At 58.0% G+C, this 57,671-nt stretch carries 48 protein-coding genes and 4 tRNA genes (2 of these 52 only partly in view); 22 read left to right on the top strand and 30 right to left on the bottom strand.

Annotation, left to right across the window (positions count from 1 at the left end):
• From ACVDHI_RS15915 to ACVDHI_RS15935, 5 genes are all read right to left on the bottom strand, one after another.
• A protein-coding gene (locus ACVDHI_RS15915) for a sensor histidine kinase (protein WP_010672298.1) crosses the window boundary here: on the bottom strand, positions 1-1,730 show its 5' portion. The gene continues 859 nt to the left of window position 1, outside the view; only the first 1,730 of its 2,589 coding nucleotides appear in the window; the start codon lies at positions 1,728-1,730; its stop codon lies beyond the left edge, outside the window.
• Positions 1,731-1,832: 102 nt separating this feature from the next.
• Positions 1,833-2,360, bottom strand: coding sequence for a potassium-transporting ATPase subunit C (locus ACVDHI_RS15920; protein WP_041212076.1), 528 nt, complete (start codon positions 2,358-2,360; stop codon positions 1,833-1,835).
• Between the two features lie 60 nt (positions 2,361-2,420).
• Positions 2,421-4,478, bottom strand: a complete 2,058-nt coding sequence (kdpB, locus tag ACVDHI_RS15925) for a potassium-transporting ATPase subunit KdpB (RefSeq protein ID WP_041214194.1) — start codon at positions 4,476-4,478, stop codon at positions 2,421-2,423.
• Between the two features lie 55 nt (positions 4,479-4,533).
• Positions 4,534-6,216 carry a potassium-transporting ATPase subunit KdpA gene (gene kdpA / locus ACVDHI_RS15930; RefSeq protein ID WP_279975092.1) on the bottom strand — a complete coding sequence of 561 codons (1,683 nt, stop codon included), beginning with the start codon at positions 6,214-6,216 and terminating at the stop codon, positions 4,534-4,536.
• A 738-nt stretch (positions 6,217-6,954) separates the two neighbouring features.
• The gene (locus ACVDHI_RS15935; protein WP_447212263.1) at positions 6,955-7,158 is read right to left on the bottom strand and encodes a hypothetical protein; all 204 of its coding nucleotides are present in this window, start codon (positions 7,156-7,158) and stop codon (positions 6,955-6,957) included.
• A 369-nt stretch (positions 7,159-7,527) separates the two neighbouring features.
• Between ACVDHI_RS15935 and ACVDHI_RS15940 the strand changes: the two genes are divergently transcribed.
• The 7 genes from ACVDHI_RS15940 (at position 7,528) to ACVDHI_RS15970 (ending at position 15,468) form a co-directional block, all read left to right on the top strand.
• Positions 7,528-8,076, top strand: coding sequence for a fimbrial protein (locus ACVDHI_RS15940; RefSeq protein ID WP_447212264.1), 549 nt, complete (start codon positions 7,528-7,530; stop codon positions 8,074-8,076).
• 74 nt (positions 8,077-8,150) lie between these two features.
• On the top strand, positions 8,151-10,637 hold the full coding sequence (locus ACVDHI_RS15945; RefSeq protein ID WP_447212265.1) for a fimbria/pilus outer membrane usher protein: 2,487 nt from the start codon (positions 8,151-8,153) through the stop codon (positions 10,635-10,637).
• Positions 10,638-10,668: 31 nt separating this feature from the next.
• Positions 10,669-11,409, top strand: coding sequence for a fimbria/pilus periplasmic chaperone (locus ACVDHI_RS15950; protein ID WP_447212266.1), 741 nt, complete (start codon positions 10,669-10,671; stop codon positions 11,407-11,409).
• Positions 11,410-11,436: 27 nt separating this feature from the next.
• Entirely contained in the window at positions 11,437-11,964 is a 528-nt protein-coding gene (locus ACVDHI_RS15955; protein WP_447212267.1) for a fimbrial protein, read from the top strand.
• Positions 11,965-12,039: 75 nt separating this feature from the next.
• The gene (locus tag ACVDHI_RS15960) at positions 12,040-12,975 is read left to right on the top strand and encodes a hypothetical protein (RefSeq protein WP_447212268.1); all 936 of its coding nucleotides are present in this window, start codon (positions 12,040-12,042) and stop codon (positions 12,973-12,975) included.
• Between the two features lie 230 nt (positions 12,976-13,205).
• The gene (locus tag ACVDHI_RS15965; protein ID WP_447212269.1) at positions 13,206-14,612 is read left to right on the top strand and encodes a winged helix-turn-helix domain-containing protein; all 1,407 of its coding nucleotides are present in this window, start codon (positions 13,206-13,208) and stop codon (positions 14,610-14,612) included.
• Positions 14,613-14,754: 142 nt separating this feature from the next.
• Positions 14,755-15,468: an EAL domain-containing protein gene (locus ACVDHI_RS15970; RefSeq protein WP_447212270.1), complete on the top strand. Its 714-nt coding sequence runs from the start codon at positions 14,755-14,757 to the stop codon at positions 15,466-15,468.
• Between the two features lie 250 nt (positions 15,469-15,718).
• Here the strand turns inward: ACVDHI_RS15970 and gorA are convergent, their stop codons facing one another.
• From gorA to ACVDHI_RS15995, 5 genes are all read right to left on the bottom strand, one after another.
• Complete coding sequence (gene gorA, locus ACVDHI_RS15975; protein ID WP_048209396.1) at positions 15,719-17,068, bottom strand: glutathione-disulfide reductase; 1,350 nt, start codon at positions 17,066-17,068, stop codon at positions 15,719-15,721.
• A gap of 76 nt (positions 17,069-17,144) precedes the next feature.
• On the bottom strand, positions 17,145-19,103 hold the full coding sequence (locus ACVDHI_RS15980) for an ATP-binding protein (RefSeq protein ID WP_010672308.1): 1,959 nt from the start codon (positions 19,101-19,103) through the stop codon (positions 17,145-17,147).
• A 120-nt stretch (positions 19,104-19,223) separates the two neighbouring features.
• On the bottom strand, positions 19,224-22,304 hold the full coding sequence (locus ACVDHI_RS15985; protein WP_039040660.1) for a multidrug efflux RND transporter permease subunit: 3,081 nt from the start codon (positions 22,302-22,304) through the stop codon (positions 19,224-19,226).
• Between the two features lie 15 nt (positions 22,305-22,319).
• Positions 22,320-23,426, bottom strand: a complete 1,107-nt coding sequence (locus ACVDHI_RS15990) for an efflux RND transporter periplasmic adaptor subunit (protein WP_039040661.1) — start codon at positions 23,424-23,426, stop codon at positions 22,320-22,322.
• Entirely contained in the window at positions 23,423-24,013 is a 591-nt protein-coding gene (locus tag ACVDHI_RS15995) for a TetR/AcrR family transcriptional regulator (RefSeq protein WP_042016162.1), read from the bottom strand. Before ACVDHI_RS15995 ends, ACVDHI_RS15990 begins: the two co-directional genes overlap by 4 nt.
• Positions 24,014-24,276: 263 nt before the next feature.
• Between ACVDHI_RS15995 and ACVDHI_RS16000 the strand changes: the two genes are divergently transcribed.
• From ACVDHI_RS16000 to ACVDHI_RS16020, 5 genes are all read left to right on the top strand, one after another.
• A tRNA-Arg gene (locus ACVDHI_RS16000) sits at positions 24,277-24,353 on the top strand.
• Between the two features lie 50 nt (positions 24,354-24,403).
• Positions 24,404-24,479 (top strand) — tRNA-His (locus ACVDHI_RS16005).
• Between the two features lie 20 nt (positions 24,480-24,499).
• A tRNA-Leu gene (locus ACVDHI_RS16010) sits at positions 24,500-24,585 on the top strand.
• A gap of 59 nt (positions 24,586-24,644) precedes the next feature.
• Positions 24,645-24,721, top strand: a tRNA-Pro gene (locus ACVDHI_RS16015).
• Positions 24,722-24,892: 171 nt separating this feature from the next.
• Positions 24,893-25,411, top strand: coding sequence for a ricin-type beta-trefoil lectin domain protein (locus ACVDHI_RS16020; RefSeq protein ID WP_277856461.1), 519 nt, complete (start codon positions 24,893-24,895; stop codon positions 25,409-25,411).
• A gap of 70 nt (positions 25,412-25,481) precedes the next feature.
• Here the strand turns inward: ACVDHI_RS16020 and ACVDHI_RS16025 are convergent, their stop codons facing one another.
• From ACVDHI_RS16025 to ACVDHI_RS16060, 8 genes are all read right to left on the bottom strand, one after another.
• Complete coding sequence (locus tag ACVDHI_RS16025; RefSeq protein WP_039040694.1) at positions 25,482-26,285, bottom strand: Cof-type HAD-IIB family hydrolase; 804 nt, start codon at positions 26,283-26,285, stop codon at positions 25,482-25,484.
• A 103-nt stretch (positions 26,286-26,388) separates the two neighbouring features.
• Positions 26,389-27,429 (bottom strand): alpha/beta fold hydrolase, encoded by a 1,041-nt coding sequence (locus tag ACVDHI_RS16030; protein ID WP_447212271.1) that lies wholly within the window; start codon positions 27,427-27,429, stop codon positions 26,389-26,391.
• Positions 27,426-28,091 carry a CatB-related O-acetyltransferase gene (locus tag ACVDHI_RS16035; RefSeq protein WP_039040665.1) on the bottom strand — a complete coding sequence of 222 codons (666 nt, stop codon included), beginning with the start codon at positions 28,089-28,091 and terminating at the stop codon, positions 27,426-27,428. Before ACVDHI_RS16035 ends, ACVDHI_RS16030 begins: the two co-directional genes overlap by 4 nt.
• Positions 28,091-28,822, bottom strand: coding sequence for a tRNA (guanosine(18)-2'-O)-methyltransferase TrmH (gene trmH, locus ACVDHI_RS16040; protein WP_447212272.1), 732 nt, complete (start codon positions 28,820-28,822; stop codon positions 28,091-28,093). The genes ACVDHI_RS16035 and trmH overlap by 1 nt, the downstream gene beginning before the upstream one ends.
• Before the next feature lie 107 nt (positions 28,823-28,929).
• Positions 28,930-31,047: a bifunctional GTP diphosphokinase/guanosine-3',5'-bis pyrophosphate 3'-pyrophosphohydrolase gene (spoT, locus tag ACVDHI_RS16045; protein ID WP_039040667.1), complete on the bottom strand. Its 2,118-nt coding sequence runs from the start codon at positions 31,045-31,047 to the stop codon at positions 28,930-28,932.
• 135 nt (positions 31,048-31,182) lie between these two features.
• Complete coding sequence (rpoZ, locus tag ACVDHI_RS16050; protein ID WP_005307060.1) at positions 31,183-31,458, bottom strand: DNA-directed RNA polymerase subunit omega; 276 nt, start codon at positions 31,456-31,458, stop codon at positions 31,183-31,185.
• A 79-nt stretch (positions 31,459-31,537) separates the two neighbouring features.
• A complete protein-coding gene (gmk, locus tag ACVDHI_RS16055; RefSeq protein ID WP_039040668.1) occupies positions 31,538-32,164 on the bottom strand; it encodes a guanylate kinase in 627 nt (208 codons plus the stop codon).
• A gap of 256 nt (positions 32,165-32,420) precedes the next feature.
• Complete coding sequence (locus ACVDHI_RS16060) at positions 32,421-33,521, bottom strand: glycosyltransferase family 9 protein (protein ID WP_324063048.1); 1,101 nt, start codon at positions 33,519-33,521, stop codon at positions 32,421-32,423.
• Between the two features lie 138 nt (positions 33,522-33,659).
• Here ACVDHI_RS16060 and ACVDHI_RS16065 point away from each other — a divergent pair, with 138 nt between their 5' ends.
• Together ACVDHI_RS16065 and ACVDHI_RS16070 are read left to right on the top strand one after the other, a co-directional pair.
• Positions 33,660-34,373 carry a 3-deoxy-D-manno-octulosonic acid kinase gene (locus ACVDHI_RS16065; protein WP_010672321.1) on the top strand — a complete coding sequence of 238 codons (714 nt, stop codon included), beginning with the start codon at positions 33,660-33,662 and terminating at the stop codon, positions 34,371-34,373.
• A gap of 170 nt (positions 34,374-34,543) precedes the next feature.
• Positions 34,544-35,407: a GGDEF domain-containing protein gene (locus ACVDHI_RS16070; RefSeq protein ID WP_324063046.1), complete on the top strand. Its 864-nt coding sequence runs from the start codon at positions 34,544-34,546 to the stop codon at positions 35,405-35,407.
• Positions 35,408-35,470: 63 nt separating this feature from the next.
• On the opposite strand, the gene ACVDHI_RS16075 is transcribed toward ACVDHI_RS16070, so the two are convergent.
• A complete protein-coding gene (locus ACVDHI_RS16075; protein WP_042016171.1) occupies positions 35,471-36,325 on the bottom strand; it encodes a DMT family transporter in 855 nt (284 codons plus the stop codon).
• A 42-nt stretch (positions 36,326-36,367) separates the two neighbouring features.
• Between ACVDHI_RS16075 and ACVDHI_RS16080 the strand changes: the two genes are divergently transcribed.
• On the top strand, positions 36,368-36,838 hold the full coding sequence (locus ACVDHI_RS16080; RefSeq protein WP_042882121.1) for a DUF6314 family protein: 471 nt from the start codon (positions 36,368-36,370) through the stop codon (positions 36,836-36,838).
• A 105-nt stretch (positions 36,839-36,943) separates the two neighbouring features.
• Here ACVDHI_RS16080 and ACVDHI_RS16085 read toward each other — a convergent pair whose 3' ends face one another.
• Together ACVDHI_RS16085 and ACVDHI_RS16090 are read right to left on the bottom strand one after the other, a co-directional pair.
• On the bottom strand, positions 36,944-37,105 hold the full coding sequence (locus ACVDHI_RS16085; RefSeq protein ID WP_010672325.1) for a hypothetical protein: 162 nt from the start codon (positions 37,103-37,105) through the stop codon (positions 36,944-36,946).
• Positions 37,090-37,989 (bottom strand): DMT family transporter, encoded by a 900-nt coding sequence (locus ACVDHI_RS16090; RefSeq protein ID WP_167826264.1) that lies wholly within the window; start codon positions 37,987-37,989, stop codon positions 37,090-37,092. The genes ACVDHI_RS16085 and ACVDHI_RS16090 overlap by 16 nt, the downstream gene beginning before the upstream one ends.
• Before the next feature lie 91 nt (positions 37,990-38,080).
• Between ACVDHI_RS16090 and ACVDHI_RS16095 the strand changes: the two genes are divergently transcribed.
• On the top strand, positions 38,081-39,055 hold the full coding sequence (locus tag ACVDHI_RS16095) for a LysR family transcriptional regulator (RefSeq protein WP_041212089.1): 975 nt from the start codon (positions 38,081-38,083) through the stop codon (positions 39,053-39,055).
• Here the strand turns inward: ACVDHI_RS16095 and trpS are convergent.
• Both trpS and ACVDHI_RS16105 read right to left on the bottom strand, forming a co-directional pair.
• Positions 39,034-40,047 carry a tryptophan--tRNA ligase gene (trpS, locus tag ACVDHI_RS16100; protein ID WP_104455000.1) on the bottom strand — a complete coding sequence of 338 codons (1,014 nt, stop codon included), beginning with the start codon at positions 40,045-40,047 and terminating at the stop codon, positions 39,034-39,036. The two genes, ACVDHI_RS16095 and trpS, sit on opposite strands and share 22 nt — an antisense overlap.
• 191 nt (positions 40,048-40,238) lie before the next feature.
• A complete protein-coding gene (locus tag ACVDHI_RS16105; RefSeq protein ID WP_010672329.1) occupies positions 40,239-40,673 on the bottom strand; it encodes a universal stress protein in 435 nt (144 codons plus the stop codon).
• Between the two features lie 452 nt (positions 40,674-41,125).
• On the opposite strand from ACVDHI_RS16105, the gene fabV reads away from it, so the two are divergent.
• Entirely contained in the window at positions 41,126-42,313 is a 1,188-nt protein-coding gene (gene fabV, locus ACVDHI_RS16110) for an enoyl-ACP reductase FabV (RefSeq protein WP_201985647.1), read from the top strand.
• Between the two features lie 18 nt (positions 42,314-42,331).
• Here the strand turns inward: fabV and ACVDHI_RS16115 are convergent, their stop codons facing one another.
• Positions 42,332-44,116, bottom strand: coding sequence for a GGDEF domain-containing protein (locus tag ACVDHI_RS16115; RefSeq protein ID WP_049637076.1), 1,785 nt, complete (start codon positions 44,114-44,116; stop codon positions 42,332-42,334).
• Positions 44,117-44,325: 209 nt separating this feature from the next.
• Here ACVDHI_RS16115 and ftnA point away from each other — a divergent pair, with 209 nt between their 5' ends.
• Both ftnA and ACVDHI_RS16125 read left to right on the top strand, forming a co-directional pair.
• Complete coding sequence (gene ftnA / locus ACVDHI_RS16120; protein WP_010672333.1) at positions 44,326-44,850, top strand: non-heme ferritin; 525 nt, start codon at positions 44,326-44,328, stop codon at positions 44,848-44,850.
• Between the two features lie 162 nt (positions 44,851-45,012).
• Entirely contained in the window at positions 45,013-46,197 is a 1,185-nt protein-coding gene (locus ACVDHI_RS16125) for an NAD(P)/FAD-dependent oxidoreductase (protein ID WP_447212273.1), read from the top strand.
• A 213-nt stretch (positions 46,198-46,410) separates the two neighbouring features.
• Here the strand turns inward: ACVDHI_RS16125 and ACVDHI_RS16130 are convergent, their stop codons facing one another.
• Positions 46,411-47,631, bottom strand: coding sequence for an MFS transporter (locus ACVDHI_RS16130; protein WP_041214206.1), 1,221 nt, complete (start codon positions 47,629-47,631; stop codon positions 46,411-46,413).
• Positions 47,632-47,842: 211 nt separating this feature from the next.
• Here ACVDHI_RS16130 and leuE point away from each other — a divergent pair, with 211 nt between their 5' ends.
• Positions 47,843-48,481, top strand: a complete 639-nt coding sequence (gene leuE, locus ACVDHI_RS16135) for a leucine efflux protein LeuE (protein WP_010672336.1) — start codon at positions 47,843-47,845, stop codon at positions 48,479-48,481.
• A 34-nt stretch (positions 48,482-48,515) separates the two neighbouring features.
• On the opposite strand, the gene ACVDHI_RS16140 is transcribed toward leuE, so the two are convergent.
• The 5 genes from ACVDHI_RS16140 to ecpA all read right to left on the bottom strand — a co-directional run bounded on the left by ACVDHI_RS16140 (position 48,516) and on the right by ecpA (position 54,648).
• Positions 48,516-49,190 (bottom strand): fimbria/pilus periplasmic chaperone, encoded by a 675-nt coding sequence (locus ACVDHI_RS16140; protein ID WP_447212274.1) that lies wholly within the window; start codon positions 49,188-49,190, stop codon positions 48,516-48,518.
• A gap of 14 nt (positions 49,191-49,204) precedes the next feature.
• On the bottom strand, positions 49,205-50,827 hold the full coding sequence (locus tag ACVDHI_RS16145; protein WP_447212275.1) for a hypothetical protein: 1,623 nt from the start codon (positions 50,825-50,827) through the stop codon (positions 49,205-49,207).
• A 2-nt stretch (positions 50,828-50,829) separates the two neighbouring features.
• Positions 50,830-53,277 (bottom strand): fimbrial biogenesis outer membrane usher protein, encoded by a 2,448-nt coding sequence (locus ACVDHI_RS16150; RefSeq protein ID WP_029313396.1) that lies wholly within the window; start codon positions 53,275-53,277, stop codon positions 50,830-50,832.
• Positions 53,278-53,355: 78 nt separating this feature from the next.
• The gene (locus ACVDHI_RS16155; RefSeq protein ID WP_010672340.1) at positions 53,356-54,015 is read right to left on the bottom strand and encodes an EcpB family pilus assembly chaperone; all 660 of its coding nucleotides are present in this window, start codon (positions 54,013-54,015) and stop codon (positions 53,356-53,358) included.
• 60 nt (positions 54,016-54,075) lie between these two features.
• On the bottom strand, positions 54,076-54,648 hold the full coding sequence (ecpA, locus tag ACVDHI_RS16160) for a common pilus major fimbrillin subunit EcpA (RefSeq protein WP_010672341.1): 573 nt from the start codon (positions 54,646-54,648) through the stop codon (positions 54,076-54,078).
• 586 nt (positions 54,649-55,234) lie between these two features.
• Between ecpA and ACVDHI_RS16165 the strand changes: the two genes are divergently transcribed.
• Together ACVDHI_RS16165 and ACVDHI_RS16170 are read left to right on the top strand one after the other, a co-directional pair.
• Entirely contained in the window at positions 55,235-55,858 is a 624-nt protein-coding gene (locus ACVDHI_RS16165; protein WP_029313398.1) for a response regulator transcription factor, read from the top strand.
• Positions 55,855-57,671, top strand: partial view of an ATP-binding protein gene (locus ACVDHI_RS16170; RefSeq protein ID WP_447212276.1) — the 5' portion only. It continues 1,783 nt past the right edge of the window; only the first 1,817 of its 3,600 coding nucleotides appear in the window; the start codon lies at positions 55,855-55,857; the stop codon falls past the right edge of the window. The genes ACVDHI_RS16165 and ACVDHI_RS16170 overlap by 4 nt, the downstream gene beginning before the upstream one ends.

Raw genomic sequence — 57,671 nt, forward strand, 5'->3', positions numbered from 1 at the left:
TGATACTGGGCCTCGGCGGCGTTGAGGGTGGCGGTATGGGCACCGGCGCTCTGCTTCTGGGCCAGGCACCAGTCAATGGCGGCCTTGTCGGTCTGGCCCGGCCCGGTCTGGGTGTCACCGGCCCGGTACTGGTAATCCCCATCGAGCGCGAACACGGGCTGCCCAAGGGCGAGGGCGATGGCCTGGGTTCCCTGTCTCAGCACGTCCACCGGGCTGCTGGCGGTGGCCAGTCCCTGGCTCAGGGAGAGCAGGGCGTTGCCCAGTTGCTGGGTCTCGCGCAGGCTGACCAGTTGCTGACGCTGGCGGGAGGCGAGGCGCCCGGCCGCGATGCCGACGATGAGCAGCACGAACAGGGTGAGCAGGTCGCTGTGGCTGGCCACGCTCAGGGAGAAGTAGGGGAAGGTGAACAGCAGATTGTGGCCGACGAATCCCAGCACGGCGGCCAGGATGGCGGGGACCAGGCTGGTGGTGAGCGCGGTGGCCAGCACCCCCAGCACGAACAGCATGGGCAGGGAGGCGGGGGGCAGCCAGTGGGAGAGGGCCCAGACCGCGGCCGAGGTCCCCCCCATGATGGCCACCGCCAGCAGGCTCTGGCGAAGCTCACCCGGGCCTGCCGTTGGCAGGGTCAGACCGGGCTTGCGCTTCTCGGTATCCACCAGCGTGATCTCGAATCCCTGCGCTTGTTTGAGCAGATGCTGTACTAGGGATCGACGCCAGGGCGGGTTGCGGGATTTGCCGAGCAGCAATTGGGAGACCTGCTGCTGTTCGGCGGTCTCCAGCAGGGCATCGGCCACGGCCGGGCTGGAGAGGGTCAGCACCCTGGCCCCCAGCTGGGAGGCGAGGGCCAGCGCCTGCTCCAGCTCAGGGGAGCGCTGCCCCCTGCTGTCGATGTGCACCACCAGCCAGGGCAGTTGCCTGCGCTGGGCGAAGCGGTGGCCGTAACGCACCAGGGCGGCGCCGTGCTCATCCCCGATGCAGACCATCAGCTTGCCCCGCAGCGGCAGTGTGGTCTTGCCAGCCGCCTGCCACTGCAACTGCAGGTCTCCCTCCACGTGGCTGGCGGCGGTCTGCATCGCCAGCTCCCGCAGGGCGGTCAGGTTGTTCAGAGAGAAAAAGGACTGCAGGGCGGCCTTGGCCTGGTGGGGCACATAGACCTTGCCCTCCTTGAGGCGGCCGAGCAGCTCCTTGGGGGGGAGGTCGATCAGCACCAGGCTGTCGGCCTCCAGCAGCACCTGATCCGGCAGGGTCTCCTTGACCCTGACCCCGGTCAGCTGCCACACCAGATCGTTGAGGCTCTCCAGGTGCTGCACGTTGAGGGTGGTGTAGACGTCGATGCCGGCGCCCAGCAACTCCTCCACATCCTGCCAGCGCTTCTCGTGGCGGCTGCCGGGGGCGTTGCTGTGGGCCAGCTCGTCCACCACGGCGATGGCGGGCTTGCGCGCCAGCAGGCCGTCCAGATCCATCTCCTCCAGCCGCTGCTGGCGGTGCAGGTGCAGTGTGCGCGGCAGGATGGCGAGCTTGTCGAGCAGGGCCAGGGTCTCCTGGCGGCCGTGGGTCTCCACCACCCCGATCAGGATGTCGACTCCCTCCCTGGCCTGCTCCCGCACCGCCTGCAGCATGGCGTAGGTCTTGCCGACGCCGGGGGCCGCGCCGAGAAACACCTTCAGCTTGCCCCTGTGCTCCTGCTCCAGGCTCGCCAGCAGGGCGTCTGCCCTCACTTCATCACGCATCCCCGTGCTCCCGTTGCATCGGCCGAACTGCGGCCGTGACCTCATTGCTCATGCTTGTCCCCGTTGTCGAAAGGGAGCCTTCCCGAACGGCAAGGAGCGCCCTCAGGCGCCCTTTTGATGATCGAGTTGCAGGTTCAACTGGAGAATGTTGACCACCTGCGGGCCAAGGATACCAGCTTGTGCCGCCGACTTGACCTGCTCCGTCAACTGAACTGGATCCAGCCCCCGTTGCCCGGCGACCCTATCCACCTGGGCCAGCGCTGCATCGAGGGGCAGATGGGGATCGAGGCCGGAGGCGGAGCGGGTCAGCAGGGCGGGGACCCTGGCTTCCGGCTGCGCCCTGGCCGCAGCTGCGGCAAACTCGGCCCGCAGGGGCGAGCTCATCCCCAGGTTGCTTCCGCCGCCACCTATGGTGGCGAAATCGCTGGCGGAGGGGCGGGAGTGGAAGTAGTCGGCCCGCTCGAATTTCTGGGCCAGCAGGGCGCTGCCGACCACCTGCTGCTTGGCGTTGGTGAGCAGGCTGCCGTTGGCCTGCCAGGGGAAGAGCAGCTGGGCCAGCCCGGTGACGGCCAGCGGATATGCCACCCCCAGCAGCAGGGTCAGGGTCAGCAGGGTTCTGATTGCTATCATGATTTTCTTGCTCCAAATGCGTTGGGTGGATGCGGGCCTGCCCCGCATCCGGTAATGCCGTTACACCAGCCCCAGGCCGGTGATGACCAGGTCGATCAGCTTGATACCTATGAAAGGCACTATCAGGCCGCCGACGCCGTAGATCAGCAGGTTGCGGCGCAGCAGGCTGGCCGCCGTTCCCTTCAGGCTGACCCCGCGCAGGGCCAGCGGCACCAGCGCGACGATGATCAGGGCGTTGAAGATGATGGCCGACAGGATGGCGCTCTCCGGGCTGCCCAGCTGCATCAGGTTCAGCGCCCCCAGCTGCGGATAGGCGGCGATGAACAGGGCCGGCAGGATGGCGAAGTACTTGGCCACGTCGTTGGCGATGGAGAAGGTGGTCAGGGCGCCGCGGGTCACCAGCAGCTGCTTGCCCACCAGCACCACGTCCAGCAGCTTGGTGGGGTTGGAGTCGAGATCCACCAAGTTGCCCGCCTCCTTGGCTGCCTGAGTCCCCTCGTTCATGGCCAGCCCTACGTCGGCCTGGGCCAGCGCTGGGGCGTCGTTGGCGCCGTCCCCGCACATGGCGACCAGCCGGCCGTCGGCCTGCTCCTGACGGATGTAGGCCAGCTTCTTCTCCGGCGTCGCCTCGGCGATGAAGTCATCTACCCCGGCTTCGGCGGCGATGGCGGCGGCGGTCAGCGGGTTGTCACCGGTGATCATCACGGTGCGGATCCCCATGTGGCGTAGGGTCTGGAAGCGGGCCTTGATGCCCGGCTTGATGATGTCCTTGAGGTACACCACCCCCAGCAACTTCTCGTGGGTGCAGACCAGCAGCGGGGTACCCCCTTGGCGGGCGATGTTGTCCACCGATTTTAGGATGAGCTCCGGCACCGCCTTGCGATCGAGGGAGAGGTAGCGTAGCACCGCGTCCACCGCCCCCTTGCGATAGCGATGGCCGTTGCGATCCAGCCCGCTCAGCCGGGTCTCGGCGCTGAAGGGGATGATGATGTCGCTCTCCAGCTGGCTCGGTCTGGTGTGGCTCTTGCCCGCCAGGGTCAGGATGGATTTGCCCTCCGGCGTGTTGTCACCGAGCGAGGCCAGCATGGCGGCCTGGGCCAGCAGGGAGGGATCCACGCCGGGGGCCGGGATCAGCTCGTCCGCCATCCGGTTGCCGAAGGTGATGGTGCCGGTCTTGTCCAGCAGCAGGGTACGCACGTCGCCGGCGGCTTCCACCGCCCGGCCCGACTTGGCGATCACGTTGAGCTTCACCAGCCGGTCCATACCGGCGATGCCGATGGCGGAGAGCAGGCCACCGATGGTGGTCGGGATCAGGGTGATGAACAGCGCCAGCAGATAGAGCCGGGGCACCTGGGTGCCGTTGTAGTCGAGGAACCAGGGCAGGGTGGCCACCACCAGCAGGAAGATCAGGGTCAGCCCCACCAGCAGGGCGTCCAGCGCCATCTCGTTGGGGGTCTTCTGGCGCTTTGCCCCTTCCACCAGCGCAATCATGCGATCCAGCGTGCTTTCGCCCGGGTTGTTGCTGATGTGCACCCAGATCTGGTCGGAAACGACGGTGGTGTTGCCGGTCACGCCGCTGCGATCGGTGCCCGACTCGCGGATGACGGGGGCGGATTCGCCGGTGATGGCCGCCTCGTTGACCGAGGCGATGCCGGCGACCACTTCGCCGTCGGCCGGGATCATCTCGCCGCTGCGCACCAGCACCAGATCGCCCTTGAGCAGGCTGGTGGCCGGTACCCACTCGCCCTTGTCATCCTGCGGGCTGGTGACTCGACGTGCCTTGAGCTGGCTCATGCCGGCCTTCAGGCTGTCGGCCCGCGCCTTGCCGCGCCCCTCGGCCAGGGTTTCGGCGAAGTTGGCAAACCAGAGGGTGAGCCAGAGCCAGGCGGTCAGCTGCCAGGCCAGCGAAGGGGCGACGCTGGAGAGCGGTTGCCCCAGCAGCGACTCCAGGGTCGCCATCACGGCCGCCAGCCAGAGGGTGAACAGGATGGGGCTGCCAAACAGCGCCCTGGGGTTGAAGCGATAGAGGGCTTCCACCATGGCCTGCAGGATCTGTGATTTCTGTTTCTTGCCCTTCACCTGAATGGTGTCGGTGCTCATTGAAGCGGACTTGCTCATTGGAAAGCTCCCTGCATCGAATAGTTGGTCACGCAGATCAATCGGGTGTGCAGCATCAGAAAGCACCTCCCAGCAGACTCAGGTGTTCCGCCACCGGGCCCAACGCCAGCACCGGCAGGAAGGAGAGACCCCCCATCAGCAGCACGGTGACGATCAGCAGGGTGATGAAGAGCGGGCCGCTGACGGGGAAGTCCCCCTCGCTTCGCTCCTGACGCGGGGCGCGGGCCAGCTGGCCGGCGATGGCCAGTACGGGGATGATGTAGCCGAAGCGGCCGAGCAGCATGGCCAGCCCGATGGCGATGCACTGCCAGCTGTCGGCGGCGGCAAAGCCGGCGAAGGCGGAGCCGTTGTTGCCGGCGGCCGAGGCGTAGGCATAGATCAGTCGTGACAGGCCATGGGGGCCATCGTGACCGATGACGGTGGCGGAGTTCGGCATCAGCAGGGTAATGCCGCCGATCACCAATACCCCGACCGGCATCACCAGCATGCTGGCGACCACCCACTTCATCTCGGTGATGCCGAGCCGCTTGCCCAGATAGGTTGGGGTGCGCCCCACCATCAGGCCGCACAGGAACACGGTCAGCAGCACGAACAGCATCATGCCGTAGATGCCGGCACCGACGCCGCCGAACACCACTTCACCCAGCAGCATGTTGATCATGCCGACCATGCCGCCGAGGGGGGTGAAGCTGTCGTGCATGGCGTTGACCGAGCCGTTGGAGGCGGCGGTGGTCGCCACTTCCCAGATGCTGGACAGCACGGGGCCGAAGCGACTCTCCTTGCCTTCCCAGTTGCCGGCTTCGCTGGTGAGGTGGGCGAGGGCGGGATCCGGCTTCAGCTCCTGGCCGATGGCGAGGCAGAGCCCCAGCACCAGCATGATGGTCATGGCGATGAGGATGGCGCGGCTATGGGCCAGATCCTTCACGTAACGGCCCAGGGTGCAGACCATGGCGGCGGCCAGGGTCAGCAGGGCGACCATCTCCAGCCAGTTGGAGAGGGCGGTGGGGTTTTCGAACGGATGGGCCGAGTTGATGCCGAAGAAGCCGCCACCGTTGGAGCCGAGCTGCTTGATGGCGATCTGGGAGGCAGCCGGGCCGAGCGGCAGCAGCTGCTCCTGACCTTCCAGGGCATGGAACGGCAGGTAGGCCGACAGGCTCTGGGGCACCCCCTGCCATACCAGCAGCAGCGCCAGGATCAGCGCCATCGGCAGCAGCACGTAGAGGCAGAAGCGCACCAGATCCTGCCAGAAGTTGCCGAGGTGGGTGGTCTGCTGGCGGGCGATGCCGCGAAACAGGGCGATGGCGACGGCGGCGCCGGTGGCGGCGGAGACGAAGTTCTGGGTGGTGAGCCCCACCATCTGGCTGAAGTAGGAGAGGCTGGCTTCGCCGGAGTAGGCCTGCCAGTTGGTGTTGGTCATGAAGCTGACCGCGGTGTTGAAGGCGAGTTGCCAGTTCAGCCCTGGCAGTTGCTGCGGGTTGAGGGGCAGCAGCCCCTGCGCCATCAGGATCAGGAACAGCAGGCCGAAACCGGTGCCGTTGAAGGCCAGCAGGCTGAGGGCGTAGGACTTCCAGTCCTGCTCGCGCCCGTCCGTGCCGCAGCAGGCCAGGGTGGCGCGCTCAAGCGGGGCCAGCCAGCGACTCTTGCCTTCAAACACCCGATACAGGTAGTTGCCAAGCAGAGGCGCCGGCAGCAGCACCAGCAGCACGAACGCGACGGGATAGATGATCTCTTGCCACATATCCGGTTCCTCACTCATGGGTGCGCGCAAGGGCGCGCAGCAGATAACCCGCGAGGGCGAGGACCAGCAGCAGATATAGCCAATTCATAACGACTCCGTTGAGGTAATTAGCGTCAGGGATCGATGCATATCCGTGTCGATCCCATAGGTCTCATTGACGCTGAAAGGGTATGTAAAACGGGCGTAAAGGCGCCATAAAGCGGCCGGGAGCGGGCGTAAAATCGGCGTAAAGAAGGCGGGTTTTGCCGGCGGGTAAAAAACCAGCCAGGATTAGGGGGAACAGTCTTCCCGATATTAGGTGGTGCTCTCAACGTGTTCGAGATTCAGGCTAAGGAGTGTGCAGTCATCAAATGGTCCTCTAAAGAGGCACATTTACGTTTTTTGAAGAAAATAAATGCTTTATCTGTAAATTAATGGAGTTTTATGAAGTGAGAGGTCGTTTTCAACCACTTGAGAAACGCAGCTCAGCTTAGTGTGGTTTATATAATGGGTCTTCCTTTCTGTGGTGGACAGATGCTATTGAATGTATGTGATTCAAAAACAATTAAAGGAGGTTGGTATTTAAATGTGCTTCTCATTTTTCATAGGGATAATTGGTAATAGAAAAGATCATATTAATAAGGGGTGTAAATTTGGTTTTATTGGGGGGAGGGTTAAAAGTTTAGGCTTGGTGCAAATACACTCTTATTGTTAAATAATGACAACTAGTTTCTTTGTAATGGCTTGATAACCACGTTGTCAGTTTAATCCAGTTGAGTTATATATGCTTTCATTGCAGACTACTATACGGCCAAAAGCCAAAAGCCAAAAGCCAAAAGCCAAAAGCCAAAAGCCAAAAGCCAAAAGCCAAAAGCCAAAAGCCAAAAGCCAAGACCAATCTTCATAAACTAAAAGTATATTTAAAATACTTTGGCTATCAACTATCACTTTTTCATAAACCAACCAAGCCTACTTGATAACAGCCAGTTACAATTAGCACCCCTCTTTAATCATAATCAGACTATCTTTGTTTACAATTTAAGTTAAGTTGACCATTTATAATTTATTTGTTTGATGTGTTTTTTTTGTGAAAAAAAATACACCAAACACGATTTTTATATAACTTGTTGATTTATGGCGTTTTTATACATAACGCAATGTTTTTTTATATATTTTGATGAAAACATTTCTTGCCGATATTCTTTTGCCCAGAAAGCGAACATGATCGCAAAAAAAAGCTAAAGCTGTAACAACGTGCAACGTGCTTTGCTTTCTTGTCGGATGAGTCGATATATATTGGCTCCAACATACATTTGTATAAGGTATTTGAAAATGTTTAAAAAACATGCGCTGGCACTGACTCTTTCTTTTGTTACTTGCGGGGCTGCTATTGCTGCAGATAATCTGCTGCCAACCCAACCTGATCTGGGTCAGGTGGAGTTCGTGGGCACTATTATTGATTCTCCATGCTCCATTACTCCTGACACTGCTGATCAGACAGTTCCCATGGGGCTGGTGTCATCAGCAGTGTTGGCAGAGGGTAATACCAAAGTTATTCCTTTCAATATTGAACTGGAAGGTTGTACCGCCGAGGCTGCAAAGAAAGTATCTGTTAAGTTTACCGGTAATAGTGCTGAAACTGGTGGAAACGCTCTGGCTATCGAGGGTACTGCTGCTGGCGCTGGCATTGAATTGACTGATATCGCCTCTGGTAAAGCAATTGTGCTGGGCACTAACACTGATCCGGCTGATCTGTATGCCGGTGATAACACTCTTCAATTCGGGGCTCGCCTGGTTAAAACGTCAAAGGTCACAGCAGCAAAAGACATCACTCCGGGTGAGTTCACTGCCACAGCAAATTTTGAAATGTCTTATCAGTAAGATATTTTTAAGTATGGACATAAGCCTTTATAGGCTTATGTCTTTTAAATCATTTGCCTAGAAGAAGTACTTATATGGGTCATTATCTTAGGTTTGTATCTCTATTATTGTGCTGGCTGTTTATGCATCATGGAGTGATTAAGGCTGAAGGATATGACTTTAATTTAGATCTTGTTGATGTAATAGATAGGGAAAACATCGACTTCTCTCAGTTCAATAATTCCGGATTCATTTATCCTGGTGTTTATCACATGAAGTTGGTGGTCAATGCACAAATGATAAGTGAGCAGGATGTAAACTATATTGAATCTGAAGATAACTCATCCAAAATTTGCTATTCATCAGAATTGATTCACTCTATAGGGTTAAAAAATAAATATTTGGATATTGCATTATCCAGTTTGGATGGCAAAGGTTGTTACAACTTGGATGTATTAAAAGGTATCGTAGCTAAAGGTACACTTAATAATTATTCTTTGAATGTTTCTGTTCCACAGGAATATATGCAGAATACCTATAAAAACTGGGACTTGCCTTCTAACTGGGATAATGGTGTCAATGGTGTAATTATAGATTACGGTATCAATGTTAGATATAACAATAGATATCAAAATGGCGACTCAACAGATGTAAGTGCTTATGGAGTTGCAGGAATAAACACCGGTGCATGGCGCTGGAGAGCTGATTGGAACGGTATGTATAATCCACATAGCTCTGCGGGCGTGAATAATAATGACTTTACTGTTAACAGGGTATATGGATATCGGGCAATACCAGATTTAACAGCCAAGTTGACTGTTGGTGAGATTGATTTGGGCACATCTGTTTTTGATTCGTTCCAATTTTTAGGCGCATCCCTGGTAACCGATGAGAACATGTTGCCACCAAATTTGAGAGGATATGCACCTGAAGTCGTTGGTATCGCAAAGACGAATGCCAAAGTTGTCATCAGTCAAAATGGAAGAGTTTTATATGAGACTCAAGTTGCTGCAGGTCCATTTCGTGTTCAAGATTTAAACCAGTCGGTTAGTGGTACCCTGGATGTTCGTGTTGAAGAGCAAGATGGAACAGAGCAAAACTTTCAAGTTAACACAGCATCTATTCCATATTTATCAAGACCAGGCACTGTTAGATATAAATTGGCAGCGGGTAAGGCCACTTCAAGTTATCGGGAGCATAGAATTGATGGGCCCGAGTTTTTTAGTGGTGAATTGTCAATGGGGGTTTCCAATACATATTCGGTATTCGGCGGTGGATTGTTGAGTAATGGCTATGGCTCCTTGGTCGCGGGGGTTGGGCGAGATCTTTTCGAGATCGGCGCTATTTCATTTGATATTACGCGCTCTTGGGCCAGCGTCCCAGACAACGGCACCAAGTCTGGTAATTCATACAGGGTTAATTATTCAAAAAGCTTTTCAGATTATGATAGTCAGATAACTTTTGCTGCATATCGATTTTCTGAGGAAGACTTTCTCAACATGAACGATTATCTAATGCTGCTTAATGAGCCCTCTACATATGAGGCGTATTCCGGTAATTCGAAAGAATTGTATTCAGTCATTTTAAGCAAGCAATTTAGAGATCTGAATTTGGGGGCATATGTTGATTTTACTCACCAGTCATATTGGGATAATGCAGATAGAGAGCGTATCAGTGTATCTGTCTCAAGTCACTTTGACTTGCTTGACTGGAAAAATCTATCTGTATCAATGACAGGATATCGTTCCGAGCAAAATGGAGTCATTGACAATGGAATGTATGTCTCTATAAATGCCATGCTAGGACAGACTGCAAGAGTCAGTTATAGCCTTAATAAGAACAACGCAAATATTATGCATAATGTTTCTTATATGGACAGAATCGATGACCGTAACACATACTCATTAACGGCTGGTGCTTCATCCAATAATGACAGTGTGTTGAGTGGCTTTTATTCCCATGTAGGGGATAATAATTCAATATCGGCTAACTTTAACCATCAACCTGATGTTTCTACTGGCTTGGGATTATCCATGTATGGTGGTGTCACAGCAATAGCTGATGGTTCTACTGCTCTGCATAGAAATGGCACAAGAGGTGGTACTAGAATGATGGTTGATACTGATGGTGCTGCAGATATACCAATCAAAGGTTCAGGTCCATCAGTAAAGACCAATGTTAGCGGCAAAGCAGTATTGGCAGATCTTAGCAGCTATTATCGTCATTCGATTAGCGTTGATGTCAATGAGCTTGGAAGTGATGTTGAGTACATAGGCAGCCCAGTCAAAACAGGTACTCTCACGGAAGGGGCTATAGGTTTCCATCACTTTGATATGCTCTCTGGAGCGAAAAGATTAACTCAGATCACGCAGGCTAACGGCAAGTATGCTCCTTTTTCGGCTGTTATCTATAACGAAAAGAAGCAACAAATGGGTATGGTATCCGATGACGGAGTGGCGTATCTGATTGGCTTGAATAAGGGTGAAACCTTATCTGTTAGTTGGGGAGAAAAAACTTGTTCAGTGGTAGTACCAACTAAGCTACCCGATGAAAATGAACTCCTGAAATTTCTATGTCTATGACATTTCTATTTATATTTAAAGAGATAAGTTTATGAAACACATATTCACATCAATCACTATTCTGCTATTGGTAATATCTGGCGGCGCGGATGCAGCAGTCACGATTGACAGAACAAGAGTAATTTTCCCTGGTCAAGGCGACTCAATCAGTTTGCATATTATAAATACTAATAAATCACTACCTTATTTGGCTCAGGCTTGGCTTGAGGACAGTGAGGGGAAAAAAATAGATAGTCCTTTTGTTGTATTACCACCGATCCAACGTTTAGAAGCGGATTCACAGAGTATGTTGAAAATTCAAGCACTTCCTAACGTTAGGCAATTACCTCAAGATCGGGAGTCTTTGTTTTATTTTAATGTGAGAGAGATTCCACCTAAAAGTGATAAACCAAATACGCTGCAGTTGGCATTGCAAACAAGAGTTAAGTTTTTCTATCGCCCTTCTTCCCTGATACCGAAAAAGAACGAACCCAAGGTTGTTTGGCAAAAAAAACTTAAGCTGTATAAGGAGTTGGATAAGTATCGCATTGAAAATCCCACCCCATACTTTATTACTCTAACTGAAGCTGACTCGGCAGAAGGTGTACAAGCATCAAAGCGTTTCGAAGCGGTGATGTTGGCGCCAAGAACCAGTCATATATTGAATCTGGGACCCAAGCAATTAGGGGTCAGACCTATACTGACCTATGTTGATGACTTTGGTGCAAGACGAAAATTACAGTTTTCTTGTCCTGGGGTATCTTGTGATATCGATCCTGATGTCAAACATTAATGCACTTATAGTATAGGAGGGTGAGTCATGATAGGTATTAAACGAAGTTTAATGTCGTCTGTCTTTTCACTGCTCTGCGTATTAGCTAATACCTCCAATGTGAAGGCAGAACTGCTTGAATTCACTATTACAGGTAATGTGATAGAGAGCCCATGCAATATCGTCTTGGGCGATGGAAATATGTTATCGGTGCTGATGGGTACTATCAATGCTCAAGATTTCTCAAGCATAGGGAGTGAAACCGAACCAGTACCATTTTCTATTCAGCTGGAGGACTGTGAACTCTCGGTAGCTCAAACAGCCAAGGTGACATTTTCTCAAGTTGGGAATACAAGTGACCTGCTGAATACACAATGTGATGGCAGTGAATGTGGGTTTAAAGTCGGTCTGAAGGATGGTAATGGAAATATAACCCTTGGGCAGATGACTGCAGGACAATCTTTGAATCCAGGGTCTACAGAGTTGAAATTCCATTCATATCTTAGACGAACGCTTGAGAAAATAAAACCTGGGGAGTTTTCTGCCTCTGGTCAGTTTGAGGTGAGTTATGAGTAATCGAGTTGAATCGTTTTTGGCGTATTTTTGTCGTGGTAAGTGTGAAGGTGTAAGACAGCGCTTCGAGGGGGGGATATGTTCTATTTAATGAAAATTCCAACATTCCTCATCCTGGTATGTCTGATGTCAAAGAAATTAAAATGCATATCTTCAGGTTTATTTTGGGGCTCAGCGACTCTGACACTATTGATGTCTACCCCATTGCTGGCTAGAACAGTTCCAGCCGTACTTTCCTATGAGTTTGTACTTGGTGGGAGCTGTAGTAGTTATTCAATCGCTAATATGACCTACCAAGCTGTAGAGCTGGATGATACAGTCATTCAAAACCAGCTTACTGGCTATGGGTTGTGGAGCCCACAATCACATCGACATTTCTCGTCTGGTGGGGTTGACCCCTATTTAGCTGGCGGGACAGGTCTTTCAGGTTCCTATAACACAACCGTTGCTCAAGCGATCGATAGTGTTAATAAAGCAATATTTGGTTCCGCACGACCAGAAGTTGGTACCGTTAGCAACTATGTTGACCCAGCGAGAGGTTCACACTCTGGAGAATGTGCTCCAGCTGGGGTTGGTGAGTGTTGGGCAGCTTGGGTGGCAGCAGGAACTGATAAGAAGCCCTCCTTAGATGGTCGGGTTTGGGCTTTTCCTTATGGACAGTGTACTGCAACTGTGCCCCCATTTGACTTGGTTTGTGAGGCTCTGCTTAGGGATTCTGTTGTGGATTTCGGTCCAATCAAAGTCGGGAGTAATGGACGTAGAACACAGGGGATTGAAGTGAGCTGCAACAATTCCGCGTATTATAGTTTATCTGTTGTTGGTTCTCCGAATGGGGCGTTGACTTTTGATGAGGGGCGAGTGTTGATTACCCGTGATGATGGTCAGTCGCTCCCCTTTGAAGGTGAAGTTCAAGGTGGTAACAAGAAGACATTCCTGGGGCTGGATATAGATGCGACATTTGAGCAAGCCGGTCAGGTCGAATGGGGTGTGAAACTAGTCATCAACTATATGTAACATCACATAGACATCAAATTTTTGTAAATGGTTGGATGCTAACTAATGTCCAACCATGCTACTGTATCTAAAATTCCTTCTCCCTCATTTTAACCTCATCACTTTCCCTTCCTCCTTTTCGCTTATTCAGAAAAAATAACTTTTGAATTTTTCATAAAGTATCGTAATTTTATACAGGGAAATTTGAAATGTTCAAGTCCAGTTAAGATTGAACCACACAGAGGTTACTTATGACTCGTTATGTCATCGCCGGAAAAATCACATTCAACCCCCATCTTTATACTTTAGGTAACATAGATGGTCATGACTTGAGACTGAGTAGCAAGGAAAGTGAGGTGCTTGAGTTACTGTGTCAACATCAAGCCACTACAGTGACACGACAGTTTTTATTTGAACATGCCTGGCCGAATGCGTCAGGTACAGATGGTCACTTGAATCGCATCATTTTATTGCTTCGTCGTAAATTTGATGTCTTGGGGGAAACTGATGCAATAAAGACGGTACCTAAAGTCGGATATATTCTGGCTGATGCGGTCGCTTTTCTTGAAGAGAGCGCATCAGGAGAAGATGAGAATTATGAAAAAAATATGATGTTTGATGGTGTGCATGATATTGAATATCACGTAGAGTATCACTTTGATAGCAAGAGTATGCTCGATAACCCCATTTTCATAAGTAAAGATGAAGCGATCCAGCCTGAACCAGAAGCAAAACTGAAACGCCTTGGTTATTCATCGCCCAGTTTATGGACACGTCTAACCACAAAAAAAAGAATATATATTTATGGGTGTGCTTTATTATTTTCATTTATTTTAGTGTTTATGCATTTTTATTTTAAATCAAATGCTGGTGATGGAATAAAAAATGACTATTATGTTGGTGTAAATCAATCACTTATAAAAAATTTTCTTGTTTTAACACCCGTTGGGCTAGACAGAAAAGTATCTGACGATGTTAAAAATATTATCAGTAATTTAGATAAGACTGTAGATGGAAAAGTATATGTAGGTATTTCTCCGAACGTCATCTCTTTAATGCATGTCAATGATACGGATGAAACAAAAATCAAAAAGCTTTTTATTTCAGACGAGATCGAACCAGTCGAAATATTGAAGTGTGCATTACTGGAAGAGTTTGGAGTTGACTCAGTTGATAATATTGAGCTTCCCCCTAAGGGTAGCGTGCATATCAATAAGAACTCAACCGTGAAGGTTTTCAACTCGGACGTAATTTCTGATTGCAGTCGGAGTACATTTTCTGATGTAAAAACAAACCGTGAAATGTTATTTACATTGTCACTGACATTGAACACAGACAAGAGTTTGGATTTATCGGATAATAGATATAGATTCTTTTATGCAGACTTCAGCTTTTCTTATAAAGGGCATGAGGTTCTCAATACCACTGCCTCGGGTAATATGAGAAAAGAAATAATAGGAAGTGATTCATGGGATGTCTGGATGATAAAAGCTAAGAACGTTGTGTCGTTTGATACATCATCAGTAACGGAGAACACCTCTTCTCTTAAAATGCTGAGTGATTTTGCAAATAAAGATTCAGCTGTTTATGCATTGAAATTGGATGAAGGAATTTACTACATAGATTTTTTTGGTGGGATAGTTGTTTCAACTAGATAGCTGTTTGTATTTGGTCGCATTCTTTAGTTGAGTGCGACCCCATCATTTAATTTCATTATTTATTGTCATAAATCATTTGTTGATCACGGCTGTTTGTTTAATGGACACTGCAAGGAGTTTAAACAATTGAGATTGCACTATTATGAATGTTATTTTTTTACAAAACAAAGCTGTCGCAGCGTCTATCAAGCTTAATAAATCTCTTTTTAAGAGTCGCTATCAGCCGATAATAAATATTAATAATGGTCGCGAGGTTGGTTATGAGGTCCTCTCTACTATAGAAAAGTGTGATGATGTTGAGAAGTATTTTTCTGAGATGAGTGATGGTGATGTGATTGATTTGGTTAAAAGTCAAGTTAACCAAATCAATCATATTTGTCGGGTGGACGTATCTTCAAAGAAGAAGCGTTTTTTCGTCAATATCAGAGCCACATCTATATCTGATCGCTCATTTATTGAATGGTTGTGCAAACATAGCCAGTGTAAACTGGCACTTGAAGTCGATTATCAAGATTTATCAGCGCAGTCTATTGGCACCTTTGAGCCGCGTAATTTAGAGCTGTTGAGATATCATGGTCATCAGATCTGGCTTGATGATTTTAATTGTAATTTTGGAGAATCATCGTCATCACATGTATCTTCTAATTATTGGGATGGAATTAAGATAGATAAAAAAGTGTTATGGACATTTTGTCATGACCATAGAGGCTTGAAGCGTGGTGTGGATCGTTGTCGGCGTGTAAGCGATTATGTTTTAATTGAAGGTGTTGAGACCGTTCAGCATCTGAATGCATGTGAAAAAGTTAAAATTGATTATTGCCAAGGCTTTCATTGGAAAAACAAACAGTTTTTATGATTGTCGTTATTGTACAGATCTAGTTATCACCTGACACCGGCCTCAAGTCGGTGTCCTTTTCATGTCTTTTTTCATTCCCATCCACCTTATCTCGTGATGGGAGGGAAACACGGTTATCAAGGTTGTTCCCAGTGTTTCCCTCCCTGTGCCGTCAATCAGCATATGATGACTATCTCTTCTGCTTTGGTTGGCTGTGAAGAGAAATGCAGTTGCCGAATCAGGCCATGGCGTTTCTGCTGCCACTTTTCACTCAGCGCATGGTCACAAACTCTTCCGCACTGGTCGGATGAATGGCAACGCAGTTGTCGAAGTCCGCCTTGGTGGCCCCCATCTTCATGGCGACGCCGAAGCCTTGCAGAATTTCGTCCATGGCGAAGCCGATGCCGTGCAGGCCGACTACCTTCTCTTCCGGCCCGACGCAGACCAGTTTCATCCGGGTGGGCTGGCGATGCTGGGTCAGGGCCGAGTACATGGCGGTGAACTGGCTGCGGTAGACCTTCACCTGATCTTCCCCGTATTCGGCGACGGCTTCCGGCTCGGTCAGGCCGATGGTGCCGATGGGCGGGTGGCTGAACACCACGGTCGGCACCAGATCGTAGTTGAGGTGCTCGCCCGGCTTGTTGTTGAACAGCCGCTCCGAGAGGCGGCGGCCTGCCGCGACAGCCACTGGGGTGAGCTGGATGCGGCCGGTGTTGTCACCGACGGCATAGAGGTTGGCGACGGCGGTGTTCTGGAACTTATCGGTGGGGATGAAGCCCTTCTCGTCCAGGGTGATGCCGGTGGCAGCCAGATTGAGGTTGTCGGTGGCAGGCACGCGACCGATGGCCCAGATGAGGCAGTCCACGGTGAGGTGGCGACCATCTTCCAGTTGCAGGGTCAGGCTGTCGTCGGCGTTCTTGATGACGGCCTTGGGAATGGCGTGGGTGTGCAGCTTGGGCCCTTCCTGCGCCATGATCTCCACCAGGGTCTCGTGGATCATGGGGTCGAAGTTGCGCAGCGGCGCATGCTTGCGCACCACCAGATGGGTCTCGGAGCCAAGTGCCTGCATCACGCCTGCGATCTCCACGGCGATATAGCCGGCACCCACCACGGCAACCCGTTTGGGCTGGCTTTGCAGGTCGAAAAAGCCGTCGGAGTCGATACCCAGTTCGGCGCCCGGAATGGTCGGGACTTCGGGGCGGCCGCCGGTGGCAATCAGGATGTGATCGGCGCTGTAGTGCTCGCCGTTCACCTCGACGGTATGGCTGTCGACGAAGCGGGCGAAGCCCTTGATGACAGTGATCTGGTTCTTGCCCAGCACGTTCTGGTAGGACTGGTGAATGCGCCCGATATAGGCCTGACGGGATTCGACCAGCTTGGCCCAGCTGAAGTGGTTGAGCGTGGTGTCGAAGCCGTAGTCGGCGCCATATTTCAGGGCATCGGCGATCTGGCCTGCATACCACATGGCCTTCTTCGGTACGCAGCCGACGTTGACGCAGGTGCCACCCAGCTCTTTGGCTTCGATCAGGGCGACTTTCTTGCCGTACATGGCTGCCCGGTTGGCCGAGGCGATGCCGCCGCTGCCGCCACCGATGGCGATGTAGTCAAAATGCTGTGCCATTGCGAGGTTCTCCGCTCGTTAAGAATGCAGTCACAGCATGATGGGGACAAAGCGGCCGGCCCACAAGAGCCGGTGCTCAGTTCTGCTGGATGGGCAGGCGAATGTGGAACTGGGCGCCCTGGCCCGGTTCGCTGGCGCAGTGGATGCGGCCGCGCAGCAGCTGGACCACCAGGTTGTAGATGATGTGAGTGCCGAGCCCGCTGCCACCTTGTCCCCGCTTGGAGGTGACGAAGGGATCGAAGATGCGCGGCAATATCTCCGGGGGGATGCCGCGGCCGTTGTCACTGTAGTCGATGACCAGCTCGTCTCCCTGCTGCGCCACCTGGATGGTGATCTTTCTGGGCCTGTCCCAGCCATCGAAACCGTGATGGATGGAGTTGAGGATCAGGTTGGAATAGATCTGGGTGAAGCTGCCCGGGAAGGAGTAGATGCTCAGCTTGGGATCGCACTGGATGTCCACCTCGCACTGGGCCTTCTTGAGTTTGTAACCGAGGGAGACCACCACCTGATGCAGGTTGTCGGCGAGGCTGAAGTTGTAGCGGGCCTCGGAGGACTGATCCACTGCCACCTGCTTGAAGCTGGCGATGAGCTCGGAGGCGCGTCTCAGGTTGCCTTGCAGCAGTTGCATCGACTCGTCGAGATTCTGGGTGAATTCGTTGAGGTAGGTGCGGGAGAGCTGCTTGGCCTCGATATGCTGCTTGAAGTCGGCCACCCGCTCCTGCAGGTAGGAGGAGGCGGTGACGCTGATGCCGATGGGGGTGTTGATCTCATGGGCCACGCCGGCAACCAGGGAACCGAGGGAGGCCATTTTCTCCGACTCCACCAGGGTCTGCTGGGCCTGCTTGAGATCGTCATAGGCCTTGCCCAGCTGGTCGTTGGCATCGCTCAGGCTGCGGGTGCGTTCCGCCACCTTGCCTTCCAGCTGCTCGTTGAACAGGGTGATCTCCCGCTCGACCTTTTTGAGGGGGGTGATGTCATAGCCAAAGCCGATCAGGTACTTGAGGTTAGGCCCCTCGTAGAAGGGAGCGAAGGTCCACTGCAGTACCAGCTCGTTGCCCTGCTGGTCGTGCATGGTGATCTCCCTGTCCTCCAGAGCGCCCTGATCGGCCAGGGTGGCGGCCAGCTCGTCACGCTGCTCCTTGCTGACGAAGAGATCCAGCCAGTTGTGCTGCAACAGCTCCTGGTGGTGATAGCCGGTGAGCAGGATGGCCGCCGGGTTGATGCTGGCGATGTTGAGATCCGGCTCCATGCAGCAGATGACCATGTTGGCGGAGTTGATCAGGGTGGCGGAGAAGTCCCGCTCCTGCTGGAGCTGATCGGCGGCCTGATGGCGGGCCGTGAACTCGTCGTTCAGCCGGGTGCGCATCTGGTTGAGGGTGGCGGCCAGGGTATCGAATTCGTCAGGGGACTTGCGGGGCAGGGGCCGACCTTCCAGGGTCAGCTCCACCGCGAGGCGATCCAGGCTCAGTTTCTGGGCATAGCTGACGATGCGGTTGATATGACGGATCACCAGATAGTAGATGATGACCAGGATGCAGAACGAGACGACCAGGGTCTTGATGGTCTGGCTGACCAGGATCAGCACGGATTTCTCGATGAGGCGCTGGTAGACCTGCTCCAGGGAGGCGGCGACGAAAAGCTTGCCGACCACTTCCCCCTGATAGCTCAGGGTGAACTCGCGGGAGATGTCGTATTGGGGCTGCTCCACCCCCTGGGTGAGCAGGGGCACTTCCGAATTGCCCAGCATCTCCTTGACCATGACGAACTGCATGTTGGGGAGGTTCATGATGCCCTCGATCTGCACCTTCACCTGCTCTTCATCCAGATTCCAGAGACTGGCCGAGATGGGTTGCAGGAAGGAGGCCTCGATCTGGCCGATGCTGGCCTCGATGACGGTCACATCCTTGTTGTAGTCCCAGGCGAGCTGAAGCACGGTGATGAGCAGTGCCAGCACCGTACTGCAGATCAGAATGTAGGAAAGCAGACGATAAGAGAGTCCGTTAAGGCCGACGGCCTTGGAGAAGATTCCTGACATGGCGTCCTTGCGGTCTGGATTGAGTGCGGTTTAGTTTAACTGCTTCATGGACTTATGTCGTGTGTCATCCAATGGATAAAAATAAGGCCCCTTTCGGGGCCTTGTTTGTGTGGGCTGGGATCAGTGACCGCCCTTGGCTTTTGCCGGGATGGATTCGTCGAATTCCGGCAGCGGCTTGTGCTCGGATGCCAGGAAGGTGTAGATGACCGGCAGCACGAACAGGGTGAACAGGGTGCCGATGGCCAGACCCGCCACGATGACGATGCCGATGCTGAAGCGCTGTGCCGCCCCCGCACCCGAGGCATAGAGCAGCGGGATAAGGCCTGCGATCATCGCCGCCGTGGTCATCAGGATGGGGCGCAGACGGACCTTGGCAGCCTGCATCACGGCTTGCATCCGGTTCAGACCATGGAGCAGCTGCTCCTCCTTCGCCACCTCGCAGATCAGAATACCGTGCTTGGTAATCAGACCGACGAGGGTGATGAGACCGACCTGGGAGTAGATGTTCATGGTGGCCATGCCCCACGCCAGGGCGATCAGCGCGCCACTGATGGCCAGCGGCACCGACACCATGATGACCAGCGGGTCACGCACGGATTCGAACTGGATCGCCAGCACCAGGAAGATGATGGCCAGGGCCAGGGCGAAGGTGGCGTAGAGCGCATTCCCTTCGGTCACGAACTGGCGGGCTTCCCCCATGAAGTCGTAACGATAGCCTTGGGGCAGCTTCTCTTCCGCGGTCGCCTTGAACCAGTTGATCGCATCCCCCATGGCCACGCCAGGTGCCGGCACGGCGCCGATGGTGGCGGAGTTCAGCTGGTTGAAGTGGGGCAGGGCACGGGGCTCTCCCTTCACTTCAATCTTGATCAGGCTGCCCAGCGGGATCGACTTGCCGTCGGCGGCACGCACGTAGTAGCCCTTGATGGACTCGGGGTTGAGACGGAACTTGCGCTCCACCTGCGGGATCACCTCGTAGGAGCGGCCATCCAGGTCGATACGGTTGACGTAACCGTCCGCCATCATGGTGCCCATGGTGATGCCGATGTCCTGCATGGTGATGCCGTAGGCACCCGCCTTGTCCTTGTCGATGCTGATCTTCATGGTGGCCGAGTCGTAGTTCAGATCGAGATCCGAATAGACGAACTGGCCGTTGGCCTGGGTTGCCGCCAGCATCTCACCCGCGATCAGGAACAGGCTCTCGAAGCTGTTCGGGGTGGTGATGACGAACTGGATGGGCAGACCGCTCGAGGCCCCCGGCAGTTCCGGGAACTGGAAGGTGGTGATGGCCATCCCGGGGATGTCCTTCACCAGACCGGCGACCCGGTCCAGCACCTCTTTCTGGCTCGCTTCACGCTGGCTCCAGGGCACCATGGAGGCGATACCGAACGCCTGATTGGAGTTGAACACCCCTGAGAAGACCTGGGAGTAAGCGATCTCCGGCTGGTCGTCCAGGACTTTGTTCACGTCCGCCATGGTGTTTTCGATGTAGTCCAGGTTGGCGTTGGAAGGTGCCGTCCCCAGCACCGCCATGACGCCTTTGTCCTCGGACGGGGCCAGCTCGCTCGGAATGAACTTGAACAGCAGCGGCAGGCTGGCGAACACGATGACGGCAAACAGGATGACCACGATGCGCTTTTGCATCACGGCATGGAGCATGGCGTCGTAGCGGGCCGTCATCCGGTCCAGCAGATCGTGTACGGTACGCTCGAACTTGCCGGGCTCCTCGTTGGCCCTGAGCATCTTGGCGCACATCATGGGCGACAGGGTCAGGGCGATGATGCCCGAGACGAACACGGCGCCCGCCAGGGTCAGCGCGAACTCCTTGAACAGGGAGCCGGTGATGCCCCCCATCAGGGCGATGGGCGCATACACCGCCGCCAGGGTGACCGTCATGGCGATGACGGGCACGGCGATCTCCCGGGTACCTATGATGGCGGCCCGGAACGGCTCTTCCCCTTCCTTGATGTGACGGTCGACGTTCTCCAGCACCACGATTGCGTCATCCACCACCAGACCGATGGCCAGCACCATCGCCAGCAGGGTCATGAGGTTTATGGAGAAGCCGAACATGTCCATCATCATCACCACGCCGATGAGGCTTAGGGGAATGGTGATGATGGGGATGATGACCGCCCGGAACGAACCGAGGAACAGGGTGATCACCACCAGTACGATGGCGGCCGCCTCCAGTATGGTCTTGATGACCTCGTGGATGGATTCGTTGATGGCGATGGTGGAGTCATACAGGACGTTCACCTGCATGGTGCTCGGCATGTTGCGCTTCAGGCTCGGCAGCAGCTCCAGCACATCGTGGGCGATGTTGATGGGGTTGGCTGTCGGGGCTGCGTTGATGGCCAGAACCACGGCCTCGCGGCCGTTGGCGCTGGCGCGATAGATGTCGTGGCTCTTCTCCAGGGAGACCTTGGCGATGTCGGAGAGACGGATCACCTTGCTGTCGCGGGTGGCGACCACCAGACGCTTGAGCTCTTCGATGTTGCCGACCTGGGTCTCGGCGTTGCCGTTGAACAGGGTGAAATAGCCGGTGGCCTGGCCGGTCGCGGATTGATAGTTGTTGCTGTTGAGCACCGTCATCACGTCGCTTGAGGTCAGGTCAAAGGCGGCCATCTTGGCCGGATCCAGCCACACCCGCAGGGCGAATTCGACCCCGCCATACAGATCCACCTTGGAGACCCCGCCCACGGTAAACAGCTGGGGCTTGATGACCCGCTCCAGGTAGTCGGTGATCTGGCTGGAGTTGAGCTCCGGGCTGGTGAAGCCCATGTAGAGCACCGCCGTGGTGGAGCCGGTGGAGGAGGTGACCGAAGGGTCTTCCGCCTCTTTGGGCAACTGGGAACGCACCGAGTTGACCTTGGCCAGGATGTCGGACAGCGCGGCGTTCGGATCGGTGTTGAGCTTCATGTACGCCGTCACCGTGGAACTGCCCAGCTGGCTCGAGGAGGTCATGAAGTCGATGTTGTCGGCCTGGGCGACCGCCTGCTCCAGGGGCTGGGTGATGAAGCCCTGGATCAGGTCCGCACTGGCGCCATAGTAGCTGGTGTTGACCGTGATGACGGTATTGATCACCTCGGGGTATTCACGCACCTGCATCTTGAAGATGGCCTGGAAGCCCAGCAGGGCTATCAGGAAGCTGAGCGAGATCGCCAGCACAGGCCGTTTTATGAATATGTCAGTAAATCGCATCGCAGCTCTCCGCGCTTACAGCATCGGGGTTTGTGCCGGAACGGCAAGGGCATCGTTCTCGACCACGTGCACCTTGGTATCGTTGCTCAGGCGAACCTGACCCGACAGCACGATTTGATCGCCAGCCTTGATGCCGGACAGCACATGGACATCGTTGCCGCGACGCTCACCTGCCTTGACCACCACCTGCTTGGCGCGTTTCACGCCGTCAGCCTCGTGAATGACGTAGACGTTCTCGCCATAGAGGGTGAAGGAGATGGCGGACTGCGGGATCACGATCTGGTCTTTCACCGTGGGCAGTATGATGCTGGCGCGGGCGAACATGCCGGAACGGAGCTGGCCGTCGTTGTTCGGAATGTCTGCCTGCACCTGGATCAGGCCGCTCTGATAGTTGACCGCGGGCTCGATGGCCGTGATCTGGCCGTCAAACTGGGTCTGGGGATAGGCATCCACGTTGATCTTGATGGTCTGTCCCAGGGTGATTTTGGAGATGTCGGTCTGGGGCACGGTGAAGCGCAGGCGCATCACGCTGGTGTCTTCCAGGCGCACAATCTGGGTACCCGGTTCCAGATACTGGCCGAGGAAGACGTTGCGCAGGCCCACGGCACCGCTGAAGGGGGCTCGCACCTCACGACGGGCGATGGTGGCCTTCAGACTGTCGATGTCCGCCTCCAGGGAGCGGTAGCTTGCCTCGGCATCATCCAGCTGGTCCCGGGAGATGGAGTTCTTCTGATAGAGGTTCTTGTAGCGCTCGAACTTGGCCCTGGCTGCCGGCAGCCTGGCCTGGGAGGAGTTCAGATTGGCTTTTTCCACACTGGAGTCCAGGCTCAGCAGCAGTTGATCCGCTTTGACATGTGCCCCGGATTCGAACCGGATGCTGTCGATGGTGCCTGACAGCTCGCTGGAGAGGGTGACCCCCTGGTTCGGCTCGATGAAGCCGATGGCTTCAATGGTGGGGACCCAGTCCTGCGCCTTGGTGACCATGGCAGTGACAGGGAACTCGGGCTCGGGCCGATTGGCCATGAACTCTGCAATCTTCTTCTGCTTGAACATATTGAAGCCGATGACACTGCCAAACAGGGCGAGTGCTATCAGCAACATGATGGCCATCCACTTTTTCATGAACAGGCTCCTGTGATGGAAACATTAGGGTTTAAAATGGCATTCCAGCTGGCCCGGATGACCGTCTCCAGCTGTTCCTGCGTCAATTCGAAATCGTGAACCCGGCGCTGCTGTGCCAGGTTGGCCACGCAATCCAGACTCAATGCTTGCAACACCAGAATGGGGAGATCGATGAAGAGTCCCTGTTGGCGTCCTTGCTCAAAGAAGCGCTCAAGTGGCGCCCACGTCGCCATTATGACCGGATCCCGCTCCAATTCAGCCCCCAATGGAGAACTTTCGTACTGCAATTTGCACTTGAGTGCATTGGGGTAGCTGGTGAAGATGGCATCGATGTTGAGCCAGAGGCGTCGATACTGCTCATAGGACACCTCTTCTATCTGCACACCTTCCATGACCAGGGGATGAAACTTGAGGATAGTGTGCTGATAGAGCTGGCGGATCAGGTCATCCTTGTCGCTGAAATAGCGATAGATGGTACCTGCCGCCACCTTGGCTTTCTTGGCGACCACGGCAATGGAAAGGCCGTAGAAGCCCTGCTCGCCGAGGATCTCGTGAGCTGCTTCGAAAATGCGTTCTTTCTTATCCATGGTTATCAGAGGTCAACGACTGAATGAACGTTCATTCATTCTAGGTGGGCGCAAAGGCAAGTCAAGCATTGCCCATCATCTTTGACCCTATGGGGTGAGGGATTCAAAAAGTAGTGGGGAATTGCTGGATCCAGCCTGAACAAAACAAAAATAGTTGAAAAGGGTCGGAAGTGATTGAAAAACAGGCACTTGATTCTTTGTGTCAAAAAAAGAGTAGACAAGGTCGGCATCATCATCAATAATGCGCCCCGTTCGACAGCGTAGCGCCCGTAGCTCAGCTGGATAGAGCGCTGCCCTCCGGAGGCAGAGGTCACAGGTTCGAATCCTGTCGGGCGCACCATCAAAAGTGCGCCGGTTAAACGGGCGTGTTGAAGAACGAAAACAGCTGTGGTGGCTGTAGCTCAGTTGGTAGAGTCCCGGATTGTGATTCCGGTTGTCGTGGGTTCGAGCCCCATCAGCCACCCCATTTTACAGCTTGTCAGGTACGCGAAGGTGGCGGAATTGGTAGACGCGCTAGCTTCAGGTGTTAGTGCCCCCCGGGTGTGAGGGTTCGAGTCCCTCTCTTCGCACCATACTTGCTGTATGACGAGGATGACCAGATGGTCATCTTTGTGTTTTTGGAATACCCCTTCGGTGATTAGCGCAGCCCGGTAGCGCATCTGGTTTGGGACCAGAGGGTCAAAGGTTCGAATCCTTTATCACCGACCACATTTGAAAACCCCGCTCAGGCGGGGTTTTTGCTTTTTGGCGTTTCTCTTCTGCTTTTTCCTGTCACGTCTTTTTACACTTCTTCAGGCGCCTGTTCGCCACGAGTTCGCTATGCTGGGGCCCGGAGCCGCGAGACAGGGGACGCTCGGGCACGGACCAGATACAAGGCCTATGCATCACCATATCACTTCTCTTCAACTCTCCGTGCTGGCCATGGCCGCACTGCTGCTGGGCGGCTGCGCCCTGCAGCCAAAACCGGAAGATCTTCTGATGGGCGCCGCCCCCAAGCCAAAGGCCGAACTCGAGGCCACCTTGGTGACCAGTGGTGGTTTCTGCGTGACCCTGAGCGAGCAGGGCCGTCTGCTGACTCAGCCCTGCGATCAGCAATCGAACCAGTCATTCAGCTGGGATGTCGGTGCCCTGCAACTGGCCGGGGATTGCCTGGTCGCCAAAGGGGAGGATGGTCTGGGGATGGAGGCGTGCCGGGAGGAGAGCCATCAATGGCAGTGGCAGGGGGATCGTCTGTTCAATCGGCAGGTGTCACTGTGCCTGGATGTGGCGGGTCGCCGTCATAAGCCGGCCGTCCCCCTGCGCCTCGCCGAATGCTATGGCGGCGCCAACCAGAGCTTTGAGTGGACGCCATCCGGCACGCTGTTGAACCGTCTGATGCACCCGGCACTGACGTGGTGACAAGAGAGCGAGAAGCAAAAAGGGTGGCCCATGTGGCCACCCTTTTTCGATCCGCGACGGGAGTACCGTATCAGCGGGTCTGGGAGGCGAACAGTTTCTCCAGATAGACGGCAACGCCATCTTCATCGGAAGTGAGGGTCTGTTCATGCTCTGGCAGGGCCTGTTTGAGGCGATCGTGGGCGTTGCCCATGACGACGCCACGGCCCACCATGCTCAGCATCTCGAAGTCGTTCATGCCATCGCCAAAGGCCACTGCCTGGGACATCTCCAGCCCGTGCTGCTCCAGCACGGCGCGCACGGCATTGCCCTTGTGCACGCCGGCGTGCATCACCTCGAGGCAGTCAGGCAGGGAGAAGGTGACGTTGATCCGATCACCATATTGCTGGTTGAGGTGCGCCTCTATCTTCAGCAGCTTGTCGTGGTCGCCGATGTAGAACACCTTGTTGACCCTGTCCTTCGGGTGGTTGGCCAGATCCGCCAGGCGGTAGCTGAAGCCGGAGTCGTGATGGAACTGCAGCAACCAGGGCAGCTCCTCTTCCACCAGCCACTCGTCGCCGTAGTAGACGTTGATGTGGATGGAGGGGTCGCGCTCGAGGGCGATCAGTTCGGCCGCCACTGTGGCCGGCAGTGCCTGGTTGTAGACCAGCTGGTCCTGCTTGTCGTGCACCACGGCGCCGTTGGAGGTGATGAGGTAGATATCCAGCCCCAGCGCATCGCGGATGCTGCGCACGTCCACGTGATGGCGGCCGGTGGCGACCACGAATTTGACGCCCTGATCGACCAGACGGTGCAGGGTATCCCGGGTGCGGGAGGAGATCTGGTGCTGCCCGTTGAGCAGGGTACCATCGAGATCGGACACAACTACCTTGAACATCATTACCTCGACTTCAATTGAACGCCGGGGGAGTGTACCCCAGCGTCTGCCGTCACCCCATTTATTTAGGGATCCAAAAAATAACCAGCCCCTTCTGGTCGCGTCAGTAGCGCGCGAAGAAGGCCAGGGTTGCATTGAGCGCGGCCTGGCGCTGGGGATCCGCCTCGATGAAGAGCTCGTGCCAGGCCCCGTCGATGCGCAGCGGCTTGCTCCCTTCACATTGGGCCTTGGCGCAGAAGGCCTCCTGGGCGGCGTTGTCCACCACGCTGTCCTCACCGGCCTGCAGCAGCAGCAGCGGCGTCTTGATGGCGCCGGCGTCGGCCACGGCCGCGTCCGACCCTGTGATGGCCTGATGGATCCAGTGGGCGGTGGCGCCCCCCAGCCTGACCTGGGGATGCTGTTCGTAGATCTGGCGGAAGGCCTCATAACGCGCCGTGCTGTGGGTCAGCTCGTTGTCGGCAAAGCCGTGATCCTCATAGGGTCCCTGACCCGGGCCGTAGGGGGGCTCGCCCACCCAGCCGCCGACCGTGCCGATGGTGGCCGCCAACCCCTTGGCCAGCCACTTGGGTAGGCCGCCGAGGTTGATGCCCATCATGGGGGAGGAGAGCACCGCCGCCTGGATGTCGTTCGGCCAGCGTTCCAGATAGCGGGCCGAGATGGCCCCCCCCATGGAGTGGGCCAGCAGGAACAGCTTGGCAGGCTTGTCCGGTACAATCACTTCGTCATGAAACTGTTTGAGATCGGCGACATAGTCGTCGAACTGGTCGACATACCCCTTCTCTTTGTCGGCTAGCATGCGGTCTGACATTCCCTGGCCGCGATGATCGATGAGGTAGAGGCTGTAACCCTGGCGCCAGAGATCCCAGGCCAGCTCCTGATACTTGAGGTAGCTCTCGACCCGGCCGTTGACGATGAGGATGGCGCGATCGATCTTGGGCTGGCGCAGGGCGGCATAGCGGAGGGTGACCCCGTCCTTGCCCTGGAACTCCCCCTCGACGGCATGCTGGCGCCAGAAGTCGGGCAGGGTCTGCTGATAGAGGGCGGGAACGTCGGCTTCAGTGGTCAGCTGGTAAGGATTGTTCACGGCAAGGGCTCCGGCAGAAAACAGGGTCAGGGCCAGCAGGGAAAGGGAGGCAGGTTTCATCGGGCAAGCTCCTCGCGCCAGTGGTGGTAGAGCGCAGTGATATCGTTCGAGCAGAGCAGGGGCATGGCGGCTTGCAGGCTGGGCAGCGGCCAGTCCCACCACTGCATGGCTTGCAGCATGGCGACCTGCTCCTCGTCAAAGCGGGGGCGGATCGGCTTGGCCGGGTTGCCGCCCACTATGGAGTAGGGGGCCACATCCCGGGTGACCACGGCCCGGGTGGCAATGACGGCGCCATCGCCGATGGTGATGCCGGGCATGATCATGGCTTCCGAGCCGATCCAGACATCGTTGCCGATCCGGGTGTCTCCCTTGCGCAGAAAACCGTCCTGCACGCCGTCACCGAAGCGGGCGGCATCGAAGGGGAAGGTGGATACCCAGTCCATCCGGTGACCCTGGTTGCCCGCCAGCATGAAGGTGGCGCCGGAGGCGATGGAGCAGAACTTGCCGATGATCAGACGGTCAACTTCCTTACCCCACTGGCCACTGTCCCAGGACTCTCGCGTCGAGCCATCGCCGAGCAGGTAGCGCACGCAATGATCCTCGAACGGCTTGCCATGGTAGTAGCCGGAGTAATAGCTGTACTCCCCGGCCTCGATATTGGGGTTGGTCAGATGATCCCGTATGACCTGGGATTCCAGCCAGCTGCCGAACGGATTCTCCATCACTGATCCTGCCATTCATCTTCTTCCTGTTGTGCGGCCCATCCTTTGCGCGTCAGCTGCATCTGCTGCCACCAGCGTTCGTCCGCCAGGATCTCGCCGGCCGGACCGAGCTGGGGGTAGGGCATCTCTTTCTCCTTGCAGAGCTGGGCATAGACGGGATAGCCCCCCTCGAACAAGATGGTGTTCTGCTCTTCCAGGCTGAGTGGGCAGCCGCGCAGATAACAGCCGGCCAGTTCGCGCTGGCGCTGGGCCTCGTAGAGGATGGCGGCGGCGGCCACCGAGACGTTGAGGGACTGCACCATGCCCACCATGGGGATGACGATATGGTGATCGGCCAGGGCCAGCGCCTCTTCGCCGATGCCGTGCTTCTCCTGGCCCACCAGGATGGCGGTGGGTTTGGTGTAGTCGATGGCACGAAAGTCCACGGAGCTATCGGAGAGGTGGGTCGCCAGGATCTGCATGCCGGAGGCTTTGAGTTCGGTCACGGCACTGCCGATGTCCGGGTGCAGCTTCACGTCCACCCAGTTCTGGCTGCCGCGGGCGGTGCCCTTGCGCTTGTGGATCCAGCTCTTGGGCCAGACCGCGTGCACCCGGTGGATGCCGATGGCATCGGCGGTGCGCACGATGGCGGCCAGGTTGTGAGGTTTATGAACCTCTTCCATGCAGACGGTCAGGTCGAGCTGGCGCTGGGCCAGCATGTCGGAAATGCGTTTGAAGCGTTCAGGAGTCATGTCGGTTTCTATGTCGTGAGGCCGGTGCATGCAACAAGGCTGGTGGCCTGCGGCATGGGGCCCTGGGTATCTCTTGAAAAGCAGCAGGCGGCTTGCGCCGCCTGTGTTCAGTTTTTCTGTCGGCTCACCCTGAGCACGTTGGGCATGACCCGGATCTTGCGCATGATGTTGGCGAGGTGGATCCGGCTCTTGGTGGTGATGAGCAGGGTGACCACATAGACCCGGCCATCTTTCTCCTCGGTGCTGATGGCGTGGATGTTGGCGCCGGTGGCGGCAATCACGTTGGCCAGCTCCGCCAGGGCGCCCTGGTGGTTGACGATCTCGATGCTGATGCCGGTGCGGAATTCCTGCTCCTGCTCCTTGTCCACCTCCCACTGCACCGGCAGGTATTTGTCCGGTTCGCGGCTGTAGCCCTTGATGTTGCGGCAGGACTCTTGGTGGATCACCAGTCCTTTGCCCGGGCTGATGTGGGCGATGATGGCGTCCCCCGGGATGGGGCGGCAGCAGTTGGCGAAGGTGACCAGCATGCCGTCGGCCCCCTTGATCGGCATCTTTTTGCTGGTGGATTTGGGTTGCTCTTCCGGCGGCAGCTCATCCCCGAGCATGCGGCGTGCCACCATGACGCTCATGGCGTTGCCAAGGCCCACGTCGGCCAGCAGCCCCTGCAGGTTCTCGTGTTTGGTGTCGGCCAGCACCTGCTTGACGCGGGCTTCCGGGATGTCTTCGATGTTCTTGGCGCCGAGGGCATGGTTGAGCAGGCGGCGGCCCAGCACCACGGACTCTTCGGTGCGCAGATTCTTGAGGAACTGGCGGATCTTGGAGCGCGCCTTGGTAGTCACCACGAAGTTGAGCCAGGCCGCATTCGGGCGGGCGCCGGGGGCCGTGATGATCTCCACAGTCTGACCGGAGTGCAGCGGGCTGCTGAGCGGATAGGGGTGGCGGTCGACCCGGGAACCGACGCAGGCGTGACCGATGTCGGTGTGCACCGTGTAGGCGAAGTCCACCGGGGTGGCGCCGGCGGGCAGCTCCATGATGCGGCCCTCCGGTGTGAAGACGTAGATCTCGTCGGGGAAGAGGTCGGTCTTGACTCCCTCGATGAACTCGAAGGAGCTGCCGGCGCTCTGTTGCAGCTCCAGCAGGCTCTGCATCCAGCGTTGGGCGCGGATCTGGGCCGTGGTGCCCGAGCTGTCCCCATCCTGCTTGTAGGCCCAGTGGGCGGCGACGCCCTTGTCGGCCATCTGGTCCATGAACTCGGTGCGGATCTGCACCTCCACCGGTACCCCGTGGGGCCCAACCAGGGAGGTGTGCAGGGACTGGTAGCCGTTGGTCTTGGGGATGGCGATGTAGTCCTTGAAGCGACCGGGGCGCGGCTTGTAGAGGCTGTGCATCTGCCCAAGCACCCGGTAGCAGGTGTCTATGTCTTTCACTCTCACTCTGAAAGCATAGATATCCATCACTTCGTGGAATTGCAGTTCTTTCTTCTCCATCTTGTTGTAGATGGAGAACAGGTTCTTCTCGCGTCCGCTCACCTGGGCATCGATACCGGCTTCCCGCAGACGCCCCTCAATCTCGCTCTGGATGGAGTCGATGATCTCGCGCCGGTTGCCACGGGCGCGGCGCACCGATTCCCGCAGTACCCGGGAGCGCATGGGGTAGAGCGCCTCGAAACCGAGCTCTTCCAGCTCGTTCTTCATGGTGTGAATACCGAGGCGGTTGGCGATGGGGGCGAAAATCTCGAGGGTTTCCCGGGCGATGCGGCGGCGCTTGTCCGGTCGCAAGGAGCCGAGGGTACGCATGTTGTGAGTGCGGTCGGCCAGCTTGATCAGGATGACCCGGATGTCCTGGGTCATGGCCATCATCATCTTGCGGAAGTTCTCGACCTGGGCTTCCTTGCGATCGCGGAACTTCAGCTTGTCGAGCTTGGAGACACCCGAGACCAGCTCGGCGACGGCGTTGCCAAACTGCTCGGCAAGATCGTCCTTGGTGACAGGGGTATCTTCGATGACGTCGTGCAGCACGGCAGCCATCAGAGTCTCATGATCGAGGCGCATGTCGCCCAGGATGCGGGCCACGGCAACGGGATGAGTGATGTAGGGTTCACCACTGGAACGCATCTGTCCCTGGTGAGCATCACGGGCTACCACATAGGCTTGCCTGAGCTTCTCAACCTGCTCGGGTGGCAGGTAGGAACTGGCTATTTCTTTAAGATTTTCAAATAAATACAAGACAGTCCCCGCAGCGGTTAAACGGCAATCCGTGAAATTGAGGGTATGCCCTCGAGTTTGCGAGGTTTTCGAGCGGTTGTAAATGGGGAGAACAGCCGGCACCCGGGCGGGCGCCGACTATGGGAAGCGACTGACTTAGCCGCGACCTTCTGCGATGGCAGCAACGGCAGCCAGCTCGGCGGCTTCCTGCTCTTGCTGCTCGTAGCGGTCCTGAGTATCCATCACCTGGTTGTTGACCAGACCCAGTTCGATCTCGCGCAGGGCGATCACGGTCGGCTTGTCGTTCTCTTCGTCGACCAGGGGATCCTTGCCTTGTACCGCGATTTGACGAGCGCGGCGCGCGGCGACCAGCACCAGGTCAAAACGGTTACCTACCTGTTTTACAGCATCTTCTACAGTAACGCGGGCCATGCGGGACTCCAGTGTTTGGGCTTTCTGTGATTGAAAAAGCGGTGTTTAAAAATGACGCAAAAGTTTACTTGTTTTTGGCTTACTCTGCCAGTAGCTGTTTCAGCAAGTTTTGCTGGGCCTGCTGTTGCTGACGCATTTCCAGGCGCTGGCACTCGATGACGGCCCTGAGCTGGAACAGTGCCAGCTCAAAGTCTTCATTGATGATGACATAGTCATACTCGTCATAGTGCACCATTTCGGCAATGGCTTTCTCCATCCGGCCCTTGATCACCTCGGCGCTGTCCTGGCCGCGGCCGATCAGGCGGCGCTCCAGCTCCTCGCGGCTGGGAGGCAGGATGAAGATGGACTTGGTAGGCATCTGTTCGCGGATCTGGCGGGCGCCCTGCCAGTCGATGTCGAGGAAGACGTCGATGCCCTGCGCCAGGCAGGCCTCGATGGCGGCGCGGGAAGTGCCGTAGTAGTTGCCGAAGACTTCTGCCCACTCGAGAAAGTCACCGCGCTCGATCAGCGCCTTGAACTCTTCCACCTTGACGAAGTGGTAGTGCACCCCGTGCTCTTCACCGGGACGGGTGGCGCGCGTGGTGTGGGAGACCGATAGCTGCATCTTGCCGGCGGCGTTGTGCTGGGTCAGCAAGGCATTGAGCAGGCTGGACTTACCGGCCCCGCTCGGGGAAGAGATGATATAGAGAGTGCCTTGTTGCGCCATGTCTGTACCTTTAAGCGATGATCCGCGCTTTGGTTGTAGCAGAGGCCGACGTCTTGTGCCCGATAAGGGAGACGGTTGCTCGCAATGCGCGGAGGAATCAGAGTCAGGAGGATGTAAAGGCGGCGAATGTTAGCAGATGGGGGCGGATAAAAAAACGGCCGGAATCATATTCCAGCCGATCAAAATATCCGTAGCTTGCTGTGCGGGCGTTACCCGCATAGAGGGCCATTCTGCCCACGGGGCCGGGGCCGGGCCATCAGATTATCCCTGCGCCAGGGCTCGGAATTTCCGAGTTGCCCTGGGTCGGTAGAAGATGCTTGTCGGTACAGAGGCGGTCGAAGGCGGCGATGACCCGCTCGCGGCTTATCTTGGCCATGGCGTCCGCATCCTTGAGGCGGGTGCGCCAGCCGAGCTCGGCCAGCGGCTTGCCGGTCTCCTGCTCAATCAGTTCCTGATAGACGCTGACCAGATAATCCCGGCACAGATAGGGTCCGGTACGCTCCGGGTTGTGGTGGGCGTAGAGGCCGATCACGGGTGTTCCCACCAGGGTGGCCATGTGGGCAGGGCCGGTATCCGGGGCCAGCACCAGGCTCGCCTCGCCAATCAGCGCCAGCAATTGCTTGAGGCTGGTCTGCCCCACCAAATCTGCCGGCTTGCTCTGGCTGAGGCGCTGGATCTCGGCGGCGAGATCCCGCTCCAGCCTGGCCGGTCCGCCGCACAGATAGACCTGAAAGCCCTTGTCTGCGGCGTGATCCGCCAGCGCGGCATAGCCGGCGGCAGTCCAATTCTTGAATGCCTTGCTGGCAGCGGCGCAGATGAGCAGGGTCGGCTTGCCGCCAATTTTCTCCTTCGCCCAGGCCTGGTGCTCGGCGCTGATGGGCGGTTGCCAGTCCGGGGTCAGATCCTTTATCCCGAGCTCTTTGGCGAAGGCGAGAAAGCCGTCCAGCACGTGGGGGGAGGCGGGTGAGGGAACTCGATGGTTGGTGAACAGCCACTGACCGTCGCTGGCGCGCTCCCGATCAAACCCGAGTTTGACCTTGGCCTTGATGCCGAGGGTGGCGATGCTGGCGCGCATGGCGGCCTGCAGGTGGAGCAGGGCATCGAACCTGCGCCCCTTGAGGGTCTGCCAGAGATCGCGATAGCCGCGCCACCCCTTGCTCTTGTCGAAGGGAATGACCTCGACCCCCGGCAGATCGGCGAACAGGGTCGCCTCAATCTTGCCGGTGATCCAGGTGATGCGGGTCTGGGGCCACTCCCGCTGGATGACGCGTACCAGCGCCAGCGCGTGGCAGCAATCTCCGATGGCGGAGAGCCGCAGGATGCAGATGGAGGAGGGCGGCGTTTGGAACAGCGGCATGATGTGGCGCAACGATGGCAAAATGGATGGATGGCATTATGCAAACTCCCCTGTGGATTGTAAAATTGCGCCGGTTGCCCGACCGGCACGGCTTTCTGAATGGATGCCCTGCACCCACTATCGACCGGAATTCTCATCATGCTGACACACACCACCCACAACCAGGTCTGCTGGTATGCCGACGGAGTCTTCCGCGACCCTTCCCCTGCCTTGTTCGATCCTGTCTGGTGGCAGACCCATCGCCAGGTGGTGGGCTCTTCCATCGGCCGCGGGGTGACCTGGTTCGTGAAGGATGAGTCCCGTCACTTGGTGCTGCGTCACTACTACCGTGGCGGCATGGTGGGCAAGCTGGTGCGTGACCGGTTCTGGTTTGAAGGGGTGGAGAGCAGCCGGGCCATGGCTGAATATCGTCTGCTGGCGACCTTGAGTGAACAGGGGCTGCCGGTGCCGCGCCCCTTTGCGGCCCGCATGGTCAAGCAGGGGCCCTTCTATCGGGCCGACATCCTGATCGAGCGCATTCGCGGCGCCAAGGATCTGGTGGCCCTGCTCAAGCAGGGGCCGATCGCCGGTGAGGTGTGGCACAAGATAGGCAAAACGGTGCGCCAGTTGCACGATGCAGGGGTCTATCATGCGGATCTCAACAGCCACAACCTGCTGCTCGACAAGGAGGGCAAGGTGTGGGTGATCGACTTCGACAAAGGAGCCATCCGCTCCCCCGGCAACTGGCAGCAGGCCAACCTGGAGCGGTTGCTGCGCTCCTTCAACAAGGAGTCGCAACTGCACACCAGCTTCCACTTCGTGCCGGAAAACTGGCAGGCCCTGATGGCAGGCTATCAGGGCAAGGTGGCGTGACGTCGAGCTTCACTTCGTAGCTGGAGGCTGGCAGGCCGCTGATGGCGGACCACCGGGGGCGAGAGGTGCGAGGCCAGCGATGCTGGCGCGGTTGCTCGGCGCCAGCACCAATGTTACTTATTGAGTGTGATTGCTTGGACAGATATTCAGATCCGGTTTCGAGGCGCGTGATGGAAAGGTATGAGACTCCCGGGGTTGAGGTCACCACTCCCCTTGAGGTGACGCTGATGGCACAGGCCATGGCGATGTTAGAGGCCGGGATCTGGACCTGGTCGGCCGGGCAGGGTCTGAGGCGGGACCCTTCCTGTCTGCAACTGCTGGGTCTGGAGGGGGGCGAGCTGGGAGATCTCGGCTGGCTGGATCGGGTACATCCGGATGATGCTCCCCGTCTGGCAGAGGCCCTGGAGGCCTGCCAGCAAGGGCGCAGCAACGGGCTTCGACTCGAGTACCGCATCCTGCACCATCAGGGCCATTACATCCGGCTGGAGGAACGGGTCCGTAGTGACGAAGGGGGTCAACTGCTGGGGGTGGTTCGCCATCTGGATGCCGCCATGGCGCCCCTGGAGGATCGCCACGACACGGATCCCCTCACCGGCCTCGAGAGCCGCAGCCACTTCGAGCTGTTGCTGGATGAACGGCTGGCCAGCGAGAGCGGCAGTTTCTGTCTGCTGCAGTTCAGCGTGGATCACCGCAGCAAGATCCTGCAGTTGTTCGGGGAGGCGGCCTGCGACGCCATGCTGGCCAAGCTGGCCCGCATCGTGCGCCGCGAGCTGCGTCGGGAAGATCCCTTCGCCCGTTGGGACGAAGACGGCTTCATCCTGATGCTCTCCCAGACTGATCGGTTGAGCGGCCTGGAGATTGCCGAGCGGCTGCGTCTTGAGATCGCCGACGCCAGCCTGCTGCCCCAGCGTCCGGTGACCGTGAGCATCGGCCTGGTGCAGAGCCAGAGTGCCGAGCAGCTCGATCACCTGCTGGCCCGGTTGGCCTCCTGCCACGGTCAGGCGAAGCGGGAACACAACGCCGTGGTCGGCTGACGGCCAGTCACTGTCCGCGAACCCATTGACGCCGATGGACCCATCAGCGTCAATGGTTTTCAGTCAGCGCTCACTGACCTGCTGACGCTGGCAAACCCAGAGGGAAGCCAGCATCAGCAGGGCGCCCAGACCGAGCCTGAGCAGGTCGGTATCCTTTCCCCAGAGCACCAGATTGACCAGCAGACCCGCGGGGATCAAGGCGTTGTTCATGATGGCCAGCACGCCGCTGCTGACCAGGGTCGCCCCCTTGTTCCATAGGAAGTAGCCGAGCCCGGATGCCCCGACCCCCAGCCAGAAGAGGATGCCCCATTGCAGGGGGCTGGTGGGATATTGAGGTTTGCCCAGCAGCCACCAGGCGGGCAGGGCGATCACCAGGGCGCCCAGATAGAAGCAGCCGAACACCGCCAGCTGGGGCGGCTGCTCAGCCTCCCGGGCCAGCAGCACCTTGTAGCCTACCTGGCCCAGGGCGAAGCAGACGTTGGCGCCCTGCACCACCAGGAATCCCAGTACATAGCTTTCGGTCAGGCCGTCGAAACGGATGACGGCCGCCCCCAGCACCGCCAGCAGGGCCCCCCACAGATAGACAGGCTTGAAGCGCCCTTCCAGCAGGTCGTGGATCAGGGTGACATAGATGGGGGTGAAGATGGTGAACACCAGCACTTCCGGTACCGTCAAGAGCAGGAAGGAGTGGTAGTAGAAGAGATACATGATGCCGAGCTGGATGGCACCGAGGGCCATCAGCTTGGCCACCAGATCGGGGCGCAGCCAGCGACGGCGCAGGAAGGGCAGAAACACCAGGCTGGCGAGCACGATGCGGGTCAGTACCGAGAAGTAGGCATCCACCTGACCGGCAAGGTAGACCCCGATCAGGCTGAAGGAGAAGGACCAGAGCAGGGTAACCCCTATCAAGTAGTTCATGTGATTGAATTGTCGTCAGTTGTCAATTTGGAGGGCGCTATGATGGCCGAGTTGGAAGGCGCGATCCAGCGTTTATGGGAAGGGTTGTCACAGATCGGAGCATTTGCCTTCGAGGCGAGCAACGGGGTCGGATCCGCCACCGACTGGTGCGGTCGCGGGGAGGGTGCCGTGGTGGTGACCGATCACCATGGGGGGTGGCTGTATGCCGAGACGGGTCGCTACACCACGCCCCATGGCCGGGAGCTGACCATGCACAACCGCTTCTGGTGGCAGCGCACCGCACGGGGGATCATGCTCTCCCACCTGCGCTACGAGCAGCCGGTGATGCTGTTCGAGCTGTTGCCCCGGGGGGACGGGCACTGGGTCACGGCCGAGCCTCACCTGTGCGGGCAGGATCACTACAGCGCCGAGCTGACCGAAACCGGCGAGGGTTTCCTGCTCGCCTGGCAGATAACGGGGCCGCGCAAGAACGAGCGGTTGAGTTATCGCTACGGAGCAGAGGCGCAGAGATAAAAAAACCGGCGCAGGGCGCCGGTAGAGGGGACAAATCGGAGGTTTTGTTAAAACGGTCCCAAAAACAGGAGAGATACACTCTCGTCACACACGCAGAGAGGGTCTTCAGGCATTCAGTGCATAGTTCAGCATGGCTTGCAGCTTGCTGTCGAAGAACCAGGGCAGTAGCACCATCAGCAGACCCAGCACCCCGGCCAGCCGGTGGCGATACTGCCAGCCGGCTATCAGTACCAGACCGCCGCAGAGGGTGGTCAGGATGCCTGACATAGGGCAGCCTCCCGCTGTTGGCGGCGCTGCTGTGCCCACTGGTTGAGGGCGACCGAACCCAGGATCAGGGCCAGCGCCACGCCCGTGGTGGACTGGATCTGCTCGCCGAGGAACAGGGCTCCCAGCATGACGCCGAACAGCGGCACCAGGTAGTTGCTGAAGGAGGCGAAGGTCGGGCCCGCCTTCTGGATCAGCGCCATGTAGAGGAAGTAGACCAGGCCGGTACAGAAGATCCCCAGCATGGCGACGGCGCCCATGGCCTGCTGGCTCGGCAGGGTGAGGTTGCTCAGGTCGGCCACGAAGGGCGCGGCCAGCAGCAGCTGGATGGCCGAGGAGATCAGGATGTTGCGGGCCACGACCACAGGATGGTCCTTAGCGAAGCGCTTGATCATCAGCAGGCCGATGGCGAAGCAGCTGGCACCAAACAGGATGGCCATGGCACCGAGCAGCCCGGCATTCATGCCGCTGGTCAGCTTGGGCCAGAACAGTACCAGCACGCCGACGAAGCCGATGATCACGGAGACGAGGCCGCCCTTGGTGATTCTTTCACCAGAAATAAACAAGGGTGCCGCCAGAATGGTCACAAAGGGGATACAACCCATGACCACGGCCGCGATGGCGCTGTCCACATACTGTTGTCCCCAGGCCACCATGATGAAGGGGATGGTAGCGTCGAGCAGGGCGATCAGCATATAGGTTCGCCACGGGGTGTGTTCACTCTTGAGGCGCATGAACAGGCAGAGCAAACCCAGGGTCAGGCTGCCGCACAGGGCGCGTCCGGCGGCCACCATGATGGGGGGCAGTTCAGCCACGGCCTGGTGCATGAAAATGAACTGGGAGCCCCACAACAGGCCGATCGCCAGCAACAACAGATAGCTACGCATTTGAATCTCCGATGTAATTCGCCTGCGCATTCTATGCAATCTGCTACTATGCCAAAAATGAATTGTCGTCATTCAACTATGGCCAATATCGATGGAACTGCCCCTCTCCCGCCTCGACCTCAACCTGCTCACCGTGTTCGACATGCTGATGCAGGAGCGCAACGTCACCCGTGCCGCCGAACGGCTGCACCTCTCCCAGTCCACCGTCAGCCATGCGCTGGGGCGCTTGCGCCAGGCGCTGGATGACCCGCTGTTCGTGATGAGTCGGCGCGAGATGATGCCGACCGAACGGGCCAAGGCGCTGGCGAGCCCGGTGCGCCAGGCGCTGGCCATGCTGGAGCAGGGGCTGCGTCAGGCCAAGGGATTCGACCCGGCAAGTGCCCGGCGGATCTTTCGCATCGCCACCCCGGGCTCGGTGGAGCACGGCCTGGTGCCGGTGCTGGTGGAGTGGATGGTGCAGCAGGCTCCCCACTGCCGACTGGAAGTGTGCGAGCTGGCGGACAGCGACTACGAGCGGGAGCTGGAGAAGGGGGAACTGGATTTGGTGATCGGGTTTGCCGGTGCCAACCATCTCTCGCCCCGGTTGTGGCGCGAGGAGTGGTTCAGCAATCCGCTGGTCTGTTTGTCGCCCCTCGGCAGCGCTCTGCCCGACATGCTGGGGCCGGGAGAACTGGTCAGCCGCCCCCATATCCACACCTCCAGCTGGGGCCACAGCCAGGCCATGGTGGATCTCTGGCTGGCCCGTTTCGGGGTGGAGCGGGAGCTGGGGGTCAGGCTGCCGAGCTTTATGGCGGTACCGCCGCTGATGGCGACCGGCCGCTACCTGGTGGTGGTGCCCGAGATGATCGGGCGCCACTTCTGTCGCCACTATCCGTTGCGCCTGCACCAGCTGGAACCCGCCATCCCCATCGTCTACCTGATGGCGGGCCACCCGCTCAGTGCCCATGACGAGGCGATCGGCTGGTTCAAGGGGTTGTTGCACCGGCTGGCGAGGGAGCGCTACGGTGCGGATGCGCTCGGCCATCCCGCGCCGCAGGGGGCAGATCACGCCAATCCGGAGAAGTAGTCCAGCCCCATCGCCCCCTTCACCTCGGCCAGCACCTCGTCGGTGAGGGCCCGGGCCTGCTCGGTACCCTGCTGCAACAGGCGCAGCAGCTGGCGCTTGTCGGCGATGGCGGCCTCGCGCCGCTCCCGCATCGGGGCAAGCAGGGTCTGCAGGCAGTCGTTGAGTACCTGCTTGCAGCGCATGTCCCCCAGACCACCGCGCTGGTAGTGGGCCTTCATCTCGGCCACCAGGGCCTTGTCAGGGTGGAAGGCATCCAGATAGGCGAACACCGTATTGCCCTCCACCTGACCCGGATCGCTCACCTTGAGGTGATTGGGGTCGGTATACATGGCGAACACCGCCTGCTTGATCTCGTCGCTCGACATGCCGAGTTCGATGGTGTTGCCAAGGGACTTTGACATCTTGGCCTTGCCGTCGATGCCGGGCAGGCGGCCGGTGTCGCTCAGGATGGGCTGGCACTCGGTCAGCACCTCTTTGCCCACCAGGGTGTTGAAGCGGCGCACTATCTCGTTGGTCTGCTCCAGCATGGGCAGCTGATCCTCGCCCACCGGCACGTGAGTGGCACGAAAGGCGGTGATGTCGGCGGCCTGGCTGACCGGATAGACGAGGAAGCCGGCGGGCAGGCTGCGCTCGAACCCTTTCTGCTGGATTTCGGCCTTGACGGTGGGGTTGCGCTCCAGCCGGGCGACGCTGACCAGGTTGAGGTAGTAGGTCGTGAGTTCGGCGAGGGCGGGCAGGGCGCTCTGCAGGCAGAAAGTGGTCTTGGCCGGGTCGAGGCCGGCGGCCAGGTAGTCGGCCATTACCTCCAGCACGTGATCGGTCACCTTGGCCGGGTTGTGGCCGTTGTCGGTCAGCGCCTGCAGATCGGCGATCATGACGAACTGGCGGTAATGGTGCTGGGCGGCCACGCGCTGGCGCAGGGAGCCGACGTAGTGGCCAATGTGCAGTTTGCCGGTGGGGCGGTCGCCGGTCAGGATCACGGGGTTGTGCATGTCACTCTCTCCAGTTGGGTGAGCCGGGAGGCGACAAAGGGATGAAAACAATGACCGCCTCTCGGCGGTCACGGTGTTTTCTTTGGGAAATTTTACATAGAAAAGCAGTGCCGCCTGTTTAGAAGCAGCACCACCAGTAGTTGTGATTGAATGAGGTCATATTCATGGCAAATCACACTACGCCTGTTCGATCACTTCTGCAAGGGCACGACCAGCATGTCGCAGGGCACGGTATTCATCAGCTGGCGTGCGCTCGAGGTGAGCAGGCTCCAGAAGCTCTGGCGATGGCCGCACACCAGCAGGTCGATCTGGTAGTCCTTGACCGCCTGGTTGACTCGCTCGCTCAGATCGCCGCAGATGACCAGCTTCTTCTCGATGGGGTAGTCCACCGAGGCGAGGAAGGCTTCCAGCTTCTCCTTCGCTTCGGCGATCACCTGGTCCTGCACGTTGTCGATGTCGATGTCGATCATCTCGGTGTAGAGATCCTTGAGGTCCACATCCACATGGATCACCGACAGCTTGGCGCCGTTGGAGCGGGCCCGGTCGACCGCCTTCTCGATCACCTTGCGGTTGTCTTCCGACAGGTCGATCGCGGCCAGTACGTGTTTGTAATAGGTTCCATTCATGGGAGTTCTCCTCACTGATCCTGGGTCCACTATACCAATGTCTGCTGAAACTAAAACGGCATCGTCGCCACAGTTTCAGGATTTGCCTGACCCCGAACCGGAAGGCGTAGAGGTGCAGGTGGCCGGGGAGTGCATATTTTGAACAGGAGTTTGACGCCGGTCACAGGCGTGCTATTGCCCCCGGGAAGGTGGGGGAATAGGATGTGCCCGTGCTTCGCAATGAACACAAAACAACAAAAAGCATCTGAATACCGCTTTGGGGAGCCTCGCGCTCCCTTTTGTTTTTCTGCCCTCTTCCAGCCCATATCCCGTCCGACATCAAGGTAATCCCGCCCCCCTTGGTTATGCTGTAGCCAGTTCCCTTGGCAAAACGGCCAGGGCTCCTCACCTGCAACCGGGTGACGCTGTCATGGCCGTTTCTCATGTCCCACCGATGCACCGGAGAGTCCTTCATGATCATTCATCCCCAGATCCAGGGTTGTGTTGCCCGCAATTGCCACCCCATGGGTTGTCGCGCCGCCGTGCTGCAACAGATCGAACAGGTGCGGGCGGCGGGGCCGTTCAACGGGCCGAAACGGGTGCTGGTGCTGGGGGCATCGTCCGGTTTCGGGCTGGCGTCCCGGATCGCGCTCACCTTCGGCGCCGGGGCCGATACCCTGGGCGTCTCGTTCGAGCGGGGTCCCTCCGACAAGGGGCTCGGCAGTGCTGGCTGGTACAACAACATCTGGTTTCGTCAGGCGGCGGAGCAAGCCGGTCGCATCGCCGTCAACCTGATCGGGGATGCCTTCTCCGACACCATGCGCCAGCAGGCCATCGACGTCATCCGCCAGCGACTCGGGCAGGTGGATCTGGTGGTCTATTCGCTGGCGAGCGGAGTCAGGGTGATGCCGGATGGCACACAGGTACGCTCGGTGCTCAAGACCACAGGCCAGCCGCTGCAAGGCTGGGGGCTGGATCTGGAGCACGATGCGCTGGTGCAGCAGTCGCTGGTGCCAGCCACCCCGGAGGAGATCCGCGACACCGTCACCGTGATGGGGGGCGAGGACTGGCAGCGCTGGATGCAGGCATTGCAGCAGGCGGATTGCCTGGCCCCCGGCGCCCGGACCGTTGCCTACTCCTATATCGGCCCCGAGTCCACCTACCCCCTCTATAGAGACGGCACCATCGGCTATGCCAAGGAGCACCTGCACGCCACCGCCGAGACCATCAACCTGCAACTTGCCGGGATTGGCGGTCATGCCTGGGTGTCGGTTTGCAAGGCGCTGGTGACCAAGGCGAGCGTGTTTATTCCGGTGTTGCCTGTCTATCTGGGCCTGTTGATGGGGGTGATGAAGGAGCGTGGTGTCCACGAGGGCTGCATTGAGCAGATGCAGCGGCTGTTTGCCGACAAGATGTACGGGCCCAGAGGGGTCGTCGCCGATGGCAACCGGCTGATCCGGATGGATGACCACGAGCTTGAGCCAGCGGTGCAGGCCGCCGTCTCGGCACTCTGGCCCAAGGTGACGCCGGAGAACTTCCGCACCCTGGGGGATTTTGCCGGGTTGCGCCAGGAGTTCATGCAGCTCAACGGCTTCGAGCTGCCGGGGGTGGATTACGGTGCGCCGGTGAACGTGGCGTCACTCACTGAGCTGGCGCCCTGACACCCGCACGAGGGGCCATCAGGCGACGTTGCAGGCCAGTTCAGGGGAAAGGTGGGGAGACTGGGCCAGCACGGTCTGGTTGCGCCCCTGGCGTTTCGCCTGATACATGGCCATGTCGGCACGATGAATGAGCTGGCTCAGGCTGTCATCCTGCGTCGAGCGTTCCGCCACCCCGATGCTGATGGTCATGTGGGGGGCGGCCAGGTAGGCGATCCGGCTTCTCAGCTGCTCCGCCAGCCGCCAGCAGGTGGCCCCGTCCTGGGTCATGGCCACCAGAAATTCTTCCCCGCCCCAGCGCCCGATCAACTGCTGGTCCGGTGCCCAGCTCTTGAGCTCCCTGGCCAACTGCCGGATAGCCTGATCCCCCGCCTGGTGACCATGCTTGTCGTTGATCTGTTTGAAGTGGTCGATGTCGATGATGAGCAGGGTCAGGGGCGTTTCGTGCAGCCACTGCTGACCCAGTCTCTCCAGCAGGGCGCGCCGGTTGGGCAGCCCGGTCAGCTGATCGAAGGTGGCGAGCTTGTAGAGGTGGCGCGAGCTGCGGTGGAGCCTGCGGGTGGTGAGCCCGAGCAGGATCAGGGCGACGGCCAGCAGCACCAGCAGCAGCAATTGGTAGTAGCGGGCACTCTGCTGGTAGAGCAGTTGCTGGCGCTTGCTCTCGTTTTCCTGCTGCAACGCGCGATTGCTGGCCTCGCTGCGAGCCAGATCCATCTCGACCTGGAAGGCGGCCGCGTGCTGGCTCAGGGTCTGGTTGAAGTGCTGCTTGTAGTACTGCATGTAGCGGGTCATGGCCCCGTAGGCCTCGGGGTAGCGGCCCAGATCGGCCAGTAACCTGGCCTGCATCGCCCGACCATCCATGGAGAGAGGGGCGGTGTGCTCCATCAGCAGTTGCAGGGCCAGCTGCTTCTCGCCACGACCCAGCAGGGTTCTTGCCCTGATCTCGGTCAGACGGGAGGCCGCCTGCGGGCTATCCAGCCTGTCATAGATGGCTTGTGCCTCCTCCAGGCTGCGCCAGGCTGAGTGCCAGTCCGCCCGTGCGTTGAACACCATGGCCTGGTAGCCGAGGACGATGGCGCGATAGTGGGGTGACAGGCTCGGCGTGGCCAGCAGGGTATCGAGCAACTGGCTGGCTCTGGCAGGCTGGCCCATGTCGATGTAGAGCCTGGCCATGTTGGCCCGGATGATGGCCTGGCTGTTGGGTTCGTTGAGCTGCACCATCTGGCCGAGGGCATCCTGATAATAGGTCTCGGCCTCACGGTAGAGATTGAGGTCCGCATAGAGGTTGCCGAGGGTCATCAGCAGACGGCCGCACTGCAAGGTGGAGAGGATGGAACCCGGCTCTTTCTGCTTGAGGTGATAGGCGGTCTTGAGCTCGAGGATCGCCTCTTTCATCTGCTGGGTACGGTAGAGGGCGAGCCCGTTGAGGGCATGCCACTCCGAGACCTGCCTGGGGTGATGCCGGACCGCCGGCCAGAGCTGGGTGAGCAGCTCGAGCGCCTGATCCGGCGTATCGGCATCCAGGGTCAGGGCAATCTGCTGCAACCGGAAGTCGAGCAGGCGAAGGGTCTCCTGCTGGGCATTGGCCAGACCGCGGGCGCGGGCATTGTCGCGCTGTGCCTGGGGATAGCGGCCAAGGGCTGCCTGGGCCAGGGACCTGGCGTAGAACAGTTCCATATCCTGCTGGGGACTGGCGTCGAGGCGCTGCAGATAGCCGACGGGATCGCGCGCCGCCTGCAATTCAGCCTCTTTCAGCAAGGAGGGAGCTGCCTGCAACTGGGTCATCCAGAGCAGCGCCAGTGCCATAATGAATCTCATTGAATCCTTTCCCCGATCAATGGCGCCATCATAATGGCTGATGTCACCTACACCATGTTTCTTTGCTTCTCTATAACCGTATGGGGGAGAGGATGAGGTGAAAAGTCGTCGCAACTGCGGGGTGCGTCGGTTGTCTCTGGTTGCGTCAGGATGCAACAGTGGCGACAATCGTGGGCAAATCACAGTGGAGAATCATCATGTTGGCCAAAGCCATGATCGAGAAGTTGAACGAGCAGATTAATCTTGAATTCTATTCCTCCAACCTCTACCTGCAGATGAGCGCCTGGTGCGAGGATAAGGGCTTCGAGGGGGCCGCCACCTTCCTGCGTCAGCATGCGGTCGAGGAGCGCCAGCACATGGAGCGCCTGTTCACCTACGTGAGCGAGACCGGCGCCATGCCGGTGCTGGGGGCCATCGAAGCGCCTCCCCATGAATTCAAGTCCCTAGGTGACATCTTCCGCACCACCCTGGAGCACGAGTATCACATCACCAAGTGCATCAACGGTCTGGCCCACGTCGCCTTCACCACCCAGGATTACTCCACCTTCAACTTCCTGCAGTGGTACGTGGCCGAGCAGCACGAAGAGGAGAAGCTGTTCAAGAGCATCGTCGACCGTCTGAGCCTGGTGGGCGAGGATGGCAAGGGCCTCTATTTCATCGACAAGGAGCTGGCCGAGCTGGCCAAGGGCGCCCCGGCCAGCATCATGGACGGCAACGCCTGATAGTCGTGGACACTTAGTGTTCAGTCAGTACAATGACGGCCCCTTGTAAAGGGGCCGTTTTCTATTTGCAGGTGTCCTTGTACCGCTGTGCTGGTGTCTGCCGGGTACAATGACGGTCCTTTAAGGTAAAGGGGCCGTTTTTCTTTTGATGGGTGAGTGACGATGAAACAGGTGGATGTGGTGGTGATCGGTGCCGGGGCGGCCGGATTGATGTGTGCGGCCCAGGCTGGCTACCGGGGTCGCTCCGTGCTGGTGCTCGACAACGCCAAAAAGCCGGGCCGCAAGATCCTCATCAGCGGCGGCGGTCGCTGCAACTTCACCAATCATCAGGCGGGTCCCCATGCCTTCCTTTCGGCCAACCCCCACTTCTGCAAATCGGCGCTGGCGCGCTACACCCAGCAGGATTTCATCGATCTGGTGGACCGGCACGGCCTGAGCTATCACGAGAAGACCCTGGGTCAGCTGTTCTGTGACGAGAGCGCCAAGGATGTCGTCGACATCCTGCTGACCGAGTGCGACTGGGCTGGCGTGACCCTGCAGTTCCAGACCGAGATCCTCACCGTCAGCAAGACAGATGAAGGCTTCGTGCTCGACACCAGCAAGGGGGAGATCGCCTGCTCGTCGCTGGTGGTCGCCACCGGCGGCCTCTCCATGCCGAAACTCGGTGCCACCCCTTACGGCTTCAAGCTGGCGGAGCAGTTCGGCCTCACCGTGTTGCCGACTCGCGCCGGGCTGGTGCCCTTTACCCTGCATCAGGCCGACAAGGAGGCCTTCGCCGATCTGGCGGGGGTCAGCCTGCCGGTGGCGGTGACCGCCGAGGACGGCACCCGCTTCAAGGAGGCCATGCTGTTCACCCATCGCGGCCTCTCCGGCCCCGCCATCCTGCAGATCTCCTCCTTCTGGCTGGCGGGGGAGAAGATCCACATCAACCTGCTGCCGGATCTCGACATTCCAGAGACCCTCAAGACCTGGGCCCAGGCCCATCCTGCCCAGGAACTGAAAACCGTGCTGGGGCGCGAGCTGCCCAAGCGCTTCGTCGACAAGCTGGTGGAGCTGGGATGGCTGGTGAGCAAGCCGATGCGCCAGTACAACGAGCGGGAGCTGGAGGCGGTGGCCACCCTGCTGGGGGATTGGCAGATCCTGCCCAACGGCACCGAAGGGTATCGCACCGCCGAAGTGACCCTGGGGGGAGTGGATACCAACGCGCTCTCCTCCAAGACCATGGAGGCGCGCACCGTGCCCGGCCTCTACTTCATCGGCGAAGTGGTCGATGTGACCGGCTGGCTCGGTGGTTACAACTTCCAGTGGGCCTGGTCGTCGGGCTGGGTGGCAGGCCAGTACTGCTGAGGAATGCCGCGGCCCTGCGGTGAATGGTCCCGTCAGCGGCCTCTCGGGTGACAACTTCCAGTTGACCCGGTCGTCGGGCTGGAGTGCTGACAAAGAGGCTCGGCGGATGAGTCCGAGCGGACCGGGCCGTGTCAGGCGGCCCGAGTGATGGAACCAGACGCGGCCTGCTCAGGCCGCGTTTTTTATGGTCGGTCGCTGGTTGCCGCTTGGCCTCTAGCCTCTCCTGATATTGGGCAGGAAGGCGGTCAGCAGGCCAATAAGGGGCAGATAGGCGCAGACCTGATAGACGGTTTCGATGCTGGTGGCATCGGCCAATCTGCCCAGCAGGGCGGCCCCTATCCCTCCCATGCCGAAGGCGAAGCCGAAGAAGAGGCCGGAAATGGTGCCGACCTTGCCGGGTACCAGATCCTGGGCGTAGACCAGGATGGCGGAGAAGGCCGACGCCAGGATGAGGCCGATGACGATCGACAGCACCGAGGTCCAGAACAGGTCGACGTGGGGCAGCAGCAGGGTGAAGGGAGCGACGCCAAGGATGGAGATCCAGATCACCCGCTTGCGACCGATGCGATCGCCGAGTGGCCCGCCGAGCACTGTCCCCGCCGCGACGGCAAACAGGAAGGCGAACAGATAGAGCTGGGCGCTCTCCAGCGACAGGTGGAACTTGTCCATCAGGTAGAAGGTGTAATAGCTGCTCAGGCTGGCCATGTAGAAGAACTTGGAGAACATCAGCAGACCGAGGATGGCCAGTGACCAGCCAATCTGGCGGCGGCTCAGGCCGGTGCCAGCATGGGCCCTCATCCGCCGATGGAAGCTGGCGGCATGGTGGCTGGACCAGCGGCCGACGAAGCTGAGCACGATGACCCCGATGAGTGCGAACAACGAGAACCAGGCGGCACTGCCCTGTCCCTTCGGCACTATGATGAGCGCCGCGAGCAGGGGGCCGATGGCCGATCCCAGATTGCCGCCGATCTGGAACAGAGACTGGGCCAGACCAGGCTGGTTGCCGGCCGCCATGCGGGCGACCCGGGAGGATTCCGGGTGGAAGACGGAGGAGCCCATGCCGATCAGCATGGCCGACAACAGCACGGCGCCAAAGCTGCCTGCCTGCGACAGGTAGAGCAGCCCCACCAGCGTGAAGCCCATGCCCAGAGGCAGGGAGTAGGGCATGGGTCTGCGGTCGGTATAGAGGCCGATCAGGGGTTGCAGCAGCGAGGCCGTGAACTGGTAGGTGAGGGTGATGAGACCTATCTGGGTGAACGACAGATCGAGCCCCAGCTTCAGGAGGGGATAGATGGCCAGCAGTACCGACTGCATCATGTCGTTCAACAGGTGCGAGAAGCTGATGGCGGCGATCACCGGATAAGCGGTGGTAGTCGGGTTGTCCACCGCGGGCGGGGCGGTGATCGGGGTGTCGGTACTCAAGGTCTTGTCCATGGCTGGGGTATCACTCCCTCTACCATGCCCTATCCCGGCGCATCTGGACATAACCAAAGTGGGCGAACGCCCGGATTGCGTTCGCGTGGCGCGCAGGCCGTTCATGCTGACGGCGTGTGGATGGCAGGTCAGATCTTGTGCTTGGCGCGGGGCGGATTAGTATAGAAGGCCTGCCGCCGTTATCCGGCCCATCACCCGCCATGGAGGGAACATGTTCGAAAGCCTGGGTGTCATCAACGTCTGGACCTATCTGGTCGGTCTCTTCTTCATCATCATCGCCCCGGGCCCGAACTCCCTCTACGTGCTGCGAACCGGTGCCGTGCGCGGCATAGGCCCGGGTTATCGCGCCGCCCTCGGCGTCTTCGTCGGCGATGCCATTCTCATTTTCTGCGCCTATCTGGGGATCGCGTCCCTCATTCGCACCACCCCATTGCTGTTTACCCTGGTGCGCTATCTGGGCGCCATCTACCTGCTTTATCTGGGGGTGAAGATCCTGCACGCGAACTTCATCGCCAAAAAGGCGGGACCGGCGTCCGAGATGGATCCCGGTGAGCGCTATTTTACCAAGGCCCTCACCCTGAGCCTCACCAATCCCAAGGCGATCCTGTTCTACGTCTCTTTCTTCGTGCAGTTCATCGACTTCAGCTATGCCCACACCTGGATCTCCTATCTGGTGCTGGCTGGCATGCTGGAAGCCATGAGCTTCGTCTACCTGACCCTGCTGATCTTCGGCGGTACCCTGATGGCCCGCTTCTTCCGTCAGCGCCAGACGGCGGCCCGTCTCGGCAACGGCCTTATCGGCCTCTTCTTCATGGGGTTTGCGGCCAGGCTGGCGACGCTCTCCTCCTGATCCTGGGGATTGCTGACCGTCCGGTGTCGGGCACCTAGTCTGGCCAGCAATCCTTGCCCACCGGGATGAAGCGGGACTGGTAGACGATGAGCTTCTGGTTTCCCTGCTGATTGATCCGGGGATTGTGGTAGGTGTCCCCGGGCAGCAGGTACTTGCTGTCCGCCTCGCTGTCCGCCTGCTGGCAGCCCCGTTTCACCATGAACTCGAAATAGGTGTTGCCGGTATTGGTGATGGCGCTTTGTACCGGGTCCAACTGGTATGCAAAACGTGACTGACGCGGGCGCACTACCAGGATGGACTGCAGGGCCAGTTTCACCTCGACGGTTCCCTGGTGCTGCGTCTGGCTGCCTTCATCCACCTGGGCTGCCGGTGACTCGGTGAAGGTGATGCGGTAGTAACGCTCATGGTCATCGGCGGGCCCCTTGTAGTAGAACTTGACGTTCTGGGCATGTCTGGCGTGCAGGGTGAAGCGCCTGGGGGCAAACAGCAGCTCACCGGGGACGGTGGGCAGTGTTCTGCCTCTGGCCGTGGGATCGCTGATTTTTTCCATCTGTATGTCGTACAGCTTGGGTGAAGCACTGTTGTTGGTCAGGGTTCTGGTAATGAACTCCTGCTCTGGCGCCATGGCAAGAGTCATGGCGCCGATGTCGAGGGCGGCGGCCTGTGAGGCCAGCAAGCCGCCCAGCAAGGGCCAAAGTAGACGATGCATGTTGTACTCCATGGTCAGCGCCAGGTCCCCTTGATGGTGATGGTGCCGCTTTGTTCCACCTCGCCTTCCCACATCTCGTCGCCCATGGTGCGCTGCACCATGGGATCGGTCAGGTCGAATTCCAGCGCCAGCTTGTAAAACCGGGTGATGCCCTGGCCGTTGACGGGATCATTCCACTCCTGCGGTGGTTGATTGTCCTGTATTCCGAGGGTGCGAATATCCACCGGTGTGCGATCGCAGCTAATGGCGTGCCGTGAACCCGCGCCATGAGCCACCGAATCGAATACCAGCCTGGTAGGGATGGGGACGGCCTGTTCAGGAGCTGAGGAGCCTGCCGGATAGAAAGTGCAATATCCCCGATAAGGCGACCCTCTGTCCTGTGAAATAGAAATTTCCAGCATATCGGCACTGATGGGGCCGCTATCAGAGATATTGTATGAGAAGCTCAGAATATCTTTCCCGACCTGCCCCTCCCTGTAAGGATTGCTGACGCCCTCCGAAGACAAGATGGATACGCTGAAGTCCCGTGGTTTTATATGAATTTCGGTTGTGCCGCTGAATTCATAGTATCCACTCTCGGGAGCATATCCATTCTTCATATTGAAGTTGATCAGACTGCGAGTCAGTTGATCTTGCAGTCCCAGCCTTACAACTTGTTTGAAGAAATTGCTGGACAAGAAAAGATAAACAGATGGCTGTCCTCTTAAATAGCTGATGTTGTAGCGAGAGCCTTTGCTTGCCCAATTTTTCAAATCTGCGCTCATTTGCAGATCCGCAGAACCAATGGCGCTATTCAGCGAGCTGTTTTTGACATTGGTATACATGTAGGGCTCGGTGTAGTTCTGACTGCCATCTTCATTGAAGTTGTAATCAAGAAAACGACACAAAATCCCATCTCGGGTGCCCAGCCTGTAATTCTCACAACCTTGTGAACCGGGCAAGACATAAGGAACACCATTGCTGTCCACAATGACTTCACTTATTGCATTGGTTTGTACGAAGCGAAGATGGCCGGCCTTCTTGTGCTGCATGTTTCTGACATACCAGTTTCCGCTGTTCTGATTGATGCAGCGTTCACCGGCTGCCGCGTCATATTTGAGCGTGGTCCTGCACAGGTTCATCTCCCTGTTCAAAACAGCTCCGACAGGCATGGTTCGAAGATAATCAAAGAAACTTGCACTCAATTTGCCATGACCCCACCCGGCAGATGCCCCGATGAGACCGAAAAAGCCCAAGTCATCAACGACGGCCGGCTTGTTGACCGCCTCAGCGGTGTCGGGGTCACAACGGGTATAAGACATGATGCAGCGTTGGTTGACATAAGGACGGCGAATAGGGCCGTTTTCCCACATATCGACGTTCCAGTTGTTGATATCGGTGTTGTATCCGTTATCAACGTACGCCAGGCTCACCTGACCATTTCCTTTGAGCGAGGTCCAGGCATTTGCGCCGGTCAGCCGCGGATCCAGACCATCGGTCGGCGCAACAAACAGGTTGTTGTCTTCCTGATTTTCAATAAACAGGAAATGGCGCAGCGCGGCATTCGGCCAGACGGTTTTGGATACGGCCGCACTGCCTTGCTGTGCCCAGCCGGCGCCAAGTGCAATGACCAGCAGCAATCTGTGTGTGATGTTCATGTTCAATACTCTCTCACCATGGCGTAGGTGGGCAGTCCCTGGCAGGTCACGATGCCGACCCAGGCCGCGCCCATGTGTTGTGCAAGATCCAGGTCGGCTTCACAGAAGTCGCTTCCCCGGCGGAAAGTCAGCATGGGGTTGGCCTTGTCCACGTCCAGGGTGAACTCGCCGACCTCGTTGGTCACCGTGGTGCCGATGTGGTTGTCAATGCGGGCGTTTGCAAGCAGCGAGCCATCTTCTGCCCTGAGTACGCCAAACACGGTGACCATCTCCTTGATGCTGCTGCCGGCATCCAGAGTGGCGACGTTGCCGGGGAACAGGGTATAGCGCTGCTTGCCGGTGTTGATGTCATAGCTGTCCTTGCCCGTCTTGCTGTTGAGCAGTTCCACCTCGTATTCCTGATAAGGCGGGAGCGCCAGGAAGGTCTGTTCCCCTTGCAGGGGGTAGTCCTGTCCATTCACCTTGGCGAGCATCTGTCCTTCCCGGTGGATGCCGGTATTGATGATGAGGCCTGAACCAGAGGTGCTCCGGCTGGATGCGATCACGTCGTTCTCCGTGGTGATCAGGGCACCCCGTGCAATCAGGTTGCCATTCACGTCGCCGCCATGACCGCGACCCAGCGTCATGGTGCCGCCGATGACCCTGTTCTCGAACCCCAGGGTGCCGGAAAGCGCCATATTGTGTGTGTCGCTGCCGTGCATCATGCGGGAGGCATTCAGTGCGGCCAGGTTGATGGCTCCCTCCATGCGCTTCTGATAGTTGAGGTTGGCCGTGGTCTGGCCCTGCTCGTTGCTGCTCATGCCGAAGCTGAACAGATTGTCGAACGGGATGGCGTAGTCCAGGGTGATGCTCTTGTTGCTGAATCCATTGAGTGTGCCACTGTCGCTCTGCAGGCTGGCGCGCATGGAGAGGTTGCCGTATCGGCCCGCATAGAGGTGCTGGTAGTAATCCGCATAACTGCGATCGCTGTTCATCTGACGGTCGTGCGTGGTGTTGAAGGTCAGCTGGCCCATGCCGCTGACCCAGCCACCCAGATTGATCGTGATGCCGGCAGAGTAGAGCTCGGTTGCACTCACTCCCAGGGCATCGCCTGCATACAGTTTTTCCTGGCTGACCCACAGGGAGGCATTGTCATGGGCTTGCAAGGAAAGGCTGGACGCCAGCCGCCAGGAGTGATCGGTGGACAGCATGCTTTGCAACTGGGTGCCGAGGCGATCCGTGACCTGCCAGCTTGCGCGTGCCTCGCCGACGGCTGCATCCCTGAAAGCATAGGTGGTCGTCGCCAGATCAAGGGTATCCAGCGAGCGTGCCAGCGACAGACCGAGCAGGGGGGAATCGCCGCTGTGCTGGCTGTTCTCCATCATGCCTCCCCACCATTGCCATCCCCACTCCCGGGTAAAGCCCTGATTGCCGCCCAGCTTGGTGACTCGCTGGGTGGTCGTGCTGGTCAGGCGGCCGTCGACATAGACTTCGACCGTGACGTTGTAGACCCCGTTGGGGAACGCGGAGGTGTCGATGTGCTGGTTGCCGATCGCCAGGTTTTGCAGGCCTATCAGGCGTTCATCCCGATAGACCCTGACCTCGCCGTTGGCGGGCATGAAGACTTGCACCGGAGTGGTCGATTCGTTGGTGGTCTGTTTTCGAGATTGCGCCTGGTTGCCATAGGATGCGCCGTAGAGGCGACCCGTGGTCAGGCCCGTCACCACCCCCAGTGTCTGCAGGTCCCATGTCGAGACCATGCCTGCTGCGATGCGGCGATCATCGAGATCCCGCTCGTACATGGCGCGGTAGATATCGCCGCTCTGCTCCGGCTCACCCAGGTTGTAAAGGGAGGCATCCACGGCGACATGGTGCGCGCCCAGCCCGACGGTACTCTCCAGTTGAAGGAAATTGGAGTCCTGGTGCCCGCTCTGGGGGGTATTGATGAAGGAGTAACCCAGGTTGTAGCGCTGTACGCCCGTCAGGGTGTCCACCGTCGGGGTCAGTGCGACACGGTTGTCAGATTGCCTCGCCTGGCCAAAGGCATCCCGTGACACCCGGATGGTGAGCAGCATGGCGACGAGGTCCAGCTGCATGCTGGCATCGGCATCGATCTGTAAGTCGCCATCGGCAGAAAAGGTGCGTCTTTGCTTGCTGGAGAGCAGAGTGGTAAGGGCATCGTTCAGCACGCCTTGCTGCTGGCCGGCACTGAAATCAAGGTGCAACAAGTGCAGCTTGCCGTCTTGCAGCAGCAGGGTGGCATTGCCGATGGTGTCGTCGGTCAGGGTGTCGATCCTGTTGTCCTCATCCGTGTATCGCAGGCGTACCGGTACCGCCAGCCCCTCTTCCAGCGCCTTGGCAAAACTGGCAGGAATGATGACGTTGGCAATTTTGAGAGGGGCAGCAGTGCTGGCCGAGGCTGACATCGCAATCAGCCAGGAGAGCGGCAACAGCCAGGCTTTTTTCAACATATCGAGCACCATGGTTCCGGGTGTGGAGATCGAGAGCCGTCACCCTGCAAGAGGGTGGGGCGGCACCGTGATAGGGGGTTACTTGATGACGACGAATTCCTGACCCAGCCAGAGTCCCAGGTGGCTCTTTGGATCACGCATGTTGACCTGCTTGAACCGGCGCTGCTTGCCCGGCAGGTCGTAGTAGGTTTCCTTGCACAGCTCCTCGCCTTTCAGGCAGGGGCCATACGCTACCGTGCGATAGGAGGCATTGCCCTGGTTGGTGAGCGTGTCGTCCTTCAGGTCGTAGGCGAACCGGTGCTGGCGTGGTGTTACCACCAGAATGGTGCCTATCTGTGCTGACGTGGTGGCAACCGCCTGGCGGCGTTCGTTGCGCTGATCGTCGACGGAGAGCGCCGTGTCCAGCCAGCGGATGCGGTAGTAACGCTCCTTGTCATCCTGCGGGCCCTTGTAAAAGAACCTCACGTTGTTTCTGGCATTGGCGGGCAGCATCAGCCGACTGGGTGACAGCATCAGCTCGCCGCTGACTTCCATGGGGATCTCCTGCCCTCCCTCTTCCGGTGAGGTGATGCGTGTCACGCTGATCGTGACCAACCTGGCCTGGTCGCTGCCATTTTCAATCTGTTTGGCGACCTCCTGGCTGCCTGCATCGATGAAGGTGGTGACGGCGCCGACATTGATCGCCTGGCTGATACCGGGAATGAGCAGCAGCCAGATCGCTGCAATTTTCAGGTTCATGATGTGCCCCTAAGAGAACAAAGGGCCCCGCAGGGCCCTCAATGGTATGCGGTAGATGAGTTAGCTCCAGTTCGCTACGAACTCGACGTTGACTTCACCGCTCCACAGGCCGTCCGGCAGGGCGTCAAAGGTGGTGGGGGTGCCGCTGGCAGTGGCGCTTTCAATGTTGAAAGTGAAGGAACCCTGCGCCGTGACGCGTTCGGCATCGTTCTTGAAGCCGTTGGCAAGAGGAGACAGATTCCCCCCCGTGATGCCGGCAGCGGTGTCGATCAGGGTGGTGTAGGCGGTTGTGCTGACCGGTGCGCCGCCCCACAGCACGCCCACATCGACGGTGGAGTCGCCACCCAGGTGATTCAGGGTGCCGTTCAGCTTCTTCGCCTTCAGGGTGAAGTCGGTCGCGCTGGCATCACCCTTGATGGCGACATCGAACAGGCCGTTGACGGTGTTGAACCCCTTGATCCCTTCGGCATATTGGAAGGAGAGGCTGGAGAGCGGGGTGACCACCAGCTCGGAAGTGGTGTCTTTCTTGGCAGTGGCCTGCCAGGTCGCGACGGCAGACGCTTCTACGGCGGCTTGAGCGGTGGCGGCAAAGCCCAGGGTAGCCACGGACAGAGCAATCAGAGTCTTCTTCATTACGATATTTCCTACATATCTTCTGGATGGTTGTGACCACCCGGTTGGTTCATTGCCCGTCAGGGGCATGCCTTGCCACGTTGGCGACGATTCGACCAGTCGTGGCAGCCGGACCTGGAATAGGCTTCTCCTCGGACCAGCTTGTTTTTTCGTCGACAAAGATAGCGATCGGATCTGTCTTGATCGACCGAATGGTGTGTAGGAAAAATCCCAAAGGGGAATGGGGGGAACCCCTTGTAAAATAAATTTTTTTCTTTTTCTTTCAGTGGCTTGTAGCTTCCCATGTATTTGATTTATATGTTTTTTCGGTCTTTTTCTCGTGGGTGGAGGCCGGCTGGAAAAGCCGGGAAGGAGGGGAATTCAACGAGAGAGGGGGCTCGGCCACCACCAGGTTCCATACGAGGCAAATAAAATGCAATATATTGATAAATATATAAAAAATAAATGAAGCTATAATGATGATTAACTTGAAAATGCCATTTTTATATTTATTTAACATCTTGAAAACAAGGTCAGGCTGTATGGTGTCGTTGCTTGATTTGTAGTTAATATGCTCGTCGGACAGGGCTGAATAACGGATCTATATATGGCGAAGGTATTGATAGTAGATGATCATCCAGCAATAAGAATGGCCGTGAACATGTTGTTGAAGCAGGATGAACATCATGTTTTAGGCGAAGTGGATAATGGTGTCGATGCTATCGCCATGGCCAGGAACACTCATCCAGATATTGTTATCCTTGATATTGGAATACCTCAGCTTGATGGCATCGAAGTGATAAAAAGAATCAAGATGCTGGATATTGGCGCCAAGATTCTGGTGCTGTCTGCACAGTCCACCCACCATATTATGGTGCGGTGCCTGCAAGCCGGTGCCGAGGGGTTCTTGTCCAAGCTGGATGATTTGTATTTGCTGAAGGATGCGATCGCAAAAATAGAGAAGCGGCAACTCTATTACCCCCGTGACGTCATCGCCGGCGCCAGGCATGCCCATACGGTCGATCGGGAAGATCTGCTGTCGACCCTCTCTTCCCGCGAGATGAGCGTGCTGCTGCAGATTTGTCAGGGCCATGCCAACAAGCAGATTGCCCAAAGCATGCTGCTGAGCGAGAAAACCGTCAGTACCTACAAGACCCGGTTGATGAAGAAACTCAACATCACCAACATCGTTGATCTGATCAGTCTGGCCAGACGGCAGAAACTGCTGTGAACAGGGCGAAATTGCTGTTGCTTCTGCTGGCGCTGGTCTGGGTGTGGCCGCTGGCGGCCCGGGAACCGGAAGAGCCCCTGCTGCAAGTCTATTCGCGGGATGGCGGGGAATACCTCGATGCCAGCCCCTTGCCGCTGCATGGGGAGGAGTGGCGCTGGTTGCAGGAGCGCGAGCGGCTGATCCTGGGGGTGCCCAGACCCGACAACCCCCCCATGGACATCACCCTGAGGGCGAATGCTTATGAAGGGGTGACGGCCGACATCGTCGGCATGTTGACCCATCTGCTGCACATCGAGATCCTGGTGAAGGGATATCCCTCCAGGGCGGCTGCCATTGAAGCGCTCCAGCGGGGGGAGATCGATCTGCTGAGTACCTCCAACTCCTATGAGCGGGAACAGCATCTTCTGCTGACTGACAAATATATTGCTGACGATCCAGCCATCTATAAAAACATTCAGGTCAAAGAGCGAGAAATAAGAACAATAGCCGTGCCGGAGTATTATTTGCCGTTCATGGACATCATGCGCTATCTGTCGGACTACAAAATTAAAATATACCCGTCCCGCTATAGTGCATTGTCCGCGGTGGCATATGGTCAGGTTGATGCCGTCATGGTGGACATGATCTCCGGCAATTTCATCGTCAACAAGTTCTATCAGAACAGCATTCAATTATTGAAGCCGCTCTATATCGATACTGCCGGTTTTGCCTTTGCCCTCAACCCCAAGGAGCGGCGACTCAAGAGGATCATGGATATCGCGCTGGGGGAGATCCTCGATGGCAAGCGAGCGGAAGTGGCCAAACGCTGGAATGGGGGCGGTCTCTCCATCGGTGCCAGCAGGATCGACCTGAGCCGCGAGCAATGGAAATGGCTGGGCAAGCGGGAGAAAATCCGGATTGCGGTGAACAGCGGCATCCCGCCCCTCAGTTTCTATGACGTCACCGGTACCATGCACGGCGTGGTCGCCGATCTGCTGCAGGTCATGCGAGCCAAGCTGGGAGTGGAGCTCGAGGTGGTGCCAGTGAAGACACCGGAGCAGATGACCCAGTTGCTGGATAGTGGCCAGGTGGATGCGGGGGTGTTGAGCCCCTCTGCCGAGCGCAGGAACCGCTATCTGTTCAGCCGGGCCTTTGTCCTCGATCCCCTCTCCTATGTGGTGGGGCTGCGCCACCGGGAGGTCCCCCCTGCATCGCTGCTCAAGACCGGCACCGTGGCCATGGTCAGAGGCTTTATCTCGACCCAGGCCATCGAGGCGGAATACGGCAAGCTGACGTCGCGGCAGTTCGATACGATTGAAGACGCCATGCGTTGTGTGGCGGCGGAAGTGTGCGATGTGACCATACTGCCGCTGCGGGTGGCCAAGTACTACGTCAACAGCAAATTCCCCGACAGCCTGCTCATCACGGGAGAGCTGTTCGATTCCATCCCCATCGGTGCCGCGTTTGCGGTCACCCCCGCGCATCCCGTACTACGGGACATTCTGGACAAGGTGATTGCCATCATTCCGCCGGATGAGCTGGAAGGACTCTCCAACCGCTGGCGGGTCAATGTCAAACAGGAGAGTGTCTCCTGGCAGGAGTTGATTCAGGAGTTCGGGGTCTTTATCGCGTTGATCCTGCTGTTGACCCTCTGGGTTGGCCTGTGGGGCCTGTCCCTGCGCAAGCAGATCCGCGAGCGGCGGCTGGTGGAGGGGGCGCTGAGCACCCAGCTCAAGTTCATCGCCGATCTGGTGGACGGGACACCTCACCCCATCTATGCGCGGGATCTGAACGGGATCCTGGTGCTGTGCAACAGCAGCTATGCCAGCTTCCT

This window comes from Aeromonas sp. 25-248, assembly GCF_053005425.1.

Bases quoted from the DNA above. Each gene is read 5' to 3' on its own strand.
- ACVDHI_RS15920 (WP_041212076.1), bottom strand. From the start codon at position 2,360: ATGATAGCAATCAGAACCCTGCTGACCCTGACCCTGCTGCTGGGGGTG.
- kdpB (WP_041214194.1), bottom strand. From the start codon at position 4,478: ATGAGCAAGTCCGCTTCAATGAGCACCGACACCATTCAGGTGAAGGGC.
- kdpA (WP_279975092.1), bottom strand. From the start codon at position 6,216: ATGTGGCAAGAGATCATCTATCCCGTCGCGTTCGTGCTGCTGGTGCTG.
- ACVDHI_RS15940 (WP_447212264.1), top strand. From the start codon at position 7,528: ATGTTTAAAAAACATGCGCTGGCACTGACTCTTTCTTTTGTTACTTGC.
- ACVDHI_RS15945 (WP_447212265.1), top strand. From the start codon at position 8,151: ATGGGTCATTATCTTAGGTTTGTATCTCTATTATTGTGCTGGCTGTTT.
- ACVDHI_RS15950 (WP_447212266.1), top strand. From the start codon at position 10,669: ATGAAACACATATTCACATCAATCACTATTCTGCTATTGGTAATATCT.
- ACVDHI_RS15955 (WP_447212267.1), top strand. From the start codon at position 11,437: ATGATAGGTATTAAACGAAGTTTAATGTCGTCTGTCTTTTCACTGCTC.
- ACVDHI_RS15960 (WP_447212268.1), top strand. From the start codon at position 12,040: ATGTTCTATTTAATGAAAATTCCAACATTCCTCATCCTGGTATGTCTG.
- ACVDHI_RS15965 (WP_447212269.1), top strand. From the start codon at position 13,206: ATGACTCGTTATGTCATCGCCGGAAAAATCACATTCAACCCCCATCTT.
- ACVDHI_RS15970 (WP_447212270.1), top strand. From the start codon at position 14,755: ATGAATGTTATTTTTTTACAAAACAAAGCTGTCGCAGCGTCTATCAAG.
- gorA (WP_048209396.1), bottom strand. From the start codon at position 17,068: ATGGCACAGCATTTTGACTACATCGCCATCGGTGGCGGCAGCGGCGGC.
- ACVDHI_RS15980 (WP_010672308.1), bottom strand. From the start codon at position 19,103: ATGTCAGGAATCTTCTCCAAGGCCGTCGGCCTTAACGGACTCTCTTAT.
- ACVDHI_RS15985 (WP_039040660.1), bottom strand. From the start codon at position 22,304: ATGCGATTTACTGACATATTCATAAAACGGCCTGTGCTGGCGATCTCG.
- ACVDHI_RS15990 (WP_039040661.1), bottom strand. From the start codon at position 23,426: ATGAAAAAGTGGATGGCCATCATGTTGCTGATAGCACTCGCCCTGTTT.
- ACVDHI_RS15995 (WP_042016162.1), bottom strand. From the start codon at position 24,013: ATGGATAAGAAAGAACGCATTTTCGAAGCAGCTCACGAGATCCTCGGC.
- ACVDHI_RS16020 (WP_277856461.1), top strand. From the start codon at position 24,893: ATGCATCACCATATCACTTCTCTTCAACTCTCCGTGCTGGCCATGGCC.
- ACVDHI_RS16025 (WP_039040694.1), bottom strand. From the start codon at position 26,285: ATGTTCAAGGTAGTTGTGTCCGATCTCGATGGTACCCTGCTCAACGGG.
- ACVDHI_RS16030 (WP_447212271.1), bottom strand. From the start codon at position 27,429: ATGAAACCTGCCTCCCTTTCCCTGCTGGCCCTGACCCTGTTTTCTGCC.
- ACVDHI_RS16035 (WP_039040665.1), bottom strand. From the start codon at position 28,091: ATGGAGAATCCGTTCGGCAGCTGGCTGGAATCCCAGGTCATACGGGAT.
- trmH (WP_447212272.1), bottom strand. From the start codon at position 28,822: ATGACTCCTGAACGCTTCAAACGCATTTCCGACATGCTGGCCCAGCGC.
- rpoZ (WP_005307060.1), bottom strand. From the start codon at position 31,458: ATGGCCCGCGTTACTGTAGAAGATGCTGTAAAACAGGTAGGTAACCGT.
- gmk (WP_039040668.1), bottom strand. From the start codon at position 32,164: ATGGCGCAACAAGGCACTCTCTATATCATCTCTTCCCCGAGCGGGGCC.
- ACVDHI_RS16060 (WP_324063048.1), bottom strand. From the start codon at position 33,521: ATGCCGCTGTTCCAAACGCCGCCCTCCTCCATCTGCATCCTGCGGCTC.
- ACVDHI_RS16065 (WP_010672321.1), top strand. From the start codon at position 33,660: ATGCTGACACACACCACCCACAACCAGGTCTGCTGGTATGCCGACGGA.
- ACVDHI_RS16070 (WP_324063046.1), top strand. From the start codon at position 34,544: ATGGAAAGGTATGAGACTCCCGGGGTTGAGGTCACCACTCCCCTTGAG.
- ACVDHI_RS16075 (WP_042016171.1), bottom strand. From the start codon at position 36,325: ATGAACTACTTGATAGGGGTTACCCTGCTCTGGTCCTTCTCCTTCAGC.
- ACVDHI_RS16080 (WP_042882121.1), top strand. From the start codon at position 36,368: ATGGCCGAGTTGGAAGGCGCGATCCAGCGTTTATGGGAAGGGTTGTCA.
- ACVDHI_RS16085 (WP_010672325.1), bottom strand. From the start codon at position 37,105: ATGTCAGGCATCCTGACCACCCTCTGCGGCGGTCTGGTACTGATAGCC.
- ACVDHI_RS16090 (WP_167826264.1), bottom strand. From the start codon at position 37,989: ATGCGTAGCTATCTGTTGTTGCTGGCGATCGGCCTGTTGTGGGGCTCC.
- ACVDHI_RS16095 (WP_041212089.1), top strand. From the start codon at position 38,081: ATGGAACTGCCCCTCTCCCGCCTCGACCTCAACCTGCTCACCGTGTTC.
- trpS (WP_104455000.1), bottom strand. From the start codon at position 40,047: ATGCACAACCCCGTGATCCTGACCGGCGACCGCCCCACCGGCAAACTG.
- ACVDHI_RS16105 (WP_010672329.1), bottom strand. From the start codon at position 40,673: ATGAATGGAACCTATTACAAACACGTACTGGCCGCGATCGACCTGTCG.
- fabV (WP_201985647.1), top strand. From the start codon at position 41,126: ATGATCATTCATCCCCAGATCCAGGGTTGTGTTGCCCGCAATTGCCAC.
- ACVDHI_RS16115 (WP_049637076.1), bottom strand. From the start codon at position 44,116: ATGGCACTGGCGCTGCTCTGGATGACCCAGTTGCAGGCAGCTCCCTCC.
- ftnA (WP_010672333.1), top strand. From the start codon at position 44,326: ATGTTGGCCAAAGCCATGATCGAGAAGTTGAACGAGCAGATTAATCTT.
- ACVDHI_RS16125 (WP_447212273.1), top strand. From the start codon at position 45,013: ATGAAACAGGTGGATGTGGTGGTGATCGGTGCCGGGGCGGCCGGATTG.
- ACVDHI_RS16130 (WP_041214206.1), bottom strand. From the start codon at position 47,631: ATGGACAAGACCTTGAGTACCGACACCCCGATCACCGCCCCGCCCGCG.
- leuE (WP_010672336.1), top strand. From the start codon at position 47,843: ATGTTCGAAAGCCTGGGTGTCATCAACGTCTGGACCTATCTGGTCGGT.
- ACVDHI_RS16140 (WP_447212274.1), bottom strand. From the start codon at position 49,190: ATGCATCGTCTACTTTGGCCCTTGCTGGGCGGCTTGCTGGCCTCACAG.
- ACVDHI_RS16145 (WP_447212275.1), bottom strand. From the start codon at position 50,827: ATGAACATCACACACAGATTGCTGCTGGTCATTGCACTTGGCGCCGGC.
- ACVDHI_RS16150 (WP_029313396.1), bottom strand. From the start codon at position 53,277: ATGTTGAAAAAAGCCTGGCTGTTGCCGCTCTCCTGGCTGATTGCGATG.
- ACVDHI_RS16155 (WP_010672340.1), bottom strand. From the start codon at position 54,015: ATGAACCTGAAAATTGCAGCGATCTGGCTGCTGCTCATTCCCGGTATC.
- ecpA (WP_010672341.1), bottom strand. From the start codon at position 54,648: ATGAAGAAGACTCTGATTGCTCTGTCCGTGGCTACCCTGGGCTTTGCC.
- ACVDHI_RS16165 (WP_029313398.1), top strand. From the start codon at position 55,235: ATGGCGAAGGTATTGATAGTAGATGATCATCCAGCAATAAGAATGGCC.